General features: G+C 52.9%; 56 protein-coding genes and 3 pseudogenes (2 of these 59 only partly in view). 39 read left to right on the plus strand and 20 right to left on the minus strand.

Going from position 1 to position 55,875, the window contains the following annotated elements; genetic code table 11:
* From ACT3RU_RS06380 to ACT3RU_RS06390, 3 genes and pseudogenes are all read right to left on the minus strand, one after another.
* Nucleotides 1–284 (minus strand): annotated as a pseudogene (locus ACT3RU_RS06380) (DedA family protein) (its annotated part extends 151 nt beyond the left edge of the window); the annotation flags it as partial.
* Between the two features lie 10 nt (nt 285–294).
* Nucleotides 295–1,695 (minus strand): ATP-binding protein, encoded by a 1,401-nt coding sequence (locus ACT3RU_RS06385; protein ID WP_474188684.1) that lies wholly within the window; start codon nt 1,693–1,695, stop codon nt 295–297.
* Nucleotides 1,692–2,354, minus strand: a complete 663-nt coding sequence (locus tag ACT3RU_RS06390; protein WP_474188683.1) for a response regulator — start codon at nt 2,352–2,354, stop codon at nt 1,692–1,694. Before ACT3RU_RS06390 ends, ACT3RU_RS06385 begins: the two co-directional genes overlap by 4 nt.
* Before the next feature lie 231 nt (nt 2,355–2,585).
* Between ACT3RU_RS06390 and ACT3RU_RS06395 the strand changes: the two genes are divergently transcribed.
* The 6 genes and pseudogenes from ACT3RU_RS06395 to ACT3RU_RS06420 all read left to right on the plus strand — a co-directional run bounded on the left by ACT3RU_RS06395 (nt 2,586) and on the right by ACT3RU_RS06420 (nt 7,749).
* Nucleotides 2,586–3,722 (plus strand): glycosyltransferase family 9 protein, encoded by a 1,137-nt coding sequence (locus ACT3RU_RS06395; protein ID WP_474188682.1) that lies wholly within the window; start codon nt 2,586–2,588, stop codon nt 3,720–3,722.
* Nucleotides 3,706–4,167, plus strand: coding sequence for a diacylglycerol kinase (locus ACT3RU_RS06400; protein WP_483392587.1), 462 nt, complete (start codon nt 3,706–3,708; stop codon nt 4,165–4,167). The genes ACT3RU_RS06395 and ACT3RU_RS06400 overlap by 17 nt, the downstream gene beginning before the upstream one ends.
* Entirely contained in the window at nt 4,140–4,826 is a 687-nt protein-coding gene (locus ACT3RU_RS06405; protein ID WP_474188680.1) for a phosphatase PAP2 family protein, read from the plus strand. Before ACT3RU_RS06400 ends, ACT3RU_RS06405 begins: the two co-directional genes overlap by 28 nt.
* Before the next feature lie 24 nt (nt 4,827–4,850).
* A complete protein-coding gene (locus ACT3RU_RS06410) occupies nt 4,851–6,524 on the plus strand; it encodes a phosphoethanolamine transferase (RefSeq protein WP_483392588.1) in 1,674 nt (557 codons plus the stop codon).
* 62 nt (nt 6,525–6,586) lie between these two features.
* Nucleotides 6,587–6,919 carry a hypothetical protein gene (locus ACT3RU_RS06415; RefSeq protein ID WP_474189394.1) on the plus strand — a complete coding sequence of 111 codons (333 nt, stop codon included), beginning with the start codon at nt 6,587–6,589 and terminating at the stop codon, nt 6,917–6,919.
* A 306-nt stretch (nt 6,920–7,225) separates the two neighbouring features.
* Nucleotides 7,226–7,749 (plus strand): annotated as a pseudogene (locus tag ACT3RU_RS06420) (manganese efflux pump MntP).
* A gap of 94 nt (nt 7,750–7,843) precedes the next feature.
* On the opposite strand, the gene ACT3RU_RS06425 reads toward ACT3RU_RS06420, so the two are convergent.
* The 3 genes from ACT3RU_RS06425 to ACT3RU_RS06435 are packed head-to-tail and all read right to left on the minus strand — an operon-like array spanning nt 7,844 to nt 9,727.
* The gene (locus ACT3RU_RS06425) at nt 7,844–8,542 is read right to left on the minus strand and encodes a hypothetical protein (protein ID WP_153844065.1); all 699 of its coding nucleotides are present in this window, start codon (nt 8,540–8,542) and stop codon (nt 7,844–7,846) included.
* A 15-nt stretch (nt 8,543–8,557) separates the two neighbouring features.
* On the minus strand, nt 8,558–9,292 hold the full coding sequence (locus ACT3RU_RS06430) for a HupE/UreJ family protein (RefSeq protein WP_153844064.1): 735 nt from the start codon (nt 9,290–9,292) through the stop codon (nt 8,558–8,560).
* 60 nt (nt 9,293–9,352) lie between these two features.
* Complete coding sequence (locus ACT3RU_RS06435) at nt 9,353–9,727, minus strand: hypothetical protein (RefSeq protein ID WP_206478146.1); 375 nt, start codon at nt 9,725–9,727, stop codon at nt 9,353–9,355.
* Between the two features lie 90 nt (nt 9,728–9,817).
* Here ACT3RU_RS06435 and ACT3RU_RS06440 point away from each other — a divergent pair, with 90 nt between their 5' ends.
* Together ACT3RU_RS06440 and ACT3RU_RS06445 are read left to right on the plus strand one after the other, a co-directional pair.
* Nucleotides 9,818–10,093: a metal-sensing transcriptional repressor gene (locus ACT3RU_RS06440; protein ID WP_153844062.1), complete on the plus strand. Its 276-nt coding sequence runs from the start codon at nt 9,818–9,820 to the stop codon at nt 10,091–10,093.
* Nucleotides 10,094–10,146: 53 nt separating this feature from the next.
* Nucleotides 10,147–11,370, plus strand: coding sequence for an MFS transporter (locus tag ACT3RU_RS06445; protein WP_153844061.1), 1,224 nt, complete (start codon nt 10,147–10,149; stop codon nt 11,368–11,370).
* A 37-nt stretch (nt 11,371–11,407) separates the two neighbouring features.
* Here ACT3RU_RS06445 and ACT3RU_RS06450 read toward each other — a convergent pair whose 3' ends face one another.
* Nucleotides 11,408–11,866 carry a MerR family transcriptional regulator gene (locus ACT3RU_RS06450; protein ID WP_153844060.1) on the minus strand — a complete coding sequence of 153 codons (459 nt, stop codon included), beginning with the start codon at nt 11,864–11,866 and terminating at the stop codon, nt 11,408–11,410.
* 87 nt (nt 11,867–11,953) lie between these two features.
* Here ACT3RU_RS06450 and ACT3RU_RS06455 point away from each other — a divergent pair, with 87 nt between their 5' ends.
* Nucleotides 11,954–14,131, plus strand: a complete 2,178-nt coding sequence (locus ACT3RU_RS06455) for a heavy metal translocating P-type ATPase (protein ID WP_153844059.1) — start codon at nt 11,954–11,956, stop codon at nt 14,129–14,131.
* Here ACT3RU_RS06455 and ACT3RU_RS06460 read toward each other — a convergent pair.
* Entirely contained in the window at nt 14,126–14,470 is a 345-nt protein-coding gene (locus ACT3RU_RS06460; protein WP_153844058.1) for a phosphatase PAP2 family protein, read from the minus strand. The genes ACT3RU_RS06455 and ACT3RU_RS06460 overlap by 6 nt on opposite strands.
* A gap of 173 nt (nt 14,471–14,643) precedes the next feature.
* Here ACT3RU_RS06460 and ACT3RU_RS06465 point away from each other — a divergent pair, with 173 nt between their 5' ends.
* The 10 genes from ACT3RU_RS06465 (at nt 14,644) to dsbG (ending at nt 24,112) form a co-directional block, all read left to right on the plus strand.
* The gene (locus tag ACT3RU_RS06465; RefSeq protein ID WP_206478145.1) at nt 14,644–14,940 is read left to right on the plus strand and encodes a hypothetical protein; all 297 of its coding nucleotides are present in this window, start codon (nt 14,644–14,646) and stop codon (nt 14,938–14,940) included.
* 37 nt (nt 14,941–14,977) lie between these two features.
* Complete coding sequence (locus ACT3RU_RS06470) at nt 14,978–15,886, plus strand: MBL fold metallo-hydrolase (RefSeq protein WP_153844057.1); 909 nt, start codon at nt 14,978–14,980, stop codon at nt 15,884–15,886.
* A 33-nt stretch (nt 15,887–15,919) separates the two neighbouring features.
* Nucleotides 15,920–16,348 (plus strand): protein tyrosine phosphatase family protein, encoded by a 429-nt coding sequence (locus ACT3RU_RS06475; protein ID WP_153844056.1) that lies wholly within the window; start codon nt 15,920–15,922, stop codon nt 16,346–16,348.
* A 95-nt stretch (nt 16,349–16,443) separates the two neighbouring features.
* Nucleotides 16,444–17,667 (plus strand): NAD(P)/FAD-dependent oxidoreductase, encoded by a 1,224-nt coding sequence (locus ACT3RU_RS06480; RefSeq protein WP_153844068.1) that lies wholly within the window; start codon nt 16,444–16,446, stop codon nt 17,665–17,667.
* Nucleotides 17,668–17,669: 2 nt separating this feature from the next.
* Entirely contained in the window at nt 17,670–19,442 is a 1,773-nt protein-coding gene (locus ACT3RU_RS06485) for a SulP family inorganic anion transporter (RefSeq protein WP_153844055.1), read from the plus strand.
* Between the two features lie 134 nt (nt 19,443–19,576).
* Nucleotides 19,577–20,035 (plus strand): YeeE/YedE family protein, encoded by a 459-nt coding sequence (locus ACT3RU_RS06490; RefSeq protein WP_153844054.1) that lies wholly within the window; start codon nt 19,577–19,579, stop codon nt 20,033–20,035.
* The gene (locus ACT3RU_RS06495) at nt 20,032–20,448 is read left to right on the plus strand and encodes a DUF6691 family protein (protein WP_206478144.1); all 417 of its coding nucleotides are present in this window, start codon (nt 20,032–20,034) and stop codon (nt 20,446–20,448) included. Before ACT3RU_RS06490 ends, ACT3RU_RS06495 begins: the two co-directional genes overlap by 4 nt.
* Before the next feature lie 127 nt (nt 20,449–20,575).
* Nucleotides 20,576–22,483 (plus strand): protein-disulfide reductase DsbD, encoded by a 1,908-nt coding sequence (dsbD, locus tag ACT3RU_RS06500; protein ID WP_241254350.1) that lies wholly within the window; start codon nt 20,576–20,578, stop codon nt 22,481–22,483.
* Nucleotides 22,480–23,304 carry a TlpA family protein disulfide reductase gene (locus ACT3RU_RS06505; protein WP_483392589.1) on the plus strand — a complete coding sequence of 275 codons (825 nt, stop codon included), beginning with the start codon at nt 22,480–22,482 and terminating at the stop codon, nt 23,302–23,304. Before dsbD ends, ACT3RU_RS06505 begins: the two co-directional genes overlap by 4 nt.
* Before the next feature lie 25 nt (nt 23,305–23,329).
* Entirely contained in the window at nt 23,330–24,112 is a 783-nt protein-coding gene (dsbG, locus tag ACT3RU_RS06510; RefSeq protein ID WP_483392590.1) for a thiol:disulfide interchange protein DsbG, read from the plus strand.
* A 12-nt stretch (nt 24,113–24,124) separates the two neighbouring features.
* Here the strand turns inward: dsbG and ACT3RU_RS06515 are convergent, their stop codons facing one another.
* Together ACT3RU_RS06515 and ACT3RU_RS06520 are read right to left on the minus strand one after the other, a co-directional pair.
* Nucleotides 24,125–25,432 (minus strand): ATP-binding protein, encoded by a 1,308-nt coding sequence (locus ACT3RU_RS06515; RefSeq protein ID WP_483392591.1) that lies wholly within the window; start codon nt 25,430–25,432, stop codon nt 24,125–24,127.
* Nucleotides 25,429–26,106: a response regulator gene (locus ACT3RU_RS06520; protein WP_206478141.1), complete on the minus strand. Its 678-nt coding sequence runs from the start codon at nt 26,104–26,106 to the stop codon at nt 25,429–25,431. Before ACT3RU_RS06520 ends, ACT3RU_RS06515 begins: the two co-directional genes overlap by 4 nt.
* A gap of 225 nt (nt 26,107–26,331) precedes the next feature.
* On the opposite strand from ACT3RU_RS06520, the gene ACT3RU_RS06525 reads away from it, so the two are divergent.
* The 3 genes from ACT3RU_RS06525 to ACT3RU_RS06535 all read left to right on the plus strand — a co-directional run bounded on the left by ACT3RU_RS06525 (nt 26,332) and on the right by ACT3RU_RS06535 (nt 28,729).
* A complete protein-coding gene (locus tag ACT3RU_RS06525; RefSeq protein ID WP_153844049.1) occupies nt 26,332–27,294 on the plus strand; it encodes a L,D-transpeptidase family protein in 963 nt (320 codons plus the stop codon).
* Between the two features lie 336 nt (nt 27,295–27,630).
* Entirely contained in the window at nt 27,631–27,975 is a 345-nt protein-coding gene (locus ACT3RU_RS06530) for a hypothetical protein (RefSeq protein ID WP_206478140.1), read from the plus strand.
* Between the two features lie 610 nt (nt 27,976–28,585).
* Entirely contained in the window at nt 28,586–28,729 is a 144-nt protein-coding gene (locus ACT3RU_RS06535; protein WP_153844047.1) for a hypothetical protein, read from the plus strand.
* 151 nt (nt 28,730–28,880) lie between these two features.
* Here ACT3RU_RS06535 and ACT3RU_RS06540 read toward each other — a convergent pair whose 3' ends face one another.
* Nucleotides 28,881–29,018, minus strand: coding sequence for a hypothetical protein (locus ACT3RU_RS06540; protein ID WP_483392592.1), 138 nt, complete (start codon nt 29,016–29,018; stop codon nt 28,881–28,883).
* A gap of 507 nt (nt 29,019–29,525) precedes the next feature.
* On the opposite strand from ACT3RU_RS06540, the pseudogene ACT3RU_RS06545 reads away from it, so the two are divergent.
* A pseudogene (locus tag ACT3RU_RS06545) lies at nt 29,526–29,866 on the plus strand (IS30 family transposase); the annotation flags it as partial.
* A gap of 8 nt (nt 29,867–29,874) precedes the next feature.
* On the opposite strand, the gene ACT3RU_RS06550 reads toward ACT3RU_RS06545, so the two are convergent.
* Together ACT3RU_RS06550 and ACT3RU_RS06555 are read right to left on the minus strand one after the other, a co-directional pair.
* Nucleotides 29,875–30,105, minus strand: a complete 231-nt coding sequence (locus ACT3RU_RS06550; RefSeq protein WP_153844046.1) for a hypothetical protein — start codon at nt 30,103–30,105, stop codon at nt 29,875–29,877.
* A gap of 714 nt (nt 30,106–30,819) precedes the next feature.
* Nucleotides 30,820–31,200 (minus strand): histone-like nucleoid-structuring protein, MvaT/MvaU family, encoded by a 381-nt coding sequence (locus ACT3RU_RS06555; protein ID WP_153844045.1) that lies wholly within the window; start codon nt 31,198–31,200, stop codon nt 30,820–30,822.
* Nucleotides 31,201–31,843: 643 nt separating this feature from the next.
* Between ACT3RU_RS06555 and ACT3RU_RS06560 the strand changes: the two genes are divergently transcribed.
* The 3 genes from ACT3RU_RS06560 (at nt 31,844) to ACT3RU_RS06570 (ending at nt 34,379) form a co-directional block, all read left to right on the plus strand.
* Nucleotides 31,844–32,338 (plus strand): hypothetical protein, encoded by a 495-nt coding sequence (locus tag ACT3RU_RS06560; RefSeq protein ID WP_194928591.1) that lies wholly within the window; start codon nt 31,844–31,846, stop codon nt 32,336–32,338.
* Between the two features lie 405 nt (nt 32,339–32,743).
* Nucleotides 32,744–33,067 (plus strand): hypothetical protein, encoded by a 324-nt coding sequence (locus ACT3RU_RS06565; protein ID WP_196781574.1) that lies wholly within the window; start codon nt 32,744–32,746, stop codon nt 33,065–33,067.
* 472 nt (nt 33,068–33,539) lie between these two features.
* Nucleotides 33,540–34,379, plus strand: a complete 840-nt coding sequence (locus ACT3RU_RS06570) for a hypothetical protein (protein ID WP_153844044.1) — start codon at nt 33,540–33,542, stop codon at nt 34,377–34,379.
* 497 nt (nt 34,380–34,876) lie between these two features.
* Here the strand turns inward: ACT3RU_RS06570 and ACT3RU_RS06575 are convergent, their stop codons facing one another.
* A complete protein-coding gene (locus ACT3RU_RS06575; RefSeq protein ID WP_153844043.1) occupies nt 34,877–35,761 on the minus strand; it encodes a helix-turn-helix transcriptional regulator in 885 nt (294 codons plus the stop codon).
* Between the two features lie 467 nt (nt 35,762–36,228).
* Between ACT3RU_RS06575 and ACT3RU_RS06580 the strand changes: the two genes are divergently transcribed.
* Nucleotides 36,229–36,564: a YegP family protein gene (locus tag ACT3RU_RS06580; RefSeq protein WP_153844042.1), complete on the plus strand. Its 336-nt coding sequence runs from the start codon at nt 36,229–36,231 to the stop codon at nt 36,562–36,564.
* Between the two features lie 530 nt (nt 36,565–37,094).
* On the opposite strand, the gene ACT3RU_RS06585 is transcribed toward ACT3RU_RS06580, so the two are convergent.
* The 3 genes from ACT3RU_RS06585 to ACT3RU_RS06595 all read right to left on the minus strand — a co-directional run bounded on the left by ACT3RU_RS06585 (nt 37,095) and on the right by ACT3RU_RS06595 (nt 44,645).
* A complete protein-coding gene (locus ACT3RU_RS06585; RefSeq protein ID WP_483392593.1) occupies nt 37,095–42,494 on the minus strand; it encodes a site-specific integrase in 5,400 nt (1,799 codons plus the stop codon).
* Nucleotides 42,495–42,904: 410 nt separating this feature from the next.
* Nucleotides 42,905–43,885, minus strand: a complete 981-nt coding sequence (locus tag ACT3RU_RS06590; protein WP_192527229.1) for a D-2-hydroxyacid dehydrogenase family protein — start codon at nt 43,883–43,885, stop codon at nt 42,905–42,907.
* Nucleotides 43,886–43,961: 76 nt separating this feature from the next.
* The gene (locus ACT3RU_RS06595; RefSeq protein WP_192527230.1) at nt 43,962–44,645 is read right to left on the minus strand and encodes a GntR family transcriptional regulator; all 684 of its coding nucleotides are present in this window, start codon (nt 44,643–44,645) and stop codon (nt 43,962–43,964) included.
* 180 nt (nt 44,646–44,825) lie between these two features.
* Here ACT3RU_RS06595 and ACT3RU_RS06600 point away from each other — a divergent pair, with 180 nt between their 5' ends.
* The 5 genes from ACT3RU_RS06600 (at nt 44,826) to ACT3RU_RS06620 (ending at nt 50,059) form a co-directional block, all read left to right on the plus strand.
* Nucleotides 44,826–45,821: a Bug family tripartite tricarboxylate transporter substrate binding protein gene (locus tag ACT3RU_RS06600; protein WP_192527231.1), complete on the plus strand. Its 996-nt coding sequence runs from the start codon at nt 44,826–44,828 to the stop codon at nt 45,819–45,821.
* Nucleotides 45,822–45,925: 104 nt separating this feature from the next.
* The gene (locus ACT3RU_RS06605) at nt 45,926–46,378 is read left to right on the plus strand and encodes a tripartite tricarboxylate transporter TctB family protein (RefSeq protein WP_087110139.1); all 453 of its coding nucleotides are present in this window, start codon (nt 45,926–45,928) and stop codon (nt 46,376–46,378) included.
* A 1-nt stretch (nt 46,379) separates the two neighbouring features.
* Complete coding sequence (locus ACT3RU_RS06610; RefSeq protein WP_087110141.1) at nt 46,380–47,894, plus strand: tripartite tricarboxylate transporter permease; 1,515 nt, start codon at nt 46,380–46,382, stop codon at nt 47,892–47,894.
* Nucleotides 47,881–48,951, plus strand: coding sequence for an AbrB family transcriptional regulator (locus ACT3RU_RS06615; RefSeq protein WP_225733761.1), 1,071 nt, complete (start codon nt 47,881–47,883; stop codon nt 48,949–48,951). The genes ACT3RU_RS06610 and ACT3RU_RS06615 overlap by 14 nt, the downstream gene beginning before the upstream one ends.
* A 169-nt stretch (nt 48,952–49,120) precedes the next feature.
* The gene (locus tag ACT3RU_RS06620) at nt 49,121–50,059 is read left to right on the plus strand and encodes a co-chaperone YbbN (protein ID WP_192527232.1); all 939 of its coding nucleotides are present in this window, start codon (nt 49,121–49,123) and stop codon (nt 50,057–50,059) included.
* Nucleotides 50,060–50,062: 3 nt separating this feature from the next.
* Here ACT3RU_RS06620 and ACT3RU_RS06625 read toward each other — a convergent pair whose 3' ends face one another.
* Nucleotides 50,063–51,226 (minus strand): MalY/PatB family protein, encoded by a 1,164-nt coding sequence (locus tag ACT3RU_RS06625; protein WP_192527233.1) that lies wholly within the window; start codon nt 51,224–51,226, stop codon nt 50,063–50,065.
* Nucleotides 51,227–51,263: 37 nt separating this feature from the next.
* On the opposite strand from ACT3RU_RS06625, the gene ACT3RU_RS06630 reads away from it, so the two are divergent.
* The 6 genes from ACT3RU_RS06630 (at nt 51,264) to ACT3RU_RS06655 (ending at nt 54,532) form a co-directional block, all read left to right on the plus strand.
* On the plus strand, nt 51,264–51,695 hold the full coding sequence (locus ACT3RU_RS06630) for a hypothetical protein (RefSeq protein WP_192527234.1): 432 nt from the start codon (nt 51,264–51,266) through the stop codon (nt 51,693–51,695).
* A 103-nt stretch (nt 51,696–51,798) separates the two neighbouring features.
* The gene (locus ACT3RU_RS06635; RefSeq protein WP_192527235.1) at nt 51,799–52,623 is read left to right on the plus strand and encodes a hypothetical protein; all 825 of its coding nucleotides are present in this window, start codon (nt 51,799–51,801) and stop codon (nt 52,621–52,623) included.
* A gap of 50 nt (nt 52,624–52,673) precedes the next feature.
* On the plus strand, nt 52,674–53,075 hold the full coding sequence (locus tag ACT3RU_RS06640) for an acyl-CoA thioesterase (protein WP_087110152.1): 402 nt from the start codon (nt 52,674–52,676) through the stop codon (nt 53,073–53,075).
* Between the two features lie 38 nt (nt 53,076–53,113).
* A complete protein-coding gene (locus ACT3RU_RS06645) occupies nt 53,114–53,416 on the plus strand; it encodes a hypothetical protein (RefSeq protein WP_087110154.1) in 303 nt (100 codons plus the stop codon).
* A 12-nt stretch (nt 53,417–53,428) separates the two neighbouring features.
* Nucleotides 53,429–53,950, plus strand: coding sequence for a DUF501 domain-containing protein (locus tag ACT3RU_RS06650; protein WP_192527236.1), 522 nt, complete (start codon nt 53,429–53,431; stop codon nt 53,948–53,950).
* Nucleotides 53,951–53,986: 36 nt separating this feature from the next.
* Entirely contained in the window at nt 53,987–54,532 is a 546-nt protein-coding gene (locus ACT3RU_RS06655; protein WP_192527237.1) for an LOG family protein, read from the plus strand.
* A 29-nt stretch (nt 54,533–54,561) separates the two neighbouring features.
* Here ACT3RU_RS06655 and ACT3RU_RS06660 read toward each other — a convergent pair whose 3' ends face one another.
* Nucleotides 54,562–55,068, minus strand: coding sequence for a hypothetical protein (locus tag ACT3RU_RS06660; RefSeq protein ID WP_172119057.1), 507 nt, complete (start codon nt 55,066–55,068; stop codon nt 54,562–54,564).
* A gap of 47 nt (nt 55,069–55,115) precedes the next feature.
* The gene (locus ACT3RU_RS06665) at nt 55,116–55,610 is read right to left on the minus strand and encodes a tetratricopeptide repeat protein (RefSeq protein ID WP_087110162.1); all 495 of its coding nucleotides are present in this window, start codon (nt 55,608–55,610) and stop codon (nt 55,116–55,118) included.
* A gap of 250 nt (nt 55,611–55,860) precedes the next feature.
* On the opposite strand from ACT3RU_RS06665, the gene ACT3RU_RS06670 reads away from it, so the two are divergent.
* Nucleotides 55,861–55,875: the 5' portion of an NADP(H)-dependent aldo-keto reductase gene (locus ACT3RU_RS06670; RefSeq protein WP_192527238.1), read on the plus strand. Its footprint extends 1,017 nt past the window's final position; only the first 15 of its 1,032 coding nucleotides appear in the window; it begins with the start codon at nt 55,861–55,863; its stop codon lies beyond the right edge, outside the window.

Raw genomic sequence — 55,875 nt, forward strand, 5'->3', positions numbered from 1 at the left:
GGCCATGCGGTAGTGATGCCATCGCGCCATTGATGACCGACCCAGAAAGACAGACCGTCTCCGGCGATTGCCCCAAGGGTTGTGGCAATCAGGATCGGCCATAGCGCCAGATGTCCAAGGCCAATGGCGGCACCTAGGGCAACCAGCACGGCGGTCCCGGGCACGAGGGCCCCGATGACGATGATTGATTCTCCGGCCGCAAGCACGAAGGCCGCCACCACCGCAATCCACTGGTGTTGTTCGAGAAACATTGTCAGCGATGCCATCAGCTCACCAAGCGTCATGTCTTTTCCTTCATCTAGAATTGCCCCCCCACCTGATGCTTACATTTAGCCCACTGGGTTCGCGGTTTGTAAGGGTCAGCACGGCATGTTGGCGTTGGGCCAATTCCGCAACAATCGAAAGGCCAAGCCCACTGCCGGTCGTTTCTTGCCCCGAGGCGCGCCGAAAGCGCTCGGTCACTTTATCCAACAGCTCTGCAGGGAGGCCAGGGCCGGTATCGCGCACGATCAGTTGCGGCAGGCCTTGCCAATGCGTCAACTCAACTTCCACACGGCCACCTTCCGGCGTGTAGCGCAAGGCGTTATCCAGCAGGTTACGTACGAGAATACCCAGTTCGACGCCGTCGGCATCTACCTCCAGGCGAGTTAAGCCAGTGAGTACCAAGTGCTGATTGCGCTGTTCAGCGATTGGCCAGAGCTCTGCCATCAGCTCGGCGACAATCGGGTAAAGGTCCACCGCCTTTGCGGACGTCGCAGCAACTTGGTCGAGGCGCGCCAGTACGAGCAATTGCTCCACCACCCGCTGCAGCCGCTCGACCCCGATATAGGCCTTTTGTAACGATTGCTCGCCACCCGCCTTGGCGTTATCCAGGTGAATCTTCAGCGCTGCCAGCGGTGTGCGTAATTCATGAGCCGCGTCAGCGGTAAAGCGCCGCTCGCGTTTCAGCGTTTCTTCCAGCCGGGCAATAAAGTCGTTGAGCGAGCTGCGCAATCCCCCCAGCTCTTGAGGCACAGGCTGTTCGATACGGCTCAAATCATGGGCACTTCGCCCTTGTACCTGATTGGAAAGCACCTGGACTGGCTCTATGCCACGCCGAATAATTCGGTTCATCAGCCATAACAGCAGCGGCAACAGCAGCAGCATCGGCCAGAGGTTGTTCCAGGTCATCCGCTCTACCACTTCCTGATGAAAACTGCTCCGCAATCCCATGCTGATCCACGTATCGCTGGCCACGTCGAACATGCTGAAAACTCGCCAGCGATGTCCATCGTAATTTTCCCAGCGGAAGCCTTCTTCATGCGGCGTGGGAAATGGCCCGGCATCATTCCACCTGCCTCCCAGTAGTTTGGGTGCCCCTTGTGCGTCCCAAAAGCCCAGCACTAATTTAAGTTCTTCTTCGTGATAGAGCGTGGGGGCAATATTGTCGGCAGTGATTATCGCCTCGCCTTCGCTATATTGCCGGGCAGGATGTTCTGGAAGACTCATCCGTGTGGCGAGGCGAGCATAGTCGTTCTGGGTGGCATCGGGGTCGAGTTGGCTGGCCACAATACGGCTATGCAAACTGAGCTGAGTATCCAGGATTTCTTCCAATTCGTGATCTGTGATCAGATAGGCCGCGATGGCAGATAGCCCAACGGCGATGACAATGACCAGCGCTAACGTCCGAACTAAATATCGCCGAATCGAGATCATACCGTCTCACTGTCTAGACGGTAGCCAATGCCGCGAACGTTGATAATCAGCCCCTTATTGAATTTTTTACGCAGATGATGAATGTGGACTTCCACTGCATTAGATTCCACTTCCTCCCCCCAGCCATAAAGCAGGTTCTCCAACCGAGGGCGAGAGAGGACTTTATTGGGGTGCCTCGCCAACTCCAGCAGCAAAGCATATTCTCGTCTTCCTAGCTTCACTTCTTTCCCCCGCCATAAAACGCAGTGCTGCGCTTCGTCAATACTGAGCGCACCAAGGGTAATCAACTGGGAGGCGCGACCCTCGGCACGGCGTGTCAGCACACGTAGGCGCGCCAGCAGCTCCTGGAGGTCGAATGGTTTAAGCACATAGTCGTCAGCACCAGCATCCAGCCCGCGGATCCGCTCTTCGATGGCATCGCGGGCAGTCAGAATCAAAAGCGGCAACGCTGAGTCCTTTCTTAATTGATGCAGCACCTGCATTCCATCCATATCCGGCAACCCAAGGTCAAGAATCATGGCAGTGAAGGCTTCACTGCTAACCGCACTGAGTGCCTCGCGGCCTTTGGTAAACCAGTCCACCGTATAGCCCTCGCGCTCCAGAGCCGTTTTAATCCCATCGCCGAGTAGTGGGTCATCTTCGATTAGTAGCAGCCGCATAGCCCCCTCCCGATTAAAAGCATCATCATCGCGATGATCCCTTAAGGCTTACTTAACAACATTTCATTGAAGGCTATTTTCTGGCTTACCAGGTTTTTCACCCTTTTTTATTGACCAATACGCGAGCGTTTAAGTCGATCTTAAGTTTCCCCGCCCCAAGCTGCCCATAGAAATTAGCTAAGCCGTCGAAACAATCATCAAAACGTTCAGGCCTTATCGGAGTGCTCGCGCATGCTATTGCTCTCGCGTATTAGAACCAACCCTCAGTTGAAGACCCTCGCACGCAGGTTAGAAAAGCGCCTAAAACGGGTTCTGGTGGCTGCTCTTCAGCGGATGCTGCCACCACCTTCGCCAGAAACCATCGATAGCCTTGAAGGCGTAACACGTATTTTGATTATTCGCCCCAATTTCCGTCTTGGCAACGCGCTGATCAGCACCCCAGTGATTGATGCCCTGCGCCAGCGCTTTCCCGCAGCACGCATTGACTACCTAACCACCGATAAAACGCTGCCCCTCCTCGCCCAACAGCCCGTGGATTATTTTCATGTGCTATCACGCACGGCGATTTTACGCCCTTGGCAGTGCCTCTCGTTGCTACGCCAGCTGCGTGCTGCGCGTTACGACCTGGCGGTACAAGTCAGTTCGGGCTCGACCACCGGCTTGATGGTTACGCGTTTGATTAATGCTCGCTACAGCATGGGCCGTCGCCGTGGCGCATTGCGCAGCTATCACGTTGAAGTGGAAGGGCGCGCATCTCACGCCTACGAGGATATCGTATTGCTGACACGCCCGCTGGGCATTGCCTGCCGCCCACGCCCAACGCTGCTTCTCACCCTAGCTGAGCGCCAGCAGGCACTGAGCCAGCTCCAACAACTCGCAGTGCCTATGCAAGCCAATGGCAACGGTGCCCCCTTTATAGCCGTGTTTGTGGGTGGCCATCAGAACAAGCGTTGGCCGCTGAGTTTCTGGCTACGGCTCATCACCGACCTGGAAACACGCTCGCTCGCGCACGTGGTATTTGTGGGGCCAGAAGAGGCAAGGCTTGCGCCCACGCTTGCGCAACACATGGCTACCGCCACCTTTGGCTCGCTCTGCTACCCCAGGCCGCTGCGCGAATTTGCCGCCATGCTGGACAACGCCCAACTGCTAATAACACCGGACTCCGGCCCGATGCACTTAGCCGCGGCGCTGGATGTACCCAGCATCGCGCTGTTACGGGAGAAAAAGTCGCTCAGGTTTGCCCCGCAAGGCCCGTTTGACACCCCGCTCTGGCAACCAAGTCACCTCGACGTTCTGAACGCCATTCAGGCAACGCTTGCCCAGGAAACACAAGCTGAACCTGTCTACTTCAATGCGCTGGCTAGCTGATCAGTCAGCAAAGCCATGCCTGTTTAATACCCAACTCTTTTACGAGCGCCTTATTTTGCAAAAAAGCACTATTAACCCAAAGCCTAATGGAAGGGGAGTTAAACGAATCCTCCTTGCATCTGTAAATGCAATATCCGGTTTAAAAGCTTGCTGGATAAATGAGTCTGCCTTTAGACAAGAGGTGACTCTCTGTCTAATCCTCTACCCTTTTTTATTTCTTGTTAATTTTAATTTAGCTGAAAAGGCGTTGCTGTTTTCTTCGCTCACTCTCGTATTGATAGTGGAGCTCATCAACTCCGCCATCGAAAGTACCATTGACCGTATCGGACTAGAACATAACGAACTTAGCGGGCGCGCTAAAGATATGGGGGCTGCCGCCGTCATGATGACCATTTTTTTGATGATGGGTGTATGGTTATGCGTTTTTCTCAACCAAGTTTTCTAAAACCCTTGGCATCCGCTTGGCTTTTATTTCTGGTTGCCATGTCAGCTTTCAGTTTTTTAAATATAGATTTTACGCTAACCGACTATGTATATCGTCTTCAGGGTAATACCTGGGCATGGAAAGACGCCTTGATCACCCAAGATGTTGTTCACAAAGGTGGTAAATGGCTAAGCCTGACCATGGGTTTAGTCACACTCCTATTGTTGATACTAAGCACTTCGATTAATCGCCTTAAAGATTATCGCACACCGCTTTTATATCTTTTTTCCGCAGCGCTTCTTTCGACGCTACTTGTTGCGATGATTAAACACCTGGTGAGCATGGAATGCCCTTGGGATTTAGTTCGATATGGTGGGGCACGAGACTTTATTGGCTTGCTCACCATGCGCCCTGCTTCAATGCCAGCGTCTGCTTGTTTTCCAGCCGGGCATGCCAGCGCAGGGTATACATGGATGGCCCTTTACTTCTTTTTTGCCTCCGTCAGGCCCCATTGGCGGTGGGCAGGTCTTGCGCTGGGATTGGGGCTTGGCCTGACGTTTGGCATCACTCAACAGGTACGCGGGGCGCACTTTCTGTCTCACGACCTCTGGACCATCATGATTTGCTGGAGCGTAAGCTTTGTCCTTTCAAGAATATTATTAACTCCCCGAGTCCATTAATCTTTTCATAAAGTGAGCTTCTCGATGCCTTCTTTGCTGTCCTTGCCTTCAAAAATTATTGACACCATTTGGCACTATCGCCCCACATTAAGCACAGAGCAGCTTGTCTTGTGGGCCGTTGTTATATTCAGTGTTTTTTACAATATACCTTTTTGGCAACAAGCCCTCGCGGGCTATGACCTTCTTGCCACCCAGACATGGCTGACCTTTGCCAGTATGTTCTTGATAATGACCTGCCTTCACTATTTGGTCTTCATTATCCTCGCTTTTCGACCGCTGGTGAAACCCTTATTAACCTTACTGTTTCTAATAGCCGCCTTCGTCAGTTACTTTACCAGTGAGTACGGCACCTATTTTGACACCGCCATGTTAGACAATGTGCTTCAAACGGACACCAAAGAAGCACGGGAACTCCTTACCGCTGGTTTACTGGTTCACCTGGCCATCTTTTTTGGCTTGCCTACCTTTATTATTTGGCGAGTTAACATCACGCCTTCATCCTGGATGAAGGCTATTTTGCGACGTTTAGCTTATTGCTTCGCCAGTACAGCGATATTGCTGATAGCGATCGTTTTGTCCTATCAAGAAGTCTCATCACTCATGCGCAACCATAAAGAGGTTCGTTACTTGGTGACCCCAGGTAATTATATTGTTTCGATGGTCCAGGCGCTTTCCAGCCAACATGCTACCGCGAATACAGTGCGATCCCCAGTGGGTGAGGATGCCCATATCAGTTCACAAGCCGATGAAAAACCTACACTGCTCGTTATCGTGGTCGGCGAAACGGTGCGCGCAGCGAACTGGGGATTAAATGGTTATGAGCGCCAAACCACGCCCAAACTTGCCCAGCAGCCTGGCGTTATTAATTTTTCAGACGTTTCCTCATGCGGCACAAGCACGGCTGTCTCATTACCCTGCATGTTTTCGTTACCGGGGCGTGCCGATTACGCTAAATCCTATGCTCAGCAGCATGAGTCCTTGCTGAATGTATTGGCTCACGCCGGGTTAGAGGTCACTTGGCTCGATAACCAGTCAGGCTGTAAAGGCGTCTGCGAAGGAGTGACGACAAAAACGCTCTCGCCGGAGGACTATGCGCCTTTATGCCAAGATGGCCGATGCTTGGACGAGGCACTGGTTCAAGCCTTGAGCACGCAAATTAGTGATACCGCTGCTGATCAAGTAGTCGTGCTGCATCAGCTAGGCAACCATGGGCCCAGCTATTATCAGCGCTACCCAGCTGACTACGAACGTTTTGTTCCTGCTTGCACCACTGCTGATTTAGCCAACTGCTCAAGAGATGCCATTACCAATAGCTACGACAATGCCATTTTATATACCGACACCGTATTGGATCAGGTAATTGAGACGTTAAAACGTCAGGATGACTACGCAACTGCGATGGTCTATCTCTCGGATCATGGTGAATCACTGGGCGAAAAAGGCCTATATTTGCACGGCATTCCCTACGCCATTGCCCCCGATGAACAGACCCATGTGCCTATGGTTTGGTGGCTTTCCAGCGCGTTTTCGCAGCAGCAAGGGCTCGACATGAATTGCATACGCCAGAACTCCCACCAAGCGACCTCGCACGATAATTTGTTCCACAGCGTATTGGGCCTGCTCGGTGTAACCACTGAGGTTTATCAACAAGAAAAGGACATAAGCCAACCGTGTCGCTCATTCAGCCGCAACGCTTAAGTAATCGTTAAGTCTTCGGTGGCATGGTGTCTATATTCTGACAACCACAAAGGTGTGATCACATGGTCTTATTACGCTTATCAAACTCTTCTCGGGGTTTTAATAGTTTGAAAACCAACAATATTAGCAATACCTATTTTGGAAAGTGGCTTGCCTTAAATGTCAGCCTTATTTTAACCATCTTCTTAGCGGTGTTACTAGAATTGATCGACATCAGCTTGATCACGATAATTATTGCCGCATTAAGCATAGCAGCAAGCGTTATTGCGCGGTTACTTAGGTTTTTTTATCCGTACGGCGCGCCAGAGCCCACCGCCAATGATCTGATCGAAACATTGGAAGCTCTGGGAGCCGCAGGCATTGGGTCACTGGTTGTTTTACGTTTACTCGCGTAGTCAAATTATCAACTCGACTGAGCAATTCTTTAACTAACATAATTAGTAAAGTGATAAAGACTCAGGAAAGTTATAGCGAGCTCAGAAACCTTGTTAGCCAAAGCTATACCTTTCATACTAGACGAACTTTATTTTTAATACTTCGCCTTGTTTACCTATTGCAAAGTGTTAATATCAGAAGTCTTTTAATACCTGAGTAAAAAACTCAAGTATAGCGGCGCGAGGCGCTACTGGGCTAACGCGCTTGGGTTCCGCAAGAGACTTCATCCCATGACATTTACCACCATGCTGATTTTGGCTTTTTCTATGTCGGCTGATGCCTTTGCTGCCTCCATTAGTAAAGGCGCGGATCTAAACAAACCCTCGTTTCGTCACGCCATCAGTATCGGGCTGATTTTTGGTACGATAGAGACCATCACACCGCTGCTGGGCTGGATAGCCGGGGTGGCATCGCAACGCTTGGTCGAAGCCTGGGACCACTGGGTTGCGTTTACCATCTTGCTGGTGATCGGCCTGCATATGGTGTATTCAGGCCTGAGCAAAGACGCAAAAGCTGCCCAAAAACAGCAAACGCTATGGTTATGGTGTTAACGGCTGTCGCCACAAGTATTGATGCGATGGCTGTAGGCGCGAGCCTTGCCTTTCTTGATGCCAACATTATTGCTACCAGCCTAGCTATTGGGCTAGCCACTACACTCATGGCCTCCATTGGTACCTTATTAGGTCACCAGTTGGGTAAATACATCAGCCACTGGGCAGAGCTGATCGGTGGGATGATGCTGATCGGTATTGGCTTGGGCGTGTTGGCCGAGCACACCGCTTTTTTGTGAGCATGACTCTAAAACTAGCGCAATTTTTGAGAAATCTTTGCCAACACTCCAACTGCTTTATGACCCAGTTGGAGTGTTGTAATACATAACGCTTTTAGGGCATTAGCTTAAGCTCACCGTAATCTCCCCCGGTGCGCAGTGTCACCGTTACCTCCGCGTCGTTGCGGTTGCGGAAAAACCAACCATGGTTGCCGGTGAACTGCGCTTCCAGCTCGCCATCATCTTCGGGCACCCCGCGCCCTTGCTCGTAGCTCACCGAATTGCCACCGCCGTCGCCGTGGGTATCAAAATTGATCGGCCCGCCTTCAGAGACCCAATCAAACGTCGCCACCGCGCCTTCGTCCATGGTCAGCTTGTACTCAACGCCCTCGCCCGGTGCCAGCGTGAAACGCTCTTCATCGCGCCAAGTTTCGGACGACGCCTGGTTATCAGGCTGGCTTTCGGCCTGGCTTTGCTCCGCCGCCTCGGCGTCCACCTCACGCTCGGTCGCGGGCTCGGCGCTTTCGCGCACAATCGTTATATCAGGCACGGCCGAAGGCTCCGGCGCTTGCGTGTCAGCCGCTGCGGTATTGGCGCGGTCTTCGGCGGCCTCATCGGCCAGTTGGGTTTTAATCTCGCCCATTTGGGTAAGGCCGAGCACGCGGCCCGCGCCGGTGGGGTCAATGGCGTACTCGGCTGGCAACACCACGGTGACCAACAAAACGCTGGCGATGATGGCGGCCAGCAGCGTAGAGCGCAGCAGTTTTGCCGTGGATGGCAGCTCCGCTCGGGTAGGAAGATCCGTGTTATACATAAAACACTCCGTCACTTAAGAAACAAACAGACCGGTAAGCTGATAGCCGACCAACATAAAACCCGCACACATCATCGCCACGTTGGCCGTGTAGGCATGGCGCAAAAACCCGCCGGTGCGCCGCCAAAAGCCCATCACGATAAGGATGGCACCCAACGCCAGCAGTTGGCCGATCTCCACGCCCAGGTTGAACGCCAGCAAGTTGGCCAACAAACCGTTTGAGGAAATCTCGTATTCGATGATTTTGGTCGACAGCCCAAAGCCATGAAACAAGCCAAATATCAGCGTCGCGGCTTTGGTATTGGGCTGAACGCCAAACCAGCGCTGAAAAGCACCGAGGTTATCCAGGGCTTTGTAGACGACAGAAAGGCCGATAATCGCATCAATCACATAGCTGTTGATGCCGATATCGAAGTACACCCCCAGCAGCATGGTCGTGGAGTGGCCAATGGCAAACAGGCTGACGTAGATGGCAATGTGCTGCATCCGGTAGAGAAAGAAAATCACCCCTAGCAGAAACAGAATATGGTCGTAGCCCGTGACCATGTGCTTGGCGCCCAGGTAGATAAACGACATCAAATGCACGCCGTAAATCTCCTGGATATAGCCTTTATCGCCTTCAGCGACGGCATGAGCCCAGGCATCGCCACTGGCGGTCAGTAACAACACCATAAGCGAAAGCAATAGCAGGTAGCTTCGGCGCAGCGTAAAGCCCACGCCAAGCCGCCCACCTTGTTGAGATGGCAACATAAAACCTCCAAACGTGTTAATGGGTCTAGGCTGCCAGCAGGCAGCCTTGGTGGTACCGCACTAAGCCGGACGTGGAGGTCGCTCAAGGCGAAAGACGCGGCGTAACGGCACACCATCCGGGTAGCCGACGCGCAGGGAGTCGATGAGGATCGGTTCGTGTAGCAGTTCCGTTGCCAGCCGATCCGCCGATTCATGAAAGTGGCTGCCACTTTCATGGTGGGGCGAGCTGAATTCACCAGCTCGCTCCTCAACATTGTAAGAGGGGGTGATATGGCCGCCTGAGTCGCTGTGTTCATGCACATGCGCAGCCACGGCGGAGCCTTGCGTGCCATGGGCCAGCGTTTCGCCAATGCCAGACGCGAGCAGTCCCTGCATCACTATCAGCAGTAATATCGCGTATCCCAGGCGTTGACGTAACGTGCCGTGCGCAAGCATCAAGAGTGGCTCATCAATGGTAGTAAAAGCTGGCTGAATAGCCTAACATCCCCTCCAGGGGGATGGGAACATAAAAAAAGGGGACACAGCATGACATCGCATACGCACCAGACACACCCAGAGATTATCAAGCGGCTTAACCGGGCACGCGGCCACCTGCAAAGCGTGACCAACATGATAGAAGACGAGCGGCCCTGCCTAGAGATCGCCCAGCAGCTCCACGCCGTGGAAAAAGCCATTCAGCAAGCCAAAAAAACCTTGGTCCAGGACCATATCGACCACTGCATGGAGGCGGCCATCGGCCCGTTGACGGCGTTACAGCGCGAATACGTCAAAGACTTTAAAGCGATTGCACGCTATCTCTAGTTTGGGTAGCTCCCTCATAGGGTCGCTTCGCCTGTTTTGCTTATGGAGGCCTCATGTTTCAAGTGCTTGGTCATCGGGTTTACCGACATCTCTTCATGGCCCAGGTTATCGCTCTTATCGGCACAGGGCTGACCACGGTGGCTCTCGCCCTGCTGGCGCACGAACTTGCCGCTGGCCAAGCTGGGGTTGTACTGGGAACGGCGCTGGCGATCAAAATGGTGGCCTATGTCATCATTGCGCCCTTGGTGGGTGCTTATGCGGCGCGGCTGCCGCGCCGCGCTCTGCTGATCAGCCTGGACCTGATACGCGGCACCGTAGTGTGCGCACTTCCCTTTGTTAGCCGCATAGAGCACATCTACCTGCTGATTTTTTTACTCAATGCCTGTTCTGCTGGCTTCACGCCGGTGTTCCAAGCCACCATTCCAGATATCTTGAAAAAAGAAGCCGACTACACCCAGGCGCTATCGCTGTCTCGTTTGGCATACGATTTAGAGAATCTGCTAAGCCCCGTAGTTGCCGCCGCGTTACTCACATTGCTCAGTTTTAATGTGCTGTTTGTGCTTAATGCACTGGCGTTTGTTGGCTCAGCGGCACTGGTGGCCTCGGTGGCATTGCCCGCCGCTTGTCTTAAGGCGGATGCTCCCACAGTCTGGAAGCGTATCACTTATGGCCTACGCGTTTACCTTCAAACGCCACGTTTGAGAGGGCTTTTAGCATTAAGTCTGGCGGTTTCTGCTGCTGGTGCCATGCAAATCGTTAACACTGTGGTATACGTGCGCTCGTCGCTTGGGCTGGGTGAACGCGACGTTGCCATTGCCTTCGCGGCGGCAGGCGCAGGCTCCATGTTGGTGGCACTGCTGCTACCCAAAATCCTGGGGCGTGTGACCATACGCGCCACAATGTTGGTAGGGGGCGGGTTACTCACGCTGGGGCTTTACTTAGGCTTACTGACCCCGGCCTACCTGGAGCTACTTGGCCTGTGGGCGATGCTCGGCGCTGGCGCGGCGCTGATCCTGACCCCCTCAGGGCATTTGCTGAAACAGTCATGCCTGGCCGAGGAGCGTCCGGCGTTATTTGCTGCTCAGTTCTCGTTATCGCATGCCTGCTGGCTTGTAACCTACCCGCTCGCGGGCTGGCTGGGCGCCACTATCGGTGTCGCCTATACCTTTGCTGTTTTGGGTAGCGTAGCGTTATTAGCATGCGTGGCCGCCGTGATTACTTGGCCATCTCATGACCCTGAAAGGACACAGCCTGCCGCGTCGTCTTTGCGGCCTTAAAACAGCGTTGCGCGCCTCTATCTCAGGTCGAGAACCCCTACCCCAGGTCGTGCGCGCCTTGGTGCGCCTGATCACTGATGCATAGCTGATGGTCGCCTAGCACCTCAATGATCCGGCAGCTTTGCACTTTACCCCCAGCGCACTGGCTGACCATGCGCTTGAGTTCGTCGCGCAGCGCAGACAGCCGCTGCAGCCGTGATTCCACTTCCTCTAAATGATGCTTGGCCAGCGTATCGACTTCATCGCACGGCATATCGGGCCGGTCGGACATCGCCAGCAGCTCGCGTACGGCCTCCACGGAAAAGCCAAAGTCGCGCGCATGGCGAATAAACGTCAGCCGCCTGACCGCTGCCGCGCCGTAGCGGCGCTGGCCGCCTTCCGTTCGCGCTGCCTCACGCAGCAGGCCGATACGTTCGTAATAGCGCACGGTTTCGGGTTTGCAGCTGGCTCTACGCGCCAGCTCGCCGATGCTGACGGTCGATTGCATCTCTGACATCTTCAGGTATCTCCCCCAATGACTTGAACCTATAGTGGCTACAGGGTTTACGCTTGTTAAAAGTAACCCATTGGCAGGAGATGCACCATGGATACCTCGACACACCAAGCGCCCCCAACGGCTCTTACCCTGCGGGTGGAGGGCATGGACTGTGGTGGCTGCGAGCGCAAGGTGGAATCCGCGCTAGGCCGCTTGCCGGGGGTTGGCGAGGTAACCGCAAGCTCAGTGACCGGCACCGTCAATCTCCAGCTTGGCCCCGGCAACACGGCTTCCCGCGACACCATCGCCAAGTCACTCAATGACTTGGGCTACCAGCTTGCCGATGAGACCCAGCCTGACGCCTCGCCCTCCGCGTGGTGGCAGACCACCAAAGGCCGGCTGGTGATGGTGTCAGGGGGGTTATTGGTCGCCGCCTTTGGCCTTCGGCTGGTATGGCCCGCACTGGGCAACTGGCCATTTGTCGCCGCAACCCTGTTTGGCCTGGTACCAATTTTGCAGGCTGCCTGGGGTGCGCTCAAGGTACGTAACCCTTTCACCATCGAAATGCTGATGAGCATCGCAGCACTTGGGGCCTTGGCGATTGACGCCGCCGCCGAAGCGGCGTTGGTGGTGTTCTTGTTTGCGGTGGGCGAATTGCTCGAAGGGGTTGCCGCGTCCAGGGCGCGGCGCAGCATTTCGGCGCTTGCCAAGCTGACCCCGTCTTCCGCCCGGCTGATGGAGGGCAACGAGCTGCACGAGGTATCCGCCGCTACGCTACAACCGGGGCAGCGCGTGCTGGTGCGGCCCGGCGACCGGGTGCCCTGCGATGGCCGTATCCTCGCAGGCGAGTCCGATATTGACGAGTCGCCGGTGAACGGCGAATCCGTGCCCCGCCTGCGCGCCCTCGGCGACGACGTGTTCGCTGGCACGGTCAACCTGGATGCCGCGCTGGAAGTCGAGGTAACGCGTAGCGCCGAGAACAATACCATCGCACGGGTTATTCGCTTGGTGGAAGAGGCCCAGGCGGCCAAAGCACCGGTGGCACGCTTTATCGATCAGTTTGCGCGCTACTACATGCCCGCGGTGATAGGGGTCGCCCTGTTGGTAGCCATCGTACCGCCGTTGACTTCCACCATGGCGTGGTCGGAGTCGGTTTACCGGGCGCTGGCCCTGCTGTTGGTCGCCTGCCCCTGCGCGCTGGTGATTTCGACCCCGGCCGCCATTGCCGCCGGGCTTTCTTCTGGCGCTCGCCAAGGGCTTTTGATCAAGGGCGGCGCAGTGCTTGAGCAGCTTGGCAAGCTGCGGATGGTGGCGCTGGACAAAACCGGCACCCTCACCGCCGGTAGCCCCCAGGTGACCGACGTAGAAGACTGGCGCCATGAAGGGCAACACCACGAGATCTTAAGGCTCGCCGCCGCCCTGGAACGCGACGCCAGCCACCCCATTGCCATGGCCATTATGGCGCACGCCAAGCAGCAGGGTGTGACGATTGCCGCGGCTAGCCAAAGCCGGGCGCTCGCCGGGCGCGGCGTTACCGGGGTGGTAGAAGGGCGCGCGTTAAGCCTGATCACCCCGCGTCATCTGGCCGAGCAGTTCCCCCTGGACGACGCGCTAGCGGCGCGCATCGCCACGCTTGAAGACGCTGGCAAAAGCCTGGCCATACTGACCGAGGACAACCGCCCGTTGGGGCTGATTGCCGTCCGTGACGAACCCCGCGAAGACGCGCTTGAGGGGCTTGCCGCCTTATCGCGCCTGAAAGTGGAAGCTGTGATGCTCAGCGGCGACAACGCCCGCACGGTGTCGGCGATTGGCGCGGGGCTGGGCATTGAGGCACACGGCGAGCTGATGCCCGAAGACAAGGCAAACTATGTACGCGATTGGCAGGCCCAAGGGCGCGGCCCCGTGGGCAAAGTGGGTGACGGCATCAACGACGCCCCGGCGCTAGCAGCGGCGGACGTCGGCATCGCCATGGGCAGCGGCACCGATGTCGCGCTGGAAACAGCAGACGCAGCGCTGCTCAAAAATCGCGTGACCGGCATTGCTGAGCTGATTGATCTTTCCAGGGCGACCATGCGCAACGTCAAAACCAACGTCGCGCTGGCGCTGGGCTTTAAAGCCATCTTTCTGGTCACCACGGCGCTGGGCATCACCGGTATGTGGATCGCCGTGATGGCCGACACTGGTGCCACCGTGCTGGTCACGCTAAACGCCATGCGCCTGCTTGGCTATCGCTTTTCACCGGGTGCTTCGTCACCGCGTGAACGGGTAAGCGGAGCCACATCATAACCACACGGACGATACGGTTGTTGGCGGGCCACCCATCAGCGTCGCGGCACCGGTGGCGTGGCCGCTCGGGAAACCGAAAACCTGGGCACCCTCGTAAAGCGCAAGCGGGCGCGGTATCGACATTGCGACCTTGAGCAGCGTGGCGATGCCGGAGGCAATGGCGATGCTCACCACAAACCCAAGGGCCAGATGCCACCGCCTAAGCAGCAGCCAAGAGGCTACCTCGACAGTAGATGCGATAATGATTTTGGCGTCACCAAAACCGGTGGGAAAGGGGGACGACTTGATAACTCGGTTCGGTACGAAGTTAGCTAAGCGCCAAACTGATCGACCAATCAACTGTAGCCAGCCCGCCCCGCTCGGCCACCTCTTGGGCCAGAGTCACCAGAGCAGGGGCGACGAAGGTCAGCTACATACCGACCAGGATAATAGGTCGTAGATCGTACGAGGGCTCGATAAGCGATAATGCCAGAGTGCTAGCTCAGCCCGCACCGCTTTTATGCAACCGCCTAATGAGCCGCAAACGCCGCCCCGAACCTATTCAGCATCAAGCGAATCAGCAACACGATAGCAAGTACAGCTGCGAAGATGATGCCGACAAGCACCAGCAGCCGCATACTCGCGTGCCCCACCAGGCCGAGCCCGAGGTTAGCCACTTCACCTGGAAGGATGTCAGCGAGAGCCCCGACGATTGCGGAAGTATAGCCGCCACCTGTTTCCAAGGTGGCGGCATTTTTTTGGTCGACTGTTGCTTATATTCCAAAATCAGCTATCTTTATAACAATTATTATTTTAAAAAATTCGTATAGCGCTAGCGATCGAAAACACGTTTGGAGGAGATTACGCATGCAGACCTTTGCCCTTTCCCGCAGTAGTGGAGAAGGCACGCCCGACGTCGCCGGTTTTTTTGATCCACGGACGTTTAGCGTGCAGTACGTGGTCAGCGACCCCGCTACCAAGCAGTGTGCGATTATCGACCCAGTGCTGGATTTCGACGAGAAATCCGGCGCGACGGCAACGTTCAACGCTGACGCCCTGCTGGAATACGTCGCCAAGCAAGCCCTGACGGTTGAGTGGATTCTTGACACCCACCCTCATGCGGATCATTTCTCCGCCGCGCAGTACCTAAAAGAGCAAACCGGTGCACCAACGGCTATTGGCCAATACGTCACTCAAGTACAGGCGTTGTGGAAAGAGATTTACCACTGGCCAGAAATGCCCACCGACGGCCGTCAATGGGACACCCTGTTTACGGAAGGCGATACCTTCCATATTGGTGAGCTAAAAGTCGGCGTGCTGCATTCACCCGGCCATACGCTGGCCTCAATCACCTATCTCATCGGCGATACGGCGTTTGTTCACGACACTCTGTTCCAACCGGATTTCGGCACCGCGCGGGCGGATTTCCCGGGGGGCAGTGCCAAAGCGCTGTGGGACTCTATCCAGCAAATCCTCGCTCTACCCGACAATACACGGCTATTCACCGGCCACGACTATATGCCGAATGGCCGCGAGCCGAACTGGCAAAGCAGCGTTGCCGAGCAACGTGCCAACAACCCTCACCTGGCGGGCAAAAACGAGCAGGACTACATCGCGCTGCGCCACCAGCGAGATAGCGAACTGCCCATGCCCAAGCTGATTTTGCATGCACTGCAAGTCAACACGCGTGGCGGACGCCTGCCAGAACCCGAGGCCAATGGTAAACGCTATCTGAAAATTCCTCTGGACGCCTTAGAAGGCGCTGCCTGGGATTGAGTTCAGCTACCCCACACGAGATGAGGTGCAACCTTGCAAACTCAGCCGTTAGAACAAGGCGTTGAGATAACCTCAGCGCTAACACTCGATGAATTGGACGAGGTAAAAGCGCGCGGTTTTAACGCGGTGATATGTAACCGCGTGGCGGGAGAAAGTTATGACTTCCCCGACGAGGCGAGCTACCGCCATAAGGCCAAGCAGCTTGGCCTTGCCTGGGTACATATCCCCGTCAAGCCGGGCGAATACAGTCAGGAAGATATTCAGGCATTCGCCGACTCGTTAGCACAGCTTCCCCGTCCTATTCTGGCTTTCTGCCGCACAGGCAAGCGTGCCACTCACTTATGGGCCTATGCTCGACGGCAATCGGACCAGTGTGAGTTGGCAACCTTGTTGACAGCTGCAAAGGAGGCTGGCTTTGATCTTGAGGATCATCGCCAGGCCCTGGAGGGACAGACCCCATAAACGGTTGCTAAGCAGGACCGAAGGAAATGATTAGCAACGTGGATGATTTACCCAAAAAGCCAATGAATCACAATAAAAAACATGCTGGAGCCCTTATGAACTCTCAACAAACGGCAACCTACGACGTAGTCATTATTGGTGGTGGTGCGGGCGGCATTTCGGTCGCTGCTAGCTTGCTCAACCGCCAGCCAGATTTAACCATCGCCATTATCGAGCCCGCGGAAAGCCACTTTTATCAACCAGGCTGGACCATGGTGGGTGGCGGCATTTTTACTCAGGAATCGACTCGCAAGCCGATGGCAGACGTGATGCCTGAAAAAGCCACTTGGCATCAAACCACCGCTGAAAGTATCAATCCTGATGCCGAGAGTGTCGTGCTGGCAACCGGCCACACCCTGGGCTATCGACGCCTGATTGTCGCACCAGGGCTTGTGGTTGATTGGAGTGCTATCAGCGGGCTTGAAGAGACGCTTGGTCACAACGGTGTAACGTCAAACTACCGCTATGATCTTGCACCTTATACGTGGTCATTGGTGAAGTCGCTTAAGCAGGGTAAGGCGCTGTTCACCCAACCGCCGATGCCTATCAAGTGTGCCGGCGCCCCTCAGAAAGCCATGTATCTGGCCTGCGACCACTGGCGTAAACAAGGTAACCTTGGGCAGATTGAACCCACGTTCTGCAACGCCGGTGAGGTACTTTTCGGTGTGAAGGATTACGTTCCTGCCCTTCAGAAGTATATCGAGCATTACGGCATTGAAACGGCTTATAAACACCGCTTAACCGCGGTAGACGGTGCTGCAAAAGTAGCGCAATTTGAAGTCGCAGGTGAAAACGGCTCGCAAACAGTTGAGCGGCCGTTCGATATGCTCCACGTAGTACCTCCTCAAAAAGCCCCGGTTTTAATTGCTGAATCTGGCCTCGCTAATGCGGGCGGTTGGCTCGACCTGAATGCGAGTACGCTGCAACACGAACGTTACCCCAATATTTTTGGGCTGGGTGATGCTAGCGGCACTACCAATGCCAAAACGGCAGCCGCGGTGCGCAAGCAAGCCCCAGTCGTTGCTCAAAATGTGTTGGCCTCACTCCACGATAAACCGCTTAGCGCGGCGTATTACGGCTATGGCTCATGCCCACTCACTGTGGAAAGAGGCAAAATTGTGCTGGCGGAGTTTGGCTATAACGGTCAATTACAGCCAACGTTTCCTAAATGGGTCAACGACGGCACTCGCCCCACTCACGCTGCCTGGCAGCTAAAAGCCAAGGCGCTGCCATGGATTTATTGGCGGTTAATGTTACGAGGCAAAGAGTGGCTTAGCTAATTATGATGCTAGAACGTTGGGTGCCACTCATTGGCTGGCTGCGGTCCTACAACCGAACATTGCTCTCACAGGATGCTCTGGCGTCAGTGATCGTAACGCTGATGCTGGTGCCTCAGGCGTTAGCCTATGCCTTATTGTCTGGGTTGCCGCCAGAAATGGGGCTTTACGCCAGCATGTTGCCGCTAGTGCTTTACGCCATTTTTGGCACCAGCGCGACGTTAGCCGTTGGGCCGGTGGCTGTTGCGGCACTGATGACGGCCTCAGCATTAAGTAGTTTTGCTACCCAAGGAAGCCCCGAGTACGTGGGGGCTGCATTAGTGCTAGCCGCGCTCTCGGGGCTTATCCTCATCGCCATGGGCGTTTTACGGCTAGGCTTTTTGGCCAACTTTTTAAGTCATCCTGTGATCTCGGGTTTTGTAACTGCCTCGGGCATTTTGATTGCTGTGAGCCAGTTCAAACATATTTTAGGTGTTGAGGCTTCCGGACATAACGTTATTGATGTGTTGGGGGCACTTTTTAACCAGTGGCAGCAAGTGAACACCATTACATTGTTTATTGGCTTAGGCGTGTGGGGGTATTTGTTGGTGTGCCGAAAGTGGCTGAAACAGTGGCTTAGCAATGCCGGTGTTTCCGCTGGAATTGCAGCACACCTGGTCAAAGCAGCGCCAATTTCAGCGGTCATTGTCACCACACTATTGGCTTGGCTTTTTAACCTGGAGCAGCAAGGCGTGAATTTAGTCGGCTTTGTGCCCAGCGGTATGCCCGCGATTGCGTTTCCAAGCCTGGATCAATCATTGTGGCTGGGTTTGCTCCCCGCCGCGCTCTTGATCAGCTTGGTAGGGTTTGTGGAGTCGATTTCCGTAGCCCAAACGCTCGCCGCTAAGCGTCGCCAACGTATTGACCCCAATCAAGAGCTGATTGCCTTGGGGATGGCCAACGTGGGCGCGGGAGTAAGCGGGGGCTCACCTGTCTCGGGTGGGTTTTCTCGTTCGGTGGTTAATTTTGAAGCAGGCGCTGCGACACCGCTAGCGGGCGCATTTACCGCGTTGGGAATCGTTCTCTCAACACTGCTGTTGACCGACCTGCTGGCATTTTTGCCTACCGCAACTCTGGCCGCCACTATCATTGTCGCGGTCGGTACATTAATTGATCTTCCTGCAGTGAAACGCACTTGGCTGTACTCCCGCAGCGATGGCATTGCGATGGTAGCCACGCTTCTACTTACCCTGCTGCACAGCATTGAAATCGGCATTATAAGTGGCGTATTGCTGTCATTGGGCCTGCATCTTTATCGCACCAGTCAGCCCCACAGCGCGGTAGTAGGGCGAGTGCCTGGCACCGAGCACTTTCGTAATGTGAAGCGGCATAACGTAGAAGTCGACGAGCGGCTCGCCATTCTGCGAATAGATGAAAGCCTTTATTTCGCCAATGCACGTTACTTGGAAGACACTGTTATGGAACTAGCTGCACGTTCATTGTCGCTGCAACATATTGTACTGACCTGCCAAGCAGTGAACGTGATTGATGCTTCAGCGCTGGAAAGCCTGGAAGCCATCAACGGACGATTAAAAGACGCGGGCGCGACACTCCATTTAGCTGAAGTAAAGGGGCCGGTGATGGATCATCTAAAACACACGTCGTTTTATCACGAGTTGACCGGGCAAGTGTTTTTCACCACCTATGATGCTTGGCGCGTTTTGCACAATCAAAGCGACGTACTCTCTTCACCGGCTTTAGTCTCTAGCGGTGCTAGGCTGGGCACTAGCCAGCAGTAACCAAGACAGTCTTTTCATTGACGACCATGTCGATATGAAGAGGGAGATTAAGTTATATCCACACGCTTATCGATATTGACACTGTCAAATGAACTAGCGTATGACCAATCACTTAACATTAGAGGAAGTATGTCGTGGATTTTACAGCAAGCTTTCAGGGACTGATCGGCGGTGTCCTGATTGGTCTCTCAGCGACTTGGTTAATGGCCTCTCTGGGCCGTATCGCTGGCATCAGCGGCATTATCGGCACCCTCATTACCGAACGGCCGAAGGGAGATAGTGCCTGGCGCTTGGCCTTCGTTCTAGGGCTGGTAAGCGGCCCCGTACTAGCACTTTTCATTGGCGGGCTCGGCAACGTAGCCGGTGCCCCCGGCGAGGTCATCGGTCAGCCAACTGGGGGCGTGCCGCTGATGTTAGTAGCCGGTTTGTTAGTGGGGTTTGGAACAGGCCTAGGAAGCGGCTGCACTAGCGGGCACGGTGTTTGCGGTCTCGCAAGGTTATCGGTGCGCTCCCTAGTCGCCACCGTTACCTTTTTAATCGCTGCGATTATTACCGTCTTTGTGGTTCGTCATGTCATGGGAGGCAACGTATGAAAACGTTGGTGGGTTACATCGCAGGCTTGATCTTTGGTCTTGGCCTGACCATCTCAGGTATGACGGATCCGGCACGGGTAATCGGCTTCCTGGATATCGCCGGCACTTGGGACCCGACTCTGATGTTCGTACTAGGTGGCGCGGTGGTGACTAATTTCATTGGCTATCGACTGGTACTACGTCGTTCGCATCCCTTCTTTGGTGAGCGTTTTCAGTTGCCCACTCGACAAGACCTGGATATTCGCCTGATCGGCGGCGCCTCAATGTTTGGCATTGGATGGGGGCTTTCTGGCTATTGCCCAGGCCCCGCTTTTGCTTCCATCATCGGGATTTCTGCACCGCTGTTCGCCATGCTTGTGACCATGGTGATGGGTTGGTTCTTGGCACGCGCGATCCCCACCAAAACTGCATAGCGTTTGGGTTAGCATAACCAACCTCTGTAGCTTGAAATCGCCAGCCAAGCCACTAAGCAGAAAAAGCTTCATGTTCAGTTAATCCCCATCAGCCACGCTAACCAGCATCGAATCAGGAGTGCTGGAAATGCGAGCGATGAACAGGCCGCTACAACAGGTCATACGCTTAAGGCTTGTGCAGTGGATGCTGATGCTGGGGTTACTATGTATTGCCACAATAGCTACCGCGCAATCTTTCTTTGGAGAGCAGGAAAACGTCCTTCCTCCTGAGCAGGCCTTCAAGCCAACACTGAGTCGTGATGGCGAATCACTGCAGATCGATTGGCAAATCGAGCCCGACTACTATCTGTATCGTCACCGTTTTTCTGCCGAGACCGACGGGCGCGAGCTATCGTTGGATATTCCAGACGGGGAAACCATTGAGGACGAGTATTTTGGTCGCTCTGAGGTCTATCGTCATTCGTTGAGTATGACCACTCAGCCTGGCAACGCTGAAACGATCACGCTTCGCTGGCAGGGCTGCGCCGATGCGGGCCTTTGCTACCCGCCCCAGGAACAGACCTTTGACTTAGCATCTGCTGGCCAGGACATATCCAAAACGGATGAACCACCGGATGTTGCGAACGAATCCCTATCTGAGTCAAGCCCTACGCCCGAGCCAGACAATACGATGGCGGAAGATCAGCAATTAGCAGCGCAACTGGCTGGGGGTAATGGACTTTGGACGCTGGCGGCATTCTTCGGCATGGGACTGCTACTGACGTTCACGCCTTGTGTGTTGCCGATGATACCGATCCTATCGAGCCTCATCGTGGGGCGACGAGAGGTGGGCGAGAGCCACCGCGCGGCAGGCTTAGTGATGTCTACTGCGTTCGTCCTGCCCATGGCGGCCACCTACGCGCTTCTCGGCGTGGCCGCTGCCCTGGCAGGCGCGAATCTACAGATGCTGTTTCAGAACGTCTGGTTTATCGGCCTGTTCTCGCTACTGTTTATCGTACTTGCCCTCGCCATGTTCGGCTTGTTCGAATTAGAGCTGCCGAAAGCGTTTCGCCAGCGACTTGATGCAGGCATGTCGCGTCAACGCGGTGGACGCTTGAAGGGAGTTGCCATCATGGGCGTCCTCTCTGCTCTGCTAGTGGGTCCATGCATGACCGCGCCTCTAGCCGGAGCGCTGCTGTTCATCGCAGATAGTGGCAACCCTTGGTTGGGCGGCGCAGCTCTGCTATCGCTTGGTCTCGGAATGGGCTTACCACTGATCCTGATCGGTACGGTAGGTAGCCAGCTTCTCCCTAAGCCGGGTGCCTGGATGATTCGCATCAGAGCGCTTTTCGGCTTTGTATTACTGGGGATGGCGATCTGGTTTGTGGATCGCGTAGCACCTGATGCCATCATTCTCGCGCTATGGGGCGCATTAGGGCTTGGTTTTGCCGTTTCGCTACAGGCCATGTCACGAGATGACAACGCCTCAAATGTGGTCTCTCAAACAGCAACCGCAATCGCAGTCATCATCGGTTTATGGAGTACATTAGTGTTCATCGGCGCTGCCGGTGGCGCCTCTGATCCCTGGCGCCCGCTAGCGGTTTATACGTCCACCAACGATGGCTCAGCCACAGCATCGTCGTCAGCAAACGCCGAACAACCGCTTACCTTCGATGAGGTCGACGATTTGGCCACGCTTGACGCCCGTATTGCTCAGACTGGGGTTAGCGGCCAGATGACGCTCGTCGAATTTACAGCCGACTGGTGTATCTCCTGCGAGGTGATCGAACAAGAAGTTTTCGCTGACCCCACCGTTCAAGCCGAACTGCAGGATGTACAACGGTTAAGTATCGATGTGACCGACTATGACGCGTCTGACAAGGAGATCATGGAGCACTTCGGCATCGTTGGGCCGCCGACGCTCATGTGGTTCGGACCTGACGGGAAGGAGCGACGAAGTGCACGCATTATCGGCGAGCTAGACGCTGACGCGTTTCTTGAACGCTTTGAACAAGCAAAAGAAACCAACCGCAATACTACCGAAGGTAATTCATGAGCCCTCTCGATCAAAGTCTCGCCATCGGCCCAGTAGGGCTGAACGTCGGGCTGCTTGTACTTGTGCTTTCGATAGTTGTCGCGCTGATCGTCGGAGGCTATTTGGGCCGCCATCGAAAGGTCAACGTCGACAATAGTATCTTCAATGCCGTGCTCTTGGGCCTGATCGGCGCAAGGTTCATTTTTGTCGTCCAATACGTAGAGAGTTACAGCACGTTCTGGTCGTGGTTCGACATCCGCGATCGCGGCTTTGAGCCACTAGCTGGCTTTGCCGTGGCCATGATGTATCTTGCCTGGCGGCTATGGTGCCAACCTCGCGAGCGAAGACCGCTCGGCATTGCCGTTATTTCAGGAACTCTGGTTTGGTCGCTAACGGCGGGTGTACTGGCACTCATGCCCCCTCAAGGCGCTAGTATTCCCACGACACCGTTAGCCACACTTGAGCATAAGGAAGTGACGCTTCCCGAGACGCTAAACAAAGCCGGTCGCCCTATGGTGGTAAATCTTTGGGCCAGTTGGTGCCCGCCGTGTCGACGTGAAATGCCCGTATTTGAGCAGGCTCAACAAGCGCGAGACGACGTGACGTTCGTGTTCGTCAATCAAGGCGAGAACCTCAGCACCGTTAACACATTTTTACGACAAGAGTCGCTCACGCTCGATAATGTCTATCTTGATCGAAGCAATGCGCTCGGTAATGACGTAGGCGCTATGGCAATGCCCACCACACTTTATTACAACGCAGATGGCACGCTTGTCGACACCCACTTTGGTGAGCTTTCTCGTGCCACGCTTGATCGCAGTCTTGAGCGTTTCAGCCCCTAACCCACCCACTACGGAGATAGCACACATGTCCGCTTTCGACACCTCTATGTCGCCGCTACGCCTCACATTAACACTTGGGGCAAGTATTGTGCTGGCAACAAGCCTGAATGCGACTGCCGATGAGTGGCCTGCCCCTATTCAAGAGCTCGAACAGCAAGGCCTCAGGATTCATGGTGAATTCGATGCGCCTGACGGACTTACTGGGTATGCCGCTAGCACTCGTGGTCAGACCGTAGCTGCCTACCTTACCTCAGGAGGCGAGCACGCCGTAATCGGTAAGCTGATCAATGCCGAGGCAGAGGACGTTTCAGCCGAGCGGCTAGAGCAACTCGTCAACGGCCCAAGAAACGCCAAGCTGTGGCAAGAAATGGCTGATCAACACTGGACGCGCGATGGTGACGAGGATGCGCCCCGCATTATATACACCTTCAGTGACCCCAACTGTCCTTACTGTCGCCAGCTCTGGGAAGACGCCCAACCCTGGGTTGAAAGCGGCGAGGTTCAGGTTCGTCATCTTATGGTGGGGATTCTCAAAGCGGACAGCCCTGAAAAGGCAGCCGCAATACTAAATGCGGATCATCCTGGCGAAGCGCTAGCTGAGCATTACCGCAGCGGTGCGATGCCAAATATTGAGGGCGGTGAGCAAAGCGAAGAGTGGGTCAGCGACAACACCCAACTAATGCGCGATAGCCAACTCCACGCAACACCCGCGACTTTTTATCAGGATGACAACGGTGACGTACACAGTGTGATGGGAGCACCCTCGCCAGATAAATTGCGTGCCATGATGGGAAGCAATAAGCCCTGAATCGCAACAGGGTTAACTCGACGGCAATTGAAGCGTCACCTTTAGCCCAACATCGTTGCCAGACGCGAACGTCACTCGACCGCCTGCTCGGGTGACAATCGCTTCGACGATCGAAAGACCCAATCCACTGCCTTGAGGATGATCTCCCCGATGAAAGCGCTCCGTCAGGCGGGCGAGTTGTTCAGCATCAATGGTTTTCCCTTGACTGACGATATCGATGACGGCCATTCCCTCTGATTCCTGTGCGGAAATCTCTATCGGCGCACCGAGCGCTCCGTGACGCATCGCATTCTCAAGCAAGTTGCGTAGAACAGTCACCAAAAGCGTCTCCGATAGGGCGACACATACCCGGTTCACGCTTTGGTCATACTGGCATTGGTCATGACTACCGGTTTCTGCCATCGCTGTCGCCAGCGCTTCACCAACAGGCGTAAGATCGGATTGACTACCCCGTGTGATCTCATCGCTTTCCATGCGCGCCAACAACAATAGCTGACCTAGCGTTTTGGTTAGCCGATCTACCCCAGCCTCAGCCTGCTGCATCGCTTCATACTGCCGATGACCCTCGACACGTCGAGCAATTTGTAAATGCGTGCGAATGGCGGTCAGTGGTGTTCGCAGCTCGTGGGCGGCATCGTCGGTAAAGCGCTGCTCCAACTCAAGCATACGTCGCGTTCGTGACAGTAACGTATTGAAGCTATCGATCAGTGGGCGAACTTCACCCGGCAACCCACGGACAGGCAATGCCGAAAGGTCGTCATGGTTCCTTGACAGGAGTCTCCGTTGTAACCTGGAAAGAGGAGCAAGCCCGCGTGTCACTCCCCACCATAGCGCAATAAGACTGCCCACTAGTGCCAGTAGAAACGGGTAGAGCGCGGCACGGCGAACCTGCTGAAGTAGTACTTCCCTCTCATTCAGACGATCGGCCACTGTAATACGTTTGTCGTTATCGACGAGCGTGTAGACACGCCAGCGTTGCCCGTTGTGCTCGCGATAACGATACCCTTCGGTCTCCACGGCTAGCACATCGTTCATCTCAGGGTGCGTACCCGCCACCACTTGACCCCGAAGCGATGATACCCGACAAGCAATGCCGTCCAGCGAGGGAATTGTTGAGGTTTTATCCTCTTCACCGTTCCAGGACGTTGCAGGCACGCGATCCAACAAACCAGACACCATCCGGGCCGATTGCGCCAGACGTTGGTCAAGTGAATGCTCAAGTTGGGTCGACAGGTCACGCATTGACCATGCTGCCGTAATACCCCACAGCAGTATAAGCGTAATACCAAGCGTGGCCACAAGGCGTAAGCGCAGATTCATGGGGTCGCTGCGCTGTTGTATTTACCCAATCGATAACCCACACCTCGCACGGTTTCGATCACGTTGCGCCCCAGTTTGCGACGCAGTTGGTAGATGTGCACATTAAGTGCATTGCTTTCGATCTCATCATCAATACCGTAAAGACAGTCCTTCAATTGATCAGCGCTCAGAATTCGCCCGCGAGCGCGAATCAGGGCTTCGAGCAGCATCAGCTCACGTCGCAACAGTACAACCGGTTCTCCATCAAGCGTAACGCTTCGCGTGATGGGATCTAATGCGAGGCTACCGTGACGAATAGCGTGATCCACTTGCCCCGCCGTCCGCCGCAGAAGGGAATGAAGCCTGGCCGTTAACTCGTCAAGATCAAACGGCTTGACCAAATAATCGTCGGCACCGCCCTGAAGGCCCTCGACGCGGCTCGCCACGGCATCTCGCGCCGTTAGCATCAAAACAGGTGTCGCAACGTGCTCACGACGCCATTGCTGCAACAACGTTAACCCATCACCATCAGGCAAACGGCGGTCGAGAATGACAGCATCATAGTTAATCGTGGCCAATGCACCCTTCGCAGCACCGAGTGTAGTAACGGTATCAACCACAAAATCGCTCAGTGCCAATCCTGCTTCGACGCCAGCTGCTACCGGCGCGTCATCCTCAACCAGTAATACCCGCATGCGTCCTCCTCAAGGGCATCAAAAGGGCTTTATAAGCAGTATGCCATGCTGAGATGAAGGCAATATGAGACAGGCTCAGTCTTTCAGCAGCAAGAACGAAGCCGTTCAAGCTATGGTCTAAGCGGCATAATTCATTGCTCAGAGCCACCATTATCCACGCTTCATGTGCAGTTAATGTTCATCGTGCCAAATGAGTTTTTGGTCGTATATTGAGTAGCGCTTCGTATGAACTCTTGCTTTGTTAATCCGCCATGCCGCCAGTCTCTGCTTCGCTATGCACTCATCATTGCACTGTGGCTTATTTCATATTCGGTATTTGGCGAGGCATCACTGCCACAAGGACATTACCTGTTGCCTGAAACCGGCAACATCGTGGGCGAGCCTTATACCGCCACCGTAGAGGACGAAGAGGACACCCTGCTTGATATTGCTCATGCACACGGTGTCGGCTACGAGGAAATTCGGCGAGCTAATCCTGACACCAGTCTTTGGGTTCCCGGTAAAGGAACGCCGGTTCAGATTCCGGCGCAGCACATACTGCCGGATGTAGAGCGTACAGGGGTGGTCATCAATATCGCGGAACTGCGACTTTACTACTACCCCGAGGTGAAAGATGGAGAGGCACCTCGCGTTGAGACCTACCCCATTGGCATCGGCCGCGATGGCTTCGATACACCATTGGGGATTACCAAAACCACCATGCGCCTTGAAGATCCCGCCTGGTATCCTCCCGAATCCGTTCGTCAGGAAGCGGCTGAACGCGGCGACCCACCGCCCGACGTCGTTCCCCCAGGACCCGATAATCCGCTCGGTCAGCACGCTATTCTATTGGATATTCCTGGCTATTTAATCCACGGCACTAACCAACCAGATGGCATTGGTATGCGCGCCAGTCGAGGTTGTATACGTATGCACCCCGACGATATTAAAGCCGTATTTGATCAAATACCCACCGGTACTCAGGTCAATATAATCGATGAGCCGATTAAGCTTGGCTGGGACGCCGATCAATTGCCTTACGTGCAGGCATTTACTTCGCCCGATGACAAGGATGCGGGAATTAAGTCACTGCTTGATATTATAAGTAATACAGAGAAACTAACGGATAAAGAGCGCTCAAGCATTAATTATGAGCTGATGCAGAACACGCTTAAACGGGGCAACGCCCGTATAGAGCCTCTAATCTAATCAACATATTAGGGAACAGAGAACCGCCGTTCAATGCTGATGGAGCTAACACTGCAGAGCGAAGCACTTCTCAAAACCGTAGACCCTGCCATCGTAGAGGTGCAAGCAAATAATGCTATGTGAATCACCCCGGGTTTCGTAGGCATCTCCGGGGCTTATACTGGACTGCCCTGTGTTCTCCGGACACTTCTAGCCCATTATTCAAGCATTGAAGCCGAGTTGGCCACTGAAAACGCCCGACTTAAACGCCAGCTCCCGGAGCAGACAGAGGAGCTAGCCATCTTAAAAAAGCGGCCAACTACTCCGCGAAGACTAAAAATAGCGCGTTACCGCTTCATGCATAAGCAAAGTCACCGGTTTGCGGTCCTGCGGATGGCGATTGTGCTCGGCGTGTCGCGAAGAGGGTTTTACCGCTGGGCAGCAGATGCACCACAACCCCAGCCTTACCGCTCAGTCTCGGCAACGACTGAACTAAAACTCAGCGAGCAGCGCTATAGTGTTCGTCGCGTTCAGGCCGAACTGGCATCTCAGGGCGAGCGTTATGACGTTAAAACGATTGGAGCTATTATGCAGCGCCAGTCTCTGGTGCCGAAGGCGGCACGCAAATTCAAAGTCACCGTCGACAGCAATCACGGCTTGCCTGTATCGCTCAATCTGCTGGAGCAGAACCGAGAGAGGTAGTCTTTACTCCTGGTCGGAGTGCGGCAAGGCCTGTGCGGCCCATGACTTTGCCGACAAGACCTGGCGGCATCTAATTTTCTTCCAGCACTTCCATACTTAACGGTTGCTGAGGAGATCCATTATGGGTCGTCAATCCTTCCGTTCTCCTCGTGGACGGGACAAGTCGTCCACCCTGATGCCACAGCAATAGACATTGGTTCACGTTCCCATGTTGTGGCGATCCCAGCTGACCGGAACCGGCAACCAGTTCGACGTTTTGATACATTCACAAGCGATTTGCGTTGGTTAGCCGAGTGGATATCGGAAGCGGGAATAATGACCATCCCGATGGAATCTACCGGCGTGTACTGTATTCTTGTTTACGAGTTCTTGGAAGAACGCGGGTCTGAAGTGTTGTCAACGCCAATGAAGGGAAGAAAGTCCTAGGGCGCAAGACAGATATCAACGATACTCAGTGACTACAAAGCTTGCATACCTATGGCCTACTTCGCGGCAGTTTTCGTCCGACTCAAGAGCTTGCGAGCGTTACTATGCCAAAGGAAACGTTAGCGTGAGCGATAACAGAAACTGAAAAGCTCCGAGCCGCCAATTCCAAGCCGCGAGGTAGATTATGAATGAATTTATGCTGGCATCCATGCTGATGAGCTTAGCCATCGTGTCCCTGTGCATGATTTGGAGCCAACATCGTGAGCATCACGGCAAGTCGTCACTTTCTGATCTCGCCCTCTCTTGGCTCTTGAATCGTCTCTCGTGATAATTGGCGAGTACATCGTTAGTAGCCGCCATTGCTCGTTATGATTTTAGGCAGCAGAATTTCGTAGCATGGTGGCGACTATGGAATCGCATACTTCCCTGCCACGAATCTCTATCCACAACGTTTCTATAAATAGCCACACATCAAAACGTTACTGCGGATTCAGCTCATTACTGGATGGGGTTGCCAGCTCGTCAGCATGTGCCCGGTGTGGCGTGAGCCCTCGCAATAGGTCGGACTCAGAAAAAGGAAGCCTCAGCTTGCGCTGTTTCATATCGGTCAATTTCATCCTTGTCTACCTCCTATCCCTTCCAAATTTTGATCGTGGTTTTTCCAGCATACGCTTACGTCAGCGCGCCATACAGCGAAATCCCGCTTGCCTATGGGGGCATTTCACTAGACATGACGGCTACTTTCGTGGGCTAAATGTTTCAACATCAAACACCTCGGGACGATCTAGAAGAAAATCGGCGTCAGCCTTGGAAAGCTCAGGAAATGACGCCTACGACGGACAGACGGGACGCAACATAATGGTGTCCCTAATCTGCGAAATTTCGAGTTCGCGAATACCGTCATAGGCCATTTCACTAGGTAAGCAGGTCGCCTGTTGCTTGCCGTGTTTAAAAATAGGCACTGTCGTCATAAAGGCCTTCTTCGCATGCTCGATAGCTTAGTGTCGCAGGCAATATTGCCACACGCCATGGATGACTTTCGCAAACGTGTTTTAGGCGTTTAACCGTAAATTGGCCCCCGCTTATTTATTAACATGTCGATCCCCCCGTTCACCCAGCACGCAGTAGAACCACGCCGAGGCGCAGCACAGACCATCACCTTGGATAACGGGTCGGAATTCGCCGAACATCGACAGGTTGCCAAGGCCGTCTCGGCCAAGATCTATTTTTGTGAGCCGTACCGCTCATGCCAGCGTGGCACCAATGAAAATACTAATGGCCTGATTCGCCAATATTTCCCGAAAGGGACTGATTTCAGAAGTGTGTCTGACACAGAGCTACGAAGGGTAGTCAATAAGCTAAACGATAGACCAAAAAACGGCTGGGATACCGAACCCCAGCCCAGGTGTTCTTAGGTGAATACTTGGGAGCACTAGAAACCGCGGGTGCTGCACTTATTAGTTGATTTCAGGACTATTGATTTGGATAAGGATCTTCTGGCGCATCGCCTTGTCCTGACAATATCTTCCAACATTTTTTAGGATGGGGCTTACTTGAATAATCGGGGCATGGTGGTAGTGAAGTTTTCGATTGATTAGAATATTCGCGCCCGCAGTCTGCACATTGATATGTTCCTGCAGACACATCACTGCCATAAGGCACACAATCTTTCTTTTCTTCGTTTAGCAAATTTGAATTTTTCATGGGCTTTCTCAATTTATTTTTAAGAGCTAAAATGTCCACAAAAAGCAGAGCAAGGGGCAAGCGTCCGGCGTTAATTGCTTTGTATAGCGAGTGCTAGCTTGTATGACATGCATTAGCGCAATAGTAGCAACCGTTGATTCTATTGTTCGGCCAGCGCCGCTTGGCCTCAGCAACAGCCTCATGACATGAACCGTGATAACCCAGATCTATTTGATTCTCAGGATTCGGCATATATGAGCAACCCGTGGTCGCATTATGAACCTCATGATCCCCATTGGCCTGCTGATTCTGGTTAATAATGAATTTTGGCATTTTCATCTCCTGGTTGCTGACGATACCACCGTCATAACAGCTTATTGGTGTGCATGTGTTTTTCCTGGAACCACCATCCTGACCTTACACCTGTAAGATATGGAAATAAAACTCGCCTGCGCGATGAGCCTTACCAGATAGATGCGCAAGTGCAAGACCATTATCACCAGCATTTGCAAGGATTCTAATAAGCAATTGATTCTCAACAAATTAAAGAGCCCTATTTGACAATGCAAGCATTTCTATTAAAAACCCTGCCAGGAAATTGCATCGAGAGCTAAATCAGCAAATGACCGCTCAGGGGTGCTATCGGCCTAACCGTGGCTCGGCGTTCTATTCACTGGATTTAGAAGGGAGCAGCATGCGCATTGATAGCCACTCCCACGGTATGCCGACATTGGCTTATGAGCGCTCTTCTACGATCCAGTTAACCACTTCCTCGTTGCCATATTTCGCTTTCCATTCTTGAATAACTTTGTGGTTTCCCCCTCGTGTTTCGACCACCTCGCCCGTATGGGGATTTTTGTAGACCTTTAACGCACGCTTTTTACGACCACTTGTACCGCTGCTGGCTCCTTTGGCTGGCGCATTACGGTATGAGGGTTCAAGAATCTCACACACATCACGTGCTTTTTTCCCGTGCTCAGCCATCAAAGCTTGTAATTTTTCTTTGAATTCAAGTTCTTTCTTGAGCTCGCTATTGCTCTCCAGAGCTTGCAGTTCCTCCTGCAACTGTTTAAGCATCTGTTCTTTTTTGATGTAATCGTTTAGCACTGAGGCCATTTAATTCACTCCACTTTTAAATTTAATTACTAATTATCAAGGGTGATCTTTATGATATCAACCCAATTTCTTTCAATCGCCTATTTTTAGATGCTTAGCTAACCAGTTAAGCTGAAAAATTGCTTTACGACATTATGTGCGCTTTATTGATTTACATGTCGGCCACGCCCCTTACCTAGCACACAACACCAGCGTTCCTCATATCGAGCACTGCCTCACTGCGTTCCTCCTAGGGCTTTTAGCTTGTAGAAGTGATGCAAATTGCCAGAGTCTGTCTCTACGAGCCGAATGAATAGGCCTCGGTCAGTTGAAAGAGTACTGATCACTTGCTTGATAACGCGACCAAGCAAACCGTCCCTGACAGTTCTGATGAAAGCGACAGGATCGGTTTACACATCCTGCGGTAGGCAGATCTCAGCCACAATTCCGTTACTACCAGTGCCGTCCTTCTCAGCGATTTCCATCGTGGCTTCCTGAAATGCACCACCCTTGCACAGCGCCAACGGCATGTAACATATGATATTGGTTAGCTGGTGTTGGGCGGCTTATGTACTATAACCCAGTGCTAATAACCTTCAGTCTATACATGATTTAGGGTGCTAGCATCGTTGAAACTCGTGCCGAATGTTAACCGGAGGTAACAATGAGAACACCGGACGAATTAGGCCAACAGATTTTCGCGTTTCGAGCCTTCGACCTACGTGACCGGTTTCCTCAGCCACTGGAAACGTTCCGTGAAGCACTTGAGTGTTTACAAAGCGATGACGCTTATATGGCGGCTATGAGTGGGGAGATAGTGGCATATCTTAGGGGAGGGGTCGCACTCAATATACCTGTTGACTTTTTTCTGCACCGTTCCGGAAATAGCGTTATCCTCGTAGCTCCAGAAGAAAATAATGCCGTCTGTGATGCAGTCGATGCATGGCTTCAAGAGGCGCTGATCGTAACCGACAACCATACACCTCACCCAAAAGCATCTACGAATCGGCCTTACCGACTAGAGCTACTGCTTGATCAGTGCGATATAAATGTTGAGGAATCAGATGACATATCCACTTGGCGTAATATCCCCGAAGTAGGCAGGGAACAGACAGATGCAGATGCTGTGTCCCAAAAGCCACCAAAAAAAGGGGCCTGATATCCATCGCTCTTCATCTTGTGTGAACCATCAACAGAGGCTAGACATCATGACGCAACCCCATGAACAGCGTAAGGATAAGCACACTCTTCCTTTTTCTGAAGCCGAGCTAGTAGCCAGGCTACTGCCCACGCTGATGCACTAGCTCCCCCTTCTCCCGAAGAGCTTGAGCATCTGGGCAGTCCGGCTGATGGCGAGACGTCTAGATTGAAACTCGTCTCAACCACACTGCTATGGAAATATGATAAATTTATAGATAGCTGAAGCGATCGGCGACAAGCATAGGGCGGTTGTCAGCTTGGAAACTTTGACCTTACAACTTCGATGCCCCCATTGGTAATGGGGCTTGCAAATGAGCAATGCGAGTCATGAAGCGCTCCCTAAACAACGAAGAGGAGTCCATATATGCTGTCTTTACCCTCTGATGTTTTGGCTATCCTTCTCCCTATCGGCATTCTGATCGCCGCCCTACTGCTGTTTGGATCAGGGCTCGCCTGGGCTCTCTACCGTGATGGTCACAACGAAAGACAAAATCAAGAAGACTTGACGCGGGAAGTATTAGACCTTATCGAACCTTGGGCGGGCTCTAGAACCGCTGCCTGGGCTTGGTGTCAAACATATGCGATTCCTGCATTGGGGGGCCTGACAGCCGAGCAGTTGATGATGCAAGGCAGAGCTCACGATTTGATGGCTTACCTCGCCCATGTTCGCGAGGGCGGGTATGCGTAAACTGACGCTTATTTTCACCTTATATTGAAGGTTCATCCGGGATTAGAGGTTGGAGGTGCTCACTTCTACAATAGGCCCACTATGTAGAACCCATGACAGGGTTTCCTATGCCAATCCGACATTCCGGACCGTCACGCTAATTTCCAGTGTCATCAAAAAAATTTCCAGCAAGGCAATATCAGATCGGGGACCTGGAATCCGCCTCTGAGTCACCTACCTCTTCTTAGCCCTAGTCAACGATAAATAAATGACCAATAACAAACTGCTCTTATTACTCCGGTTAACCAGCTTTACCATTAGGGATAAATAATTGACTTCACTTACCCTTCCCCGCTACTACTAAAACAATGCTAAAAAATTTTAAAAAAAAACACTAGCCATCTTAGGATAAGTTAATATAAAATATCTACACAATACATCTAATGTTTAATAAATTTAATGGCAATACATATATCAAAACCGGGGAGACGTCGTGAAACCACTAAAAGACAATCAAATATTCATCCTTGCTGCCAACTCTGCCGCCATTAAAAACGTGTATGACGAATACATGGAATATGATGAAGACAAAATCAATGACCCTGCTATAAAAAAGCTTGCCAGCTACATTTCTTCAACTATCAACAACGAAATCGGGACAGAATATGACACATCCATTCAACATGATTATGTCATATTCACAAAAGAGCACACGCCCAAAAACGCAGGCATAGTTTTCTATTTAGAAGCCACACTGGATAAAAAAATCGCATTAGAAATAATTCAAAAAGCACGTTCACTAGCTATTTATATTGTTCAAAAGATGCTTCCCGACGGGGACCTTTTCCAAGAGCAGCAAGCCGTATCTTGGATAGGTAGGGAAACAGCTCAGAAATTAGAAGAACGACAAGAGCTCTTTTTAACCAAATGGAGCAGCTCTAAAATCGCTGATGGATTTAGCCTTCTCGACACTCCAGAGAGCGATCCATTACTATGCGTCAACAATGAGTTTATTAAACCTGAAAAACAGACTTCAACGTCGACTACAACTGACGGAGCTGGTTTAGCCGATGGGTATTCATATAGCCGGAATGAAATATACATATTATTAATACAAGAAAATTCAACAAAAACCGGAGGCATCCGAAAATTCAAAGTTGCCCACCCCGACCTGCTTTCGACTATTAGCGAAGCAGCTTTTAAACGCCTACCTGTTCGGTTCACAGCAAGAAAAACAACCGAGACCAAGAGTCAAAAATCATCGTATACGCTCAAAACGCTGGAAATAGATAGAACGTTATTGGATACTGAAGGGTTTAAACTTATCCAATAAAATCGTACTGGATCTAGTTGCCAGTAGACACTTTAATTCGAAGAAAAAGATTGAGAATTTCCAATTTTTAGCAACAAACGAGCCAACCGTTTTCCGAAAAACATGTACATTGCCCAAAAAATAGGGGGCTGGCAATCAGAGGTAATAAATTCACTGGCAGGAGAGGTTAAGGTTTCATCAAACGACCACTTATAAATTAGCCAAGGAGGCAAAAACCTTAGGAGCGAAAAATAGCTTGTAATAAGGCCACAGCACCGAGCTGGCATCAATGCCAAGACTATGATGGCATATAACCTTGTTCAAAAGACTAAAAATTGAGATCAGACTGAATACTGGCAGCACTAAAAGGCCAAACGCCAGCCCCAAAAGACAGCGTTAAGAGAATCCCGCTGCGTCCTCAATCGATAAAAATACTTTATCAACAGCAATACTTAGGCTGATATCTTTATACGAAACTATTCGATATGTAAGTCACTAACGTCTCGACCACCCTCTGCCTAGTCCAGGCTTGGCGCCAATAGAAAACTTTCAATATTCATTTTCTTGATATCTTCAGCATTCTTCAAGTGCAGTAAAACGTGATGGCCTTTCAGGTCCGCATCAACCGTCGAGTCAACATTCCAACTATTGAGAAGATAACCTACTTGGGCTTTTTTAACCTCTTTTAAGAGGACGCCACCCTGCATTCTGAATTCTTCTTCTACTGCTCTCTGTTTATTCCTAGGTAACCGCGGATGAGGCTGGATGATTAACTCGACTTGTTCCATCCACTCAGCGTCCTCATCAATGCTTTCATTTTTCTCAAAGATTTCTTGGTACAATAGCTCAATGGATAACACGCGATTAATCACAAAATCCGAGAATTTTTTTCTTTTCCTGTCATAGGCACGGACGTGCCATCTCAACCCATTATTCATTAACGAATGCGGGCAGATTATTCGGGTTGAAGATCCACTCGATGTCGAAACATACTCGATTTCAACTGGCCTAGACAACGAAATGGCCCGTGAGAATGTAGCAGTAATATCTAGGTCGGGTTTTTCAAGGGCTATGCTGTAAGCGCAGCGAAAAACCTCACGGCTCTCCATAACGTCACCGAAACCACTTGTTAGCGTGGAGAGGCACTTCTCTGCAGAGAGAGGCAGTAAGCACTGGAATTGGTTGGTCGCTACGTAATGCTTCTGTCTTGGGTCATACACTATGTTAACTGGCGCTTCATCGATGTAGGTGCCCAAGTCGCGGGTAGCTGCCGCCGAGCTCACACCAAACCTGGACATAATGTCTTTCCGAGTGACCTTTCCAGTAAAGTAAACCAGAAATTCGATGTGAGCCAACCTTTCCAGCTGTTGACCTGAGACTCCTTCAAATGGCGTCCTCCTCATATCCTCTCTCCCCGATATACGTAAAGCCGAGCGGCCTGCTTTCCCACTTGGTTGAATATAGGATGCGCAAGGCCAGCCATCAAATCATTTTGATGATGATAGTCGCATTGACTGTATGCATCATTTTGATTACCATAATTGGCGTGCACTAAAAAACCCGAACAACAATGTGCTGATCGGGTTTGATAGCGCACTTCCACCGCCATTGGCAGTAGATTGCAGCTTTGACCGGCGAGAATTCTACTGCTCCATGGCGAACTTGTAAACGACTGGTTTAGAGAGGTATACAGTCATGGCAGTCAATCGTCCATATGGCGACAATAAGCGAGTAGGCGCAGTGCGCCAACGATCTCAAACTCAGATGAGCTCTGGCAGATGGGTAAAGCGTGATGCAGAGACAGGACGTTTCATGGATGTGAAATCCGATGATCTTCCGTTTAAAGGCGTTCGAAAGGAGGCTCGTTGATATGTCAGCTAAGTACCAAATTTTCCGCAGTGATCGCAGCGCAGAGTACTATTTCCGCCTTAAAGCGGGAAACGGGGAAATCATTCTGCAAAGCGAGGGATATCAGAACAAAACTGGTGCCCAGAACGGTGTCGGATCGGTTCGACAGCATAGTCCAGATGACCGGTTTTACGATCGAAAGACATCGACTAATGGAAGCCCTTATTTTGCTCTCAAGGCCTCTAATGGCCAAATTATTGGGGTAAGTCAGATGTACTCCTCTGCGGGTGCAAGGGATGCAGGGATCTCGTCTGTTAAGACGAACGGGCCTTCAGCACCAGAGGAAGACTTGACCTAGGCCGTTCCAACCAATAAGGAGTGATTGTTGATACCGCCTTGCTCATAAGGCGGTATTTTTTTGTGCGTCATTCCCAATCCCCACCTATGCACGTTCGCGGTATCTCGGTGGCAAGATGCAAGCGTAGCCACCTTGAAGGTAACTGGCCTTGTCGCTTTCAAGCAGACTTTAGATCGTTGCGCTGGCCTAGCCCTTACAGAGAATGTAACCGTAAACCATTTTTGCGATTGTGCTGAACTATACATAACGGACTGCAATACAAGCTTGCTTTGCCTGTATGCCGCTGGTTTTGTAGGAGGAAGGCATATTGCCAGCAGAATCAATACGTACCACAAGCAATACGGATGAAGCATTTCGTAATCCGGCAATCTAGCGCGATTCCGGCATGTTCAGCACAGCCGTATCACTAAAAAGCCAACTTCAAAAGCTCGTAGTCAAGTTGAGCTAACAGCGCCTTATGGCCGCTAATACCAAAATGCTCATTCATGCGATCGGCACCAACTGGCTTGAGTAAATAAGGCAGTGGATCGCTAACAATCTCCCAGCGCAGGAGAAGATAGTCCACCGAACAGGCCACATGCCAAGACTGCAACGGCGAGTTCATGGCTATTGCGCACAGTGCCAACCGGCGACCTTTTGAGGCGAAGGGCGGCGTATTGTTGACGACGGTCCAAGACACCCTCTACCACGATGGGAAACGGGTCGAGCTGGAAGCCATCGATTTCGTCGTCTGCATGCAAACCATTATCTTTCAATGCATAAACCATCTCGTCTGGCATATTCCTTGACACCACTTGTACATTTTGCTTTGGCACCCCAAAAAGTGCCAATACCTTCATAAAGAACCGCAGGTGAGTCTCGTGGCTCATTAATAGCTGGCGATTTTTGCTAATTAAAAAAGGCAATTCATTGAGGCCCATACACTCGCCTTTAACGGCCAAATCACTTTCCTTTATCTTCTCAATATGCTCAAAGAAGCGACGCCATGCTTTTTCGCCCAGGCTTCTCAAGAAGATATATGGATAGGTTTCGCCATTGACCCACCTATCATTATTGTTTTTCACCTTGAACCGCATATGTGACTCAGCTTGCCGAACGCCTTTTGCGATCGTCTCAATGTTTTCTGGGCTGATATTGACCCGCTGACCAGCACGCTCATAGCTCATGCCCAACCCGACAAACCGCAGCATTTTCCATAAGGCCGTGAAGGTCAACTCAGCATAGGGCACGGTGATATCGACCTGCTCAAGCGCCGGGGCTTTAAGTCGTCGCAGGTTGCCCGTGTGTAGAACACCGGCAATTTTCCTTGCCCGTTGATGACAAACGGGCGTTAGTTGATCCGCCCAATCGAATAAACAATGACTGTAATTCAACAAACCAATACGCGGGTGCCGATGCCCCATCAGCCTCGCCGACGCCATGCCGCTGCGACGCGATACCGTGTGATTAGCTCCTAATACTTGTTGGCGTATCGCTCGCGCATCGACACCCTTACATATCGATTGGGTTAGCGCTGTGTTAATACCGAATAGAGCCGGTGCCAAGGTGTTATAAAAGGCGTGGCGACAATGGTGCAGTGTTAGCCCGTCACTTGATGTCCCCTGGCGAAGCAACTGTATTAACACCGGACTGACCTGCCGCGACCAAGAGATGAGCCGTGCCTGGCTTTCATAAAGCTCACACAAGATTGGCCGTTTTACGTCATTACCTGCCAATGAGGTAAAACGACTGAACACCTGTTCGATGATATTTTCTTCGCTACCATCCAGCGCAAAAAGCAGAGGCACGGCACGTCGGCTCGAATCGCTTTTCAGCTTACGCTGGGCATTGTCGCGAATCAGGACCCAGCGGGTGTTTTGATGCTCACACCAATCACTGCGTTGCAAGCCAATGGCCTCCTGCGCCCGCAGACCAAACCGAAAGGTGAGCAGCAGCACAAATCCCAGTAGCAGGAACGTTTCATCGCTGTGGTGTCTCCATTTCGCAAGTAGCACTGACTGGCACGCAAGATACTCACTTTGTACTAGCATGCCTGGGCGCACGCTGCGCCGATCGTCCGAGACTGATAGCTCCTGCCAGTCAGGGCTCGCCACCCCTAACGTTTCAGCCCAGGCATGAAAATCGCGCAGTCGGTGGCTAAAATATGTCACGTCTTGCGACGCCAACTCGACGAATGTCAACATCTTGGCATACAGCGCTGTCACCTCCTCTTCGTCGTGATCGACTAGGTTTGTCTGGTAGCCGAACTCGGCAAATGCCGTCTTTAATGACGAGAAATAGCGCGTTAACGAGCTTTGCGCATAGTCGTTTTGCTTCCCGACTTTGCCTCGCCGCATTAGAAAGCTTATCCACCGAACTAACAGCATTACGCAGGCGCTCACCTCTCCTTCGTATCGGTTGGTTAGCTTATCGAGCTGTGAGGCCGTCCGCCGCGATTGGCGCTTTGTATATCCTTTTAGAACCTCCAGTACTTCTGTATAAAGACGATTCGCACTTTTTTGCTGCTCGACTTTACTCATATCCCGCCAACTAGGCGTCACACCGGTCGATAAATTCACCTCCATATCGTGTTGGGTATCATGGGGGGTAGGGAACGCAAACCTATTCCCATCACGAATGCGCAGCTCATCGACTAGCGGCAGGCTTGTAGAAGGGACGCGGCCTGCTAACGCACCTGAGACCAAACCGGGCAGCGTCAGTAAATTAGCTTGGCACATCAGCTCACTCAGCGTGGTCAATACCGTTTGAACACTTGCCTCCGGTAACGTTGGCTGGTGTGCTTTCAGTGCTTCTGGGGGAGAGGTGATATTACCTGGGAGCTTGACTTGGCTGAGGTCGACCTCTTTTTGAAGGCCTTGACCGGCCGCCAACAAAGACGCGGTTTTATAGCTAACCCGGTGACGCTGAGCGGGGGCACGGTAGTCCGCCATGTCCAGGCTTTCACTATACTCGAGCAAATAGTCCCGTTGATGCTGGATGAGTCGATAGTTACGCCCTTGAGCCACATCAAGCAGCATGCGTGGGTAGCTGATGCGTTTTTCCAAGCATAGCAACAGGGCGCCGACGCTCAGCGCGCCGAGTTTGGAAAACTGTGCTTTAAGTCCTGTTTTGCGAAGATTCTCTGCCCACTGCTCAAAGCTCGGTAGTAACGAAACGGCCTTGACGGCTAGCGCCGTGATGAGTGATTTCTCTGCAGCGGCTTCAGCGACGCGTTTGTTTATCGAATATTGATATCGGCTGCCTTCCTCTTCCAAGCGCCGTAACAAAACCGATAAACGAAGTGACGCATACGGGTGGATGACGGAATTATTTCGATGCAACATCCGCTGGACCAACGTATCAACGTCTGCTTGTTGGATATCTGACAGGGGTCCACCCCCCAAGTAAACGTCAATATCCTTACTGGCCCCCTCGTGTTCTCGCTTGATAGTGCGGCGGCGCTCTTTTTCTCGCAGGCGTTGCCCGAAGGGCCGCGGCACTGGTGCTTTTTGAGCTTCACCAACACCCCTCAGGCATTGAACAGAGACCCCAGGTAATATCGTCGGCGCAGTTGGCGGTAAGAAGCCCAGGCCATCAAAAGCAGTATCGACCTCGCGAGCATAGGCGTCTGCATCATGTTGCCAGCAGCGCGGCGAGAAATCCCCATAGCTAGCCACGCTTCGCTCCGCATGTCCCATCCAACCATCTACTACCTCTGCGGGCACGCCTAAGTAACGTAATTGTTGGGCATAGCGATGACGAAACACATTGCTGGGCAGTGGCCATTGAAATAAGGGAACACTGGGTAAATCCATGGTCGACGTGGAATGCCATGACAAGCTCTCATCGAGCAAGAAGAAAAACGGAAGGGTCGATAGGCCGTCGCCTGCCAACACTTTGTATACTGCCTCGGCCAGCATCGGGTTCACATCATCCAAGGCTATCGCTAGCGACTGCAAGTGCGAAATATAGCAATGCACGAGTTCGACGGCCTGATGGGGTAATGGCACGACACGGCTGCTTCGACGTCCCTGGTCCATTTTGTCGTTCAGGTACAAACAGCGTGCTGAGAGATTAAAATGCTGCAGGGATTCGAACGGGTCCCGAAGAAACCGACCGCCTGTTGCAGCGTAGAGCCCCATTACACAGTATTGAGCCAGCGCATTATGGTAGTGGACGAGCCCTGCTTCGGCGCTCTTTTCAACCACGCTCCTCGCTTGCGCTATCTCGTCACGCAATAACGACGTTATTGGCGAAAGTCGGCTACCGATAAGATTGACGCTTGGCGGGAAAGGGGCAGACGCGGCCAGGCCAAGAGACAACCCTTTTTCGATCGCAGTGATATCCCATGTTGCATAGCTGGAAGCCCCAGGCAACCCTGCATTGGGGTGGGCACTTAGCAGTCGCGCCAAATGCGGATCTTGAGTGCGATCAAACACAACCTGACCCCAAACATGTGCCAGCTTAGCACTCGTAACGCGTGGGAAATGTGATTGTGCCTGCTGGTAAAACCAGCGCTCCAGCGGGATAGCACCTTCCCATAGGTTGCGTAGCATAATCGGCGAGGTATTTTGTTGACTCGCCCTCTGCTGGAGAACACTGGCTACTTGGGTGGGCAACTCAATGGAGAGTACCTCTTCTAGCGGATAGATATATACCAGCGATTCCCCTCTGCCCTGCCACGCATTCGCCCGCCGAGGAGATGTTCGAGCGATAGAGGAAAAATCTTGTGCCAATGTCCATTCGTCGCCCGGGGTATCATCGATTCGAAATTGCTCGGCGAAATAAAGGGTGCGCGAAAACCGAACTGACAGCCACACCATTACGGCACCCAATTGGTCTACGGAATCAAGAGAGAATAAACCCTGGTCTATCCAGTCCAGCAGAACCTCTTGTTCAGGCGGTAACAGCTTTTCCCAACTCCACGGCAAAAAATGCGACGCTTCCGCCGTTTGCACAAAATAGCTACGGCTCGCCAACTGCTGCTCAGCATTACTCTCTGAAGGATCCACCGTGGCAACATAGGTGCCTTCATCTTCTTCTGGATCGAGATCCGCCCTTGCCTCGTGTCGATAGGCATAAAACTGGTACTGGGTGTCTTCTCCCTCTTCATTAACATGATGGACCACCGAGACGGCAGGCGGCACAAACCGCTCAATACGCAATAACGGTGCCGTCGCTTCATTATTTATAGGCGCTACTTCGCCACGGGCAATACGGGTAACGGAATTAAAGAAACGATTAACCGCTCGGTTATTAGAGTAATCCAGGCGTATTTCATTGATAGCAAAAATGAGCGCATCGTTAACACGTTCCAACGTCGGCTCGTGCTCCCCGACAAAGCTTCGACACCGCCGCAAGAGCGCATCTATCATCTGCCACTTTTCATCGTAGGGCCCGATCGTAATAAATCGTGCCGCGTCGCTTATATGGCGGTCCGCGATACATTTTTGGTGCGCAATACGATGCAGCGCATGAACGACCAGCCACAAACGCAGCAGGCGACGCCAAAACAAGAGCGCGTCGTTACTTGCTTGAGCCTGGGGGTTGGTGATCATCGTGATCAAGAAGGTTTTGTTTGTGACTCCACCTTCCTGAAACTGGCGTTTATTCTGCTCCACATCACCAGCATGCGCCTCTACAGGATATTCCCGTGAGATTTGATGGTCAGCATTAAAACGATCGACAAACCGTTGCAGCTCATCGACAAGCGGATCACCTGCCCAGGAAGCGAGAATCTCGATAGACTCGGGGTGTGAGCACTCTCGAACTAGATTGGCGATAGCATCATTACGGGGACTCAAGCCAAGGGCGTGATAAATAACCTGCAGCACATCCAGCAAGTCCTCATCATTCGACCACGCAACCAGCTTTCGAAACCGCTTCCCGAGACTGACGGTCACTGCCTCAAGCTGCTCATTGTGACAATTTCCTACGACCTCTTGTGACATTAATGTCCCTCACGTCCAGAAGCGGCATTTGCCGAAAACCGCTCTATCATAAGGTTTAAAGCCATTTTTTGCCATTTAAGGACAAAATAAATGTCCTTATATCATCAGTCTCATAACCGTCATCGGTTCAAATCCGGTCCCCGCTACCAATATTAAAAAAGCCAGATCAGTTACTTACTGATCTGGCTTTTTGCGTTTACTCACTCCCCCTCTTCGCACCTCCCCAAGACTACGCCACCGCACACCGTTATGCCGAGCGCATCACGCCGACGCTCGACATCGAATACCCTTACCGAAAAACCAAAGCACAGCCCCTAGCAAGCCACATGAGCAACTTAACGGGCGGGCTCAAGCAATTCAGCGGTACATCCCCAAGCCCCAAAATTAGCGACGAGACTCTCACAGGGCGGTCACACGCCTGTTTTTTTCTTGTCACGGGAAATAGAAACGATATTTTGCGGCTCTCCCTTTACAAAAAACGCATGAATATTAGCAATCGACCCATTAAGAAAACGCGAAAAGGTCTCTTCGGTCTTCCATGCCATATGCGGCGTTGTCATGACATTATCCAATGCCGCAAAGGCATTATGCTGGGGTAGCGGCTCCTCGCAGAAAACATCAAGCCCCGCCCCACCAATCTTCTTACGCTGCAAAGCAGCAATGAGCGCCGCTTCGTCAATAATGGGCCCGCGTGATGTATTGACCAGAATCGCATCAGGCTTCATTAGCTCAAAATGCTCCGTCGTCAGTAACCCTTCCGTTTCAGGCACAAGCCTTACATGGATACTAACGGCGTCCGCTTGGGTGAGCAGGCTTTCTAATGACACGTACTCTACTCCCACCTGAGCGGCTCGCTCCCGGGTCAGCCTGGGGCCCCATGCAATGACTCGCATACCAAAGGCCTGTGCCATTCTCGCCACGGCACAACCAATCTTGCCCAGACCAATCAGTCCAATGGTTTTACCGCTCAAGTTACTGGTAACAATCGTTGGCCACTCTCCAACGGACATCCGACGATCTACCTCAACAATCCGCTTAGTGAGATTAAGTAAAAATGCAAAGGTCATCTCGGTCACCGCCGCCGTAGACCCACCCGGCGTCGTTGCAACCGAAATCCCCGCTTCGTCCACTGCGTCTTTATCCATATGGGCAAGGCCCGTACCGGTTTGGGCGATCAGCTTTAGGTCAGGTAAAGCCGCGATAAGGTCTCGATCAATCAAGGTGCGCTCCCTGAGCGGGATAATCGCATCGACTCCCTGAAGCCGGCTCACTAGGGTTTCAAAGGCAGGCACATCACCATAGACCGACACCTCAGAGAATTCGCGCAAGCGAGATACGGCAGGGTGCTCCTTCATACAGCCCTCCCAATCATCAAGAATCACCGTCTTCATATACACTCCTTCTCTAGCACAGGCCAAGGCCAGACATAGCATTGCCTGAGCCGTGTGGTTATCGCTCAATTACTGCTTAATTAAGGGTATCTCTCATGGGCAACTGCTCTTCAAGCGCTTCCCAACTGCTCTGTATATGCCGCCGCATCAGTAAGCCCGCCACCTCCACATCACCTTCCGAGATAGCAGAGGCTATGCGCTCGTGTTCATAAAGTGCGATTTTCCCGCGCCCTGTAACATGTCGATGCTTATTCCTTAACAGGGTTAGCTGTGGGCGAAGCTCGTGGGTTAAATAACGCTGAATGAGTGGGTTACCGGACATTCGTGCGGTAATTAAATGAAAATCACACTCCTCAGACTCCTGAAGATAGGCTCCCTCAGGATGAGATGTCACTTGGCTGGCATGTAACTGCAGTAACGTAAGGTATTCATCGGCAGTGGATGCATTAGCACGACTGGCCGCCAACATGGCGGCTTCAGCTTCAAGAGCAGTTCTGACCTGGTAGATCGCCCGGGCATCTTCATACCGCATTTCACGCACGTGCGCCCCACTGTTCGGCACGATAGTAACGAGCCCACACTCGCTAAGGCTTTTGAGCGCCATACGCACCGGGCCTCGGCTAACACAAAAGCGCTCAGCCAACGCAACTTCCCCAAGACGAGTACCAGCCTGCAACTGCCCTTTAAGTATCTCATCGTATAAGCCACTAGCCACTCGCTCAGCTGCCAAACCATGCGTTTCTTCTTTTATTGTAGACAAAGCAATTCTCCTCCGAATGCAACACACTTTATATAACTTTCAATAATTTCCAAAAAATATTTGAAATTTTAGACCTTTTGCTTACATATCCGAGGATTGACAGAAACTACTATATGTACTTCTATATCCATGACCAAATTATTGTCTTACAATTATCTAAATAAAAGCGGAGTGGCCACCATGATCGATAAAAAGAATGTCATCGCTACAGCTATGCTGGGTTTCTCCCTGGCGGCTGCCATTACCCCCCTCACAGCCGCAGCCCAGGAAAGCTGGCCAACACAGAAAATCACTTTCGTTGTTGCGCTTGGCCCTGGCGGGTCCGCTGATCGCACCGCTCGCGCGCTGGCTCAACGGCTCCAGGAAGACCTGGGCGCGCCGATTTCGGTCATTAATCAGAATGGCGGCGGTGGTCACGTAGGCCATACTTACTTCCACAACATGCCTGCTGATGGCAGCTATTTCCTTGCCTCTTCCATCCACCCTTACGTCTCTAATGCGATTCTTGGCTTTGATGCCACTTATGATTTGTCAGACTTCGCATTCATTAACGGACAGTGGAATGATTACGATCTTTTCGCCGTCAATGCTGATACGCCTTATGAAACGCTGGCGGACTTCATGGCGGCAGCCAAGGAAAATCCAGGAACACTTAGAGTTTCTGTCGTACCTGGCTCGACCGGCGCTATCAACCTTGAACTGGCTCTTGAGGCCTTTGGGCTCGATAAAACAGACGTCAACATTGTCACCTATCAGTCTGGTGGCGCTGCGCGCACGGCGGTCGCTGGCGGGCAGGTAGACATGACCGTATTAGCTGCAGACGGCACACTATCAATCCAGGAATATATACGTCCTCTTGCCCTCGCGGCTGATACCGCATCGGATGACTGGGACGCGCCAACGCTTAATGCAGCGCTTGAAGAGAGCGGTCACGAGCCGGTTCCGGTGCTTGCAGGATCAATGCGAGGCCTTGCCGCGCATGCTGCCTTTAAAGAGAGTAACCCCGAAGCATTCCAACAAATGGTCGATGCCTATCACAATGCGCTGCAAGATGAGGCGTTCGTTAGCCGGCTAGAAGCCCAGGATATTGGTGCAGAGTGGTTGGGGCCTGAACGTACGACAGAGGTCATCGAGTCCAACTTTGAAATTTTGAAGCAATACACATCAGAAGAATAAATGATTTCAATGCGGGCACATGTGCGCTAATGCTTTTCGCTTAATCGTCACGGGACCAACTTACGCTTGGTCCCATTATTATTTCAATGTGGAGGCGCTATAGAATGGTGACAGGAAAGATTTCTGCAACGCATGCCTTTTTGTTAGGCCTTGTACTGGCTATAGCGGGCTTTATTACCTGGAGCGCTACTCAGGCCTCCACAACGCTGAACAACCTGGTGGTAGTAGCTCCCACCGCGATAATCATTGGCCTTCTGTCCATTGGGATTGTCGCTAAAACCTTGTTGAAGCCAGCGACAGAGCCTTCATCCAGCAGTACGGACAAATCATCTATATGGAGCGACATACTGCTTCTTGCAGGATTTTCCGCCTTCTGCTTTGCATTAACCAATGTCGGCTTCGACGTTGCTACTTTCGTTTTCGTCTGGGTCGGTGTTCTTATGTGTGGGAGTAAAGGAAAATGGCAACCGCCTTTGTACGCACTTGTGTTTACTGTTTTTCTTGTCAAGGGTTTTGGCTCTCTCTTCCCTTATCCAATGACCACACTAGTGCTTTAACATGATTGATCAATTCGCATTATCTCAGGCGTTTACTCTTCTTTTTACTGATCTAAGCCCTTGGCTTTGGGTTATCCCCGGCTTATTAATCGGCCTAATTTTCGGTTCGATTCCCGGGCTACAAATTTCAATGGCCATGGCCGTTTTCTTGCCCGTGACCTTTGGCATGGATTTTCTTCAAGCCATGCTGTTTTTAACCGCCATATTTACTGGCGGCGCCTACGGTGGCGGGGTAACCGCTATTCTTATGAACATCCCTGGATCATCCTCGTCAATTGCGACGGCATTTGACGGATACCCTATGGCGCGAAAGGGACAACACAATGAAGCCTTGGGCCTGGGCCTGTGCGCTTCAGTTGTAGGCGCTTTCGTGGGTTACAGCCTCCTCATGTTGTTAATCAATCCACTGGCTGCTTTTGTACTTAAAATAGGCCCGTTGGAAATGGTCGTGGTGGTACTGTGGGGGTTAACCCTCATCGCGACACTCAATGACAGCAGTATGGCCAAGGGTCTGATGGCTGGCTTTCTGGGGCTTATGCTCAGTCAAATTGGCATGTCCACGACGGGCATTATGCGCACGACAATAGGCAACCCCTATCTTCTTGATGGCATCCCAGTAGTACCCGCCATGATCGGTATATTCGCCGCTTCTGAGTTGTTACGCCTGAGAGGAAGCTCGTTTCTGGTACAAAATGAAGCCCAGCGTAATATTTCGTTTGCTCTCATTCTTAAAGGCGTTGGGCAGACGTTTCGTCATCCCGGCACCTTACTACGCGGCAGCCTTATTGGTGCTGTGATCGGTGCCATTCCTGGCGTGGGTTCATCGGTAGCTAACCTTGTCTCTTATGGCGAGGCCAAGCGAACGTCCAAGACGCCTGAAGCGTTCGGCAAGGGGGCACCCGAGGGTGTTGTGGCGGCTGAATCTGCAAACTCCAGCTCGGAGGGCGGCTCAATGACAGCGCTATTAGCGCTTGGCATTCCTGGTGGGGCTGCAACTGCTGTACTCCTGGCCGCGTTCTCTTTTCACAATATTATTGGCGGGCCATCGTTCATAAGAGACCAGACCGATATCGTGTATTCGATTATTCTCGGCAATCTGGGGCAAGTGGTACTTCTAGCGTTTTTGGGATTACTTAGCCTTCGCTTACTGGGCATGGTAGTGCGCGTTCCGCTGGCTTATCTAGTACCCAGTGTATTAGCAATGTGTGCCTGGGGCGGCTATGGCATAACCGGCACTATCGCTGGGCCGCTAACCGTTGCCGCATTTGCAGGGCTCGGCTGGCTCATGCGACAAAACAACTATCCCGTCGCAGCAACGGTCATCGGTTTACTGCTTGGCCGCATGATGGAAGGAGAAGTCGTGCGCACCTTACAAGTGTCCGGTGGCCGACCTTTTGAATATATGATGGAGCGACCCATTGCTCTGGCTCTTTTCATCATAATGCTGCTTGTTTTAATTGGTGCCCCAGCATTGAAAGCCTTCCGCTCTCGCCGCGCTAGCCATGAACCTAATTAAACAAATGCCTCCTCAACTTCGAGGAGGCATTACCTTTGGCATCGGCGCCTTAGGCGGGCTCGCTTTTTTTGCACTCTCCCTACCGTTGCCATGGGTACTGGGCAGCCTAACGGCATCACTCCTGTGTACTCAGACGACGTCTTTTCAGCCTCGTTTTCCTGGGCCATGGCGCAGTTACGCTATGGTCGCTATCGGCACGATGCTAGGCACCAGTTTTACCCCAGAAGTCGTACGCCAAGCCGGGGACTGGACCATAAGTCTGATTGTCATGAGTGTGTTATCGCTGGCATTTTGTGTCATTGCCTATCAAATATTCTATCGCTTCGGGAAAATGGATAGAGTAACTGCTTTGTTCGCCGCCATACCCGGAGGACTCTCAGTCGTTTCAGTTTTGGCAGAAAATTACCGAGCCGAAGTCAGCCGCGTTGCCCTTTGTCATACCGCGCGCCTAGTGGTATTGCTAATTGCAGCGCCCATCATCATCCAGGCGACGTCCGGCATTAACCTCGCTGACGCTAGTCTTGCAAGCTTCACTCACGCGGAAGCAATCGATCCTATTAACCATGGAATCCTGGCCTTGGTGGCGATAGCCAGCGGCTGGCTAGCCTGGCGATTGAACTTTCCCTCAGCGATGCTATTGATTCCATTGCTCAGCTCGGGATTACTGCACGCGACTGATCTTTTAACGGTTCATGTCCCCCCTCTGCTTTCCAGCGCGGCACAGATTGTCATTGGCGCAGGCGTAGGGGCGCGATTCGCGAATTACTCCCTCCCACAAATTTTAAAAGATGGCTGGCTCGCGGCGGTGATTGGTGTACTCCTTACCTTTGGCTCCTTCGTTGCAGCCCTGTTGTTTGCGCCCATTATAGGGTTGGACAACACACCTTTGTTCTTATCCTACTTGCCTGGAGGGGCGCCGGAACTTGGCGTCGTAGCGCTGGCGTTGTCCATAGACCCCGCCATGGTGGCAGCCCACCATGTACTTCGTGTTTTCTTGATCGTAGCAATGCTTCCCCTCATCGCCAGTTGGCTAGGAAAACAAATACAGCAAGGCTAGCGATATAAAGTGCTAATAGACTCCTTTAGAGCAGCGCTTGACCCTATATTTTTCCTCTTGCCCCAGCCTTCTCTTCAGATTCACATGATTAGCATCGTTCCGGCTTGAATATAGCGGTGACTGCCTGCATATCATAAGCAATTATTTTTCTGCGAAGCTGAGCTTACCCATGTCAATCATTGATCCTCGCACCGGCAAACCGCTGACAGCGGATACCGCAAGCACGAATACTGCTGATACCGAACGCGCGCCAGTGCGCCCCGAAGATGTGATTATCGAACTCGATGCGAGCAACATTCAGCAAGTGCTGGAAGCGTCAATGCAGGTGCCGGTACTGCTGGGCTGCTACTCGCCAGCTGATAGCAGCTGCACCACATTGCTGACTGTACTGGAGAAGCTGGCGCTCGAATACGCGGGCACCTTCCTGCTTGGCAAGCTAAATACAGACGCTAATCCGGAAATTTCTGCTCAGTTGGGTGTGCAGGCGGTACCGGACGTTAAGCTGGTGAGCCAAGGCGGCCTTGTGGATAATTTTCAGGGCGCACTGCCCGAGAAAGAGGTGCGTGAATGGTTAGGGCGCTACTTCCCTGCCCCGGCCGACGCACCAGAAAGCCCTGAAGAGCAGGCCGAGGCGGCGCTTGAGCAAGGCGACACCGCAACAGCCCACGGCATTTACCAAGACCTGGTAACGCAATACCCGGAGCACTACGCCTACCAAGTGGCGTTTGCCCGCATATTAGTGGCTGAAGGGCGCGGAGATGAGGCGCGCAGCGTGCTGGAAAATCTCCCCCCCGAAGAGCGCGATGGCCCAGCAGCACGCGGCGTACGCGCCAGCATTGCGTTCAGTGAACAAGCGCTTTCAGCAGAAGACATTGCGGCCTTGGGTGAGCGCGACGATAGCGAAGCGCAATTCCAGCGCGCCCTGCGCCAAGTGGCCGATGGTCAATACGATGCAGGGCTTGAAGCGCTGCTTACGCTAATGAAGCGTGACCGTACCTACAACGATGATGCGGCGCGTAAGACGCTGTTGCAGGTATTTGATGCACTAGGCGCCGACCACCCGCTGACGGTCGCCTATCGCCGTAAGCTGTTTGCGCTGCTTTATTAATGGCTAAGGCTTCAATAGCGCATCCATCCGCGTTAATGCTGCTTCCAATTGAGCGCACGTAGTACCAAAATTTAGCCGCACAAAGCCGGGGTAGCCAAACGCTGCCCCGTCTGAAAGCGCCACACCGGCCTGCTCCTTGAGCGTTTGGTAAGGCGTTTCTCCCAGACCTGCTTCCCTCATATCAAGCCAAGCCAAATATGTTGCCTCCGGTGCGCTTAGGTACACACCCGGCCAGTTGGCAACGCGTGCTTCAAGCGTGGCGCGGTGCTGACGCAGCACATCCAGCAGCGCTTGACGCCACGGCTCACCCTCTCGATACGCCGCTTCTGCCGCCACTAACCCCAGCACGTTTACATCGGGCAACAGGCCCTTGCAGGCAGCGGCAAACCGCTGGTGCACTTCGGGGTCAGGGATGATCGCACATGCGCTGCTTAACCCCGCCAGATTAAAGGTTTTAGAGGGCGCCCATAGAGTAATCGTGCGTTTGGCTAGCTCAGGAAACATGGCCGCTAACGGACGATGTTGAGCATCTTTATTTAGCAGTAGGTCGCAGTGTAGCTCGTCAGAGACAACCCATAGATCGTGCTGTTCAACCAGCTTCACCAACGGCGCCAGCTCTTCACGGCCCCAAACCCGCCCGGTCGGATTATGCGGATGGCACCAGAGTAATATGCGTGTTTTGGGTGTGATGGAGGCTTCAATCGCACTAATATCCAACTGCCATGGCTCGCCTGGGCGTTTAGGCGCGGCCAGCATGGCCTGCTGGGGCAAACGCCCGGTACGCTCAGCGACGGCTAAAAACGGTGGATAAATAGGCGTTACCGTTAGCACGCCATCGCCTGGCTGGGTTAACGCCAGCGTGGCGAAGTGGAGCGCGGCCACGACACCCGGCAGCCAGTGCTGCCAGTCGGGCTGGATCGTCCAGTCATAGTGCGTAGCACTCCATGTGCAGAGCGTTTCTGTTAACGTAGCAGGCACTTCTCCGTAGCCGTAAACACCATGAGCGACCCGTGCTTGTAGCGCCTCAATAACCGCGGGCGGCGAATAAAAATCCATGTCGGCAACCCATAGAGGCAGTACTTCACCGTTATAGCGATGCCATTTTTGGGATGAGTAGCCACCTTCGGGGTGGCGTCGCTCGATAGGCGTGGCAAAATCAAAAGCCATAACAGATCTCACTTATTGACGAAGGTTGGTAACGAGCATGCCGCAAGATGATTTTTATACCAAGGTGCGCGCAGGGTTGTCAGCGCTATTGCAGCAATGGCAAGCGCTTGGTCAGGCCGATGCTGACCAGTTAGCGCTCATACTGGCGGAAACCGCACGGGTTGCCAAACTGGGCACGCCGGACACGACACCCGATGGGGCAATACTTAAACACTGGAGCCAAACACTTGAGGATGACATTCCGCTATGGGCACCCCGCACAGCGGTTTTTCTGCTCAATCAAATGCCTGCCAAGCCAACACCTCAAAGTGAGGCAGAAGCCTGTGCCTGGGCTTACTGCTGGCTGCGCAACCGCACGTTTAACACTGTAGAGGCCGCGCATTCTGAGCTTCCAGCCCACCTTCAAGCACCACTAAAAAGTGCTTTGGAGGCTGCCTGGCGCGATCAGCAGGGGCTACGTCTGGTATAAAAAAGCGTTAACGCTTTCGATAGCACGGCTTGTTGTGCAGCGCGCGGATATACTGGCTGACAAACGAAGAAAAATATTTAATCAATTATAAGGATAGTCATTGATGCTGGACGTTCCGATTAGCTGGCAATTGGCCAAAGTAGCGGTGTCAGTCGCGATGGTGCTGGGACTGGGGGCGATTGCTGTACGTGTGAGCCCCAAAGTGGCAGGGCTTTTATCAGGCTATCCTTTGGGCACCGCGCTGGCACTGTTCTTTATTGGTCTGGAGATATCCCCAACGTTTTCCGCTGAAAGTGCGATTCATACACTAGCGGGCTTTACCGCGACCATGGCACTTGGCGCGGGTTATTGGCTTTGCGGCCGTAAGCCCGGTTTGAAGGGTGTCGCCAGCGGAATGGCAGGTGCTATCACTCTGTGGCTTATGGCAAGCCTGGTGCTTGCCCAGTTCGATTTTACTCGCTTGACGGGTACGCTGGTGACGCTTTGCGCTATCGTATTTTTTACGTGGATTTTCCGGCAAATACCCGACAGCCTGGCCACTGCATGTCAGTCTTTCTCGTGGGGCGCTTTATGTATTCGCGCCTTGCTGGCGACGCTGATTGTCTTTGCCATCACAAGCCTTGCCCATTGGGTACCGCCTGCCTGGGCAGGCACGTTGGCGGCTTTCCCCGTCACCATGCTGCCTTTCCTGCTAATTTTGCATATAACCCAAGGCCCCGCGCCTACCGCGACCGTTATCAAACACTACCCCGTGGGGCTGGGCTCGCTGTTAAGTTACGCCCTGTGTGTCTCTTATACGTATGAAACGTTGGGGCTTGCCTGGGGCACGCTGGCCGGTTTTTTGGTAGCAACGCTATGGCTGCTGGGCTGGCTACAGGTCCAACGCTGGTTTGCCAAGCGACGCGAAGGCAACAGGCAAGCTGCTTGACCTAGCGCTTGCCTGAATTTACAACCCCTGCCAACGATAAGGCGATCACCATGTTTACCCGTACGATTGAGCCGGCGTTTTACGATACGGATGCGCTGGGCCATATTAACAATACGCGCCTACCCGCCTGGTTTGAGCTGGCCCGCAACGACCTCTTCAAGCTTTTTACGCCTGACTTGGACCCGAAGCAGTGGCGTTTGATAATGGCGCGGATGGAAATCGACTACCGTGCAGAACTGTTTTACGGCCATGACGTCGAATTACGCACCTATTTAACGCGGCTGGGCAATAGCTCATTTACCGTCACTCAGGAAGCACGCCAACATGGCACGCTCACCAACCTCGGCCACACGGTGATGGTACAGTACGATCACCAGGCTAAATGCGCCGTACCTATTGAGGGCGCGCTGCGCGACGCCTTGTCGACTCACTTACAAGATGCGCCCGCCTGACGCACCAACCCGCCGGACGAGGCGACCAGGAGCACAGCATGGCCATTCGCTATAATCTCTGGCTGGACCCTGACAATACTGCGCAGCATCGCGCTGTCGAAGCGGATATTGAGCGCTATTTTATTGAGCGCTTTGCAGACTATCCGCATATCCGCTTGTTTGGGGCTGACCCTTACGATTATGATGCCCCGTTTAACCGCCTTTATGACGTACTAATGGCGCGGGCCGCCGAGTATTGCGAGCGGACATGGTGCTATGTAGCGTCTCCTGGGCAGTTGAATCGCTGCTTTTTTCGTGCTGTTGGCCGCTCCAATAAATTTGTTCAAGACGACCATTCGTGAGAGACCAACCTAATGGTGATCCGCACCAACCAGGCGCCCGATGAGCGTCAGCTGGCGATTATTACCCAGCAGTTAGGCCGCGCACCACGTGGCATCGAAGCCGTTGCCGCCACTGATAGCGAAGGTACACCGCTGGTGCTGCGTATGGCGCCGATTGTTGATAGCAAACCCTTTCCTACCCTGTACTGGCTCTGTTCTGATGTACTAAAGGTAGAAATTTCACGCATTGAAGCGGTGGGGGTTATCAAATCACTTGAGCAGCGCCTGCAAGAAGAGCCAGAATTTCTAGCGCATTATCAGCAAAGCCATCGTGACTATGTAAAAGCCCGCTGGGATTATATGAGCGACGCCCAGCGCGCAGAGGTTGCACGGCTGGGCTATACCGATGTGTTGACCGAGCGTGGCATTGGCGGTATCAGCAACTGGCAACAGATACGCTGCCTGCACACTCAGTATGCCCATCATCTATGTGGCGATAATGTGATTGGTCAGTGGATGGATGAGCACCACCAGGTAGACCAGCACCTTCCATAACACCGCTTTTCTCATAAGCGTTAAGGAACCCAATTAATGTCCCGAATTTGCGTTTATCTCGGCTCACGAGAAGGTAACAGCCCGGCTTATCGCCAAGCAGCCCAGGCATTAGGTACTGTGCTGGCAGAGCGAGGGCACACCCTGGTATACGGCGGCGCGCGTATTGGCCTAATGGGCGAGCTTGCTAATGCGTCGCTGGCGGCAAGCGGCAACGTGATAGGCGTTATGCCGGACCATCTGGTAGAGCGCGAGCAAGCGCACTTTGGACTCACCGAACTGATCCGCGTGCCCAACATGCATGAACGCAAAGCCACCATGGCCGCTAACGCCGACGCGTTTATTGCCATGCCAGGCGGTATCGGTACCTTTGAGGAGCTGTTTGAGATTTGGACCTGGGGCTATTTAGGCCTGCATGAGAAGCCCATGGGCCTACTGGATACCGAGGGGTTTTATACGCCACTATTGGCATTTCTCGACAACACCGTGACGCAGGGTTTTCTAGCTCAAACGACACGGGATATGCTGCTGGACGCGGCAACACCAGAGGCGCTACTTGACGCGCTGGAGAGCCAGCTTAGGTAGAGGTGAGCGAGGCGGGCATGGCAAGCGCGCTACGCGCCGCGGATAACGTTGCGGGTGCGCTGATAGGTGAGCTGGAGCAGACGGGCATCTTCTCCCGCCCGGTGACGATGGATATCGACCTCGGTAATCATGGCCTCTTTGGTACCGCTCCATATCGCTTGCTGCTCTTCGCTCAACAAAATGCGCAGCGCCTCCAAGCGGAAGCGAGGCAGCATGCCTGCATGGTGGAACAACAGCGAAAGCCAGGTATTATCGTAGCCCCAGCTGTCGCTGTACGCTTTGCCTAACCCGCTTAACTCATCGTTGAGCCACTGGGCCACCTGACGAACAGGGTGCCCTTCCTGGTACAAGCGATCACGCGAAATACCGTGCAAGAGCTCTGCTTTAGGGTCCCAGTGCGTCCACTCATCCAGTGGTTGAATAAGAAACGCGCAGCAGCTACCGTCAGCACGTGCAATGCCAACTTCTATGGGATAACTACCACGCCCAAATCCGGACGCTTCAATATCTAATACAGTGGGTAGCGTCTCGGACACTGACTTCCTCATTCAATCATTGGGCGCAATCATTACTCGTTAGCCCATTACGCGGCGGTCACATCGTTGAGCGGATGCCGTTCAGCCAACTGTTCCCAGTAGGCAGCTTGGCTCTCATCTATGCTTAAGCCTAGCTCACCCAAACGATAGGCGCTGACCAGCCGCTCAGCAGCCAAATAGTGACCGGACTGCGCCGCACGGGCATACCACGTTACCGCATAATCTTCACGGCGCGGATATTGCGCGCAGCCGTGCTCGTAGATCTGGGCCACCTGGTACTGTGACTTCACATCACCCGCTTGAGCGGCTTCCACCACATAGCGTGCCCCCCGCGCTTTGTCCTGCGGCGATAAGCTACGATGAAACAGCATATGCCCGTAAACGGACAGTGCATCAGGATGCCCCGCTTCAGCGCAGCGCTTGAACAAACGCATGGTAAGACGCTGTGTGCGCTCTGAACGCGGTAACAACCAACGGTTTTGAAACAGCCGTTCAGCTAAACGAAACTCTAGCCGAATAAACAAAGATGATGCCTGCGGCATGGCAAACCACCCTGCCAATTTGTTGAGATATTGAATTAGCGGTCACTACATCATTTGACTGCCAATCACACGAAAAACCGGGGTCAGCCGGCCAATGGGGTGGCAAGCATACGCCTGCCTTTGCGACGACTCAACCCCATTGATTTGCTGCTTTCAAATAGCCTCGCTAACATGCTTCTCACACACCGTCATTCATCACCTTTATAAACGCCTATTCGGCGATAATTTTCGCTTTAGCGAGGAGACAAAAATGCAAACGCGCCCA

It is taken from the genome of Halomonas sp. TP35 (assembly GCF_052375975.1).
Classification (GTDB): domain Bacteria; phylum Pseudomonadota; class Gammaproteobacteria; order Pseudomonadales; family Halomonadaceae; genus Vreelandella; species Vreelandella citrativorans.

Excerpts from the sequence above, each read along its gene's own strand:
- ACT3RU_RS06385 (WP_474188684.1), bottom strand. The coding sequence starts at position 1,695 with ATGATCTCGATTCGGCGATATTTAGTTCGGACGTTAGCGCTGGTCATT.
- ACT3RU_RS06390 (WP_474188683.1), bottom strand. The coding sequence starts at position 2,354 with ATGCGGCTGCTACTAATCGAAGATGACCCACTACTCGGCGATGGGATT.
- ACT3RU_RS06395 (WP_474188682.1), top strand. The coding sequence starts at position 2,586 with ATGCTATTGCTCTCGCGTATTAGAACCAACCCTCAGTTGAAGACCCTC.
- ACT3RU_RS06400 (WP_483392587.1), top strand. The coding sequence starts at position 3,706 with ATGCGCTGGCTAGCTGATCAGTCAGCAAAGCCATGCCTGTTTAATACC.
- ACT3RU_RS06405 (WP_474188680.1), top strand. The coding sequence starts at position 4,140 with ATGCGTTTTTCTCAACCAAGTTTTCTAAAACCCTTGGCATCCGCTTGG.
- ACT3RU_RS06410 (WP_483392588.1), top strand. The coding sequence starts at position 4,851 with ATGCCTTCTTTGCTGTCCTTGCCTTCAAAAATTATTGACACCATTTGG.
- ACT3RU_RS06415 (WP_474189394.1), top strand. The coding sequence starts at position 6,587 with ATGGTCTTATTACGCTTATCAAACTCTTCTCGGGGTTTTAATAGTTTG.
- ACT3RU_RS06425 (WP_153844065.1), bottom strand. The coding sequence starts at position 8,542 with ATGTATAACACGGATCTTCCTACCCGAGCGGAGCTGCCATCCACGGCA.
- ACT3RU_RS06430 (WP_153844064.1), bottom strand. The coding sequence starts at position 9,292 with ATGTTGCCATCTCAACAAGGTGGGCGGCTTGGCGTGGGCTTTACGCTG.
- ACT3RU_RS06435 (WP_206478146.1), bottom strand. The coding sequence starts at position 9,727 with ATGCTTGCGCACGGCACGTTACGTCAACGCCTGGGATACGCGATATTA.
- ACT3RU_RS06440 (WP_153844062.1), top strand. The coding sequence starts at position 9,818 with ATGACATCGCATACGCACCAGACACACCCAGAGATTATCAAGCGGCTT.
- ACT3RU_RS06445 (WP_153844061.1), top strand. The coding sequence starts at position 10,147 with ATGTTTCAAGTGCTTGGTCATCGGGTTTACCGACATCTCTTCATGGCC.
- ACT3RU_RS06450 (WP_153844060.1), bottom strand. The coding sequence starts at position 11,866 with ATGTCAGAGATGCAATCGACCGTCAGCATCGGCGAGCTGGCGCGTAGA.
- ACT3RU_RS06455 (WP_153844059.1), top strand. The coding sequence starts at position 11,954 with ATGGATACCTCGACACACCAAGCGCCCCCAACGGCTCTTACCCTGCGG.
- ACT3RU_RS06465 (WP_206478145.1), top strand. The coding sequence starts at position 14,644 with ATGAGCCGCAAACGCCGCCCCGAACCTATTCAGCATCAAGCGAATCAG.
- ACT3RU_RS06470 (WP_153844057.1), top strand. The coding sequence starts at position 14,978 with ATGCAGACCTTTGCCCTTTCCCGCAGTAGTGGAGAAGGCACGCCCGAC.
- ACT3RU_RS06480 (WP_153844068.1), top strand. The coding sequence starts at position 16,444 with ATGAACTCTCAACAAACGGCAACCTACGACGTAGTCATTATTGGTGGT.
- ACT3RU_RS06485 (WP_153844055.1), top strand. The coding sequence starts at position 17,670 with ATGATGCTAGAACGTTGGGTGCCACTCATTGGCTGGCTGCGGTCCTAC.
- ACT3RU_RS06495 (WP_206478144.1), top strand. The coding sequence starts at position 20,032 with ATGAAAACGTTGGTGGGTTACATCGCAGGCTTGATCTTTGGTCTTGGC.
- dsbD (WP_241254350.1), top strand. The coding sequence starts at position 20,576 with ATGCGAGCGATGAACAGGCCGCTACAACAGGTCATACGCTTAAGGCTT.
- ACT3RU_RS06505 (WP_483392589.1), top strand. The coding sequence starts at position 22,480 with ATGAGCCCTCTCGATCAAAGTCTCGCCATCGGCCCAGTAGGGCTGAAC.
- dsbG (WP_483392590.1), top strand. The coding sequence starts at position 23,330 with ATGTCCGCTTTCGACACCTCTATGTCGCCGCTACGCCTCACATTAACA.
- ACT3RU_RS06515 (WP_483392591.1), bottom strand. The coding sequence starts at position 25,432 with ATGAATCTGCGCTTACGCCTTGTGGCCACGCTTGGTATTACGCTTATA.
- ACT3RU_RS06520 (WP_206478141.1), bottom strand. The coding sequence starts at position 26,106 with ATGCGGGTATTACTGGTTGAGGATGACGCGCCGGTAGCAGCTGGCGTC.
- ACT3RU_RS06525 (WP_153844049.1), top strand. The coding sequence starts at position 26,332 with ATGAACTCTTGCTTTGTTAATCCGCCATGCCGCCAGTCTCTGCTTCGC.
- ACT3RU_RS06530 (WP_206478140.1), top strand. The coding sequence starts at position 27,631 with ATGCATAAGCAAAGTCACCGGTTTGCGGTCCTGCGGATGGCGATTGTG.
- ACT3RU_RS06535 (WP_153844047.1), top strand. The coding sequence starts at position 28,586 with ATGAATGAATTTATGCTGGCATCCATGCTGATGAGCTTAGCCATCGTG.
- ACT3RU_RS06540 (WP_483392592.1), bottom strand. The coding sequence starts at position 29,018 with ATGAAATTGACCGATATGAAACAGCGCAAGCTGAGGCTTCCTTTTTCT.
- ACT3RU_RS06550 (WP_153844046.1), bottom strand. The coding sequence starts at position 30,105 with ATGAAAAATTCAAATTTGCTAAACGAAGAAAAGAAAGATTGTGTGCCT.
- ACT3RU_RS06555 (WP_153844045.1), bottom strand. The coding sequence starts at position 31,200 with ATGGCCTCAGTGCTAAACGATTACATCAAAAAAGAACAGATGCTTAAA.
- ACT3RU_RS06560 (WP_194928591.1), top strand. The coding sequence starts at position 31,844 with ATGAGAACACCGGACGAATTAGGCCAACAGATTTTCGCGTTTCGAGCC.
- ACT3RU_RS06565 (WP_196781574.1), top strand. The coding sequence starts at position 32,744 with ATGCTGTCTTTACCCTCTGATGTTTTGGCTATCCTTCTCCCTATCGGC.
- ACT3RU_RS06575 (WP_153844043.1), bottom strand. The coding sequence starts at position 35,761 with ATGAGGAGGACGCCATTTGAAGGAGTCTCAGGTCAACAGCTGGAAAGG.
- ACT3RU_RS06580 (WP_153844042.1), top strand. The coding sequence starts at position 36,229 with ATGTCAGCTAAGTACCAAATTTTCCGCAGTGATCGCAGCGCAGAGTAC.
- ACT3RU_RS06585 (WP_483392593.1), bottom strand. The coding sequence starts at position 42,494 with ATGTCACAAGAGGTCGTAGGAAATTGTCACAATGAGCAGCTTGAGGCA.
- ACT3RU_RS06590 (WP_192527229.1), bottom strand. The coding sequence starts at position 43,885 with ATGAAGACGGTGATTCTTGATGATTGGGAGGGCTGTATGAAGGAGCAC.
- ACT3RU_RS06600 (WP_192527231.1), top strand. The coding sequence starts at position 44,826 with ATGATCGATAAAAAGAATGTCATCGCTACAGCTATGCTGGGTTTCTCC.
- ACT3RU_RS06605 (WP_087110139.1), top strand. The coding sequence starts at position 45,926 with ATGGTGACAGGAAAGATTTCTGCAACGCATGCCTTTTTGTTAGGCCTT.
- ACT3RU_RS06610 (WP_087110141.1), top strand. The coding sequence starts at position 46,380 with ATGATTGATCAATTCGCATTATCTCAGGCGTTTACTCTTCTTTTTACT.
- ACT3RU_RS06615 (WP_225733761.1), top strand. The coding sequence starts at position 47,881 with ATGAACCTAATTAAACAAATGCCTCCTCAACTTCGAGGAGGCATTACC.
- ACT3RU_RS06620 (WP_192527232.1), top strand. The coding sequence starts at position 49,121 with ATGTCAATCATTGATCCTCGCACCGGCAAACCGCTGACAGCGGATACC.
- ACT3RU_RS06625 (WP_192527233.1), bottom strand. The coding sequence starts at position 51,226 with ATGGCTTTTGATTTTGCCACGCCTATCGAGCGACGCCACCCCGAAGGT.
- ACT3RU_RS06630 (WP_192527234.1), top strand. The coding sequence starts at position 51,264 with ATGCCGCAAGATGATTTTTATACCAAGGTGCGCGCAGGGTTGTCAGCG.
- ACT3RU_RS06635 (WP_192527235.1), top strand. The coding sequence starts at position 51,799 with ATGCTGGACGTTCCGATTAGCTGGCAATTGGCCAAAGTAGCGGTGTCA.
- ACT3RU_RS06640 (WP_087110152.1), top strand. The coding sequence starts at position 52,674 with ATGTTTACCCGTACGATTGAGCCGGCGTTTTACGATACGGATGCGCTG.
- ACT3RU_RS06645 (WP_087110154.1), top strand. The coding sequence starts at position 53,114 with ATGGCCATTCGCTATAATCTCTGGCTGGACCCTGACAATACTGCGCAG.
- ACT3RU_RS06650 (WP_192527236.1), top strand. The coding sequence starts at position 53,429 with ATGGTGATCCGCACCAACCAGGCGCCCGATGAGCGTCAGCTGGCGATT.
- ACT3RU_RS06655 (WP_192527237.1), top strand. The coding sequence starts at position 53,987 with ATGTCCCGAATTTGCGTTTATCTCGGCTCACGAGAAGGTAACAGCCCG.
- ACT3RU_RS06665 (WP_087110162.1), bottom strand. The coding sequence starts at position 55,610 with ATGCCGCAGGCATCATCTTTGTTTATTCGGCTAGAGTTTCGTTTAGCT.